The organism is Streptomyces sp. TRM70350, from assembly GCF_019219825.1.
Taxonomy (GTDB): domain Bacteria; phylum Actinomycetota; class Actinomycetes; order Streptomycetales; family Streptomycetaceae; genus Streptomyces.
In genome coordinates this window covers 514,510-570,713 of sequence record NZ_JAHUXH010000002.1, presented here as the reverse complement: position 1 = coordinate 570,713, position 56,204 = coordinate 514,510, and the positions used below count along the sequence as shown (strand labels likewise).

Annotated in this window: 54 protein-coding genes and 1 riboswitch (2 of these 55 only partly in view); of the genes, 26 read left to right on the top strand and 28 right to left on the bottom strand. The window is 71.9% G+C overall.

Going from position 1 to position 56,204, the window contains the following annotated elements; genetic code table 11:
- A protein-coding gene (locus KWI83_RS05915) for an FHA domain-containing protein (RefSeq protein WP_218513195.1) crosses the window boundary here: on the bottom strand, positions 1–914 show its 5' portion. 1,624 nt of this gene lie to the left of the window's left edge; 914 of the gene's 2,538 nt are visible here — the first part of the coding sequence; it begins with the start codon at positions 912–914; the stop codon falls past the left edge of the window.
- A gap of 196 nt (positions 915–1,110) precedes the next feature.
- On the opposite strand from KWI83_RS05915, the gene KWI83_RS05910 reads away from it, so the two are divergent.
- Positions 1,111–3,213, top strand: a complete 2,103-nt coding sequence (locus KWI83_RS05910; RefSeq protein WP_218513194.1) for a streptophobe family protein — start codon at positions 1,111–1,113, stop codon at positions 3,211–3,213.
- A 139-nt stretch (positions 3,214–3,352) separates the two neighbouring features.
- On the top strand, positions 3,353–4,561 hold the full coding sequence (gene serB / locus KWI83_RS05905) for a phosphoserine phosphatase SerB (protein WP_218513193.1): 1,209 nt from the start codon (positions 3,353–3,355) through the stop codon (positions 4,559–4,561).
- Positions 4,562–4,722: 161 nt separating this feature from the next.
- Here the strand turns inward: serB and KWI83_RS05900 are convergent, their stop codons facing one another.
- The 4 genes from KWI83_RS05900 to KWI83_RS05890 all read right to left on the bottom strand — a co-directional run bounded on the left by KWI83_RS05900 (position 4,723) and on the right by KWI83_RS05890 (position 7,229).
- Positions 4,723–5,241, bottom strand: coding sequence for a histidine phosphatase family protein (locus KWI83_RS05900; protein ID WP_218513192.1), 519 nt, complete (start codon positions 5,239–5,241; stop codon positions 4,723–4,725).
- 65 nt (positions 5,242–5,306) lie between these two features.
- Positions 5,307–5,513, bottom strand: coding sequence for a hypothetical protein (locus tag KWI83_RS05895; protein ID WP_218513191.1), 207 nt, complete (start codon positions 5,511–5,513; stop codon positions 5,307–5,309).
- A gap of 191 nt (positions 5,514–5,704) precedes the next feature.
- A complete protein-coding gene (locus KWI83_RS38160) occupies positions 5,705–5,821 on the bottom strand; it encodes an SGM_5486 family transporter-associated protein (RefSeq protein WP_256361777.1) in 117 nt (38 codons plus the stop codon).
- A 43-nt stretch (positions 5,822–5,864) separates the two neighbouring features.
- Entirely contained in the window at positions 5,865–7,229 is a 1,365-nt protein-coding gene (locus tag KWI83_RS05890; protein ID WP_374106275.1) for a CynX/NimT family MFS transporter, read from the bottom strand.
- Positions 7,230–7,311: 82 nt separating this feature from the next.
- Here KWI83_RS05890 and KWI83_RS05885 point away from each other — a divergent pair, with 82 nt between their 5' ends.
- Entirely contained in the window at positions 7,312–8,007 is a 696-nt protein-coding gene (locus KWI83_RS05885) for a FadR/GntR family transcriptional regulator (protein WP_218513189.1), read from the top strand.
- On the opposite strand, the gene KWI83_RS05880 is transcribed toward KWI83_RS05885, so the two are convergent.
- The 3 genes from KWI83_RS05880 to fabG all read right to left on the bottom strand — a co-directional run bounded on the left by KWI83_RS05880 (position 7,982) and on the right by fabG (position 10,013).
- Complete coding sequence (locus tag KWI83_RS05880) at positions 7,982–8,335, bottom strand: hypothetical protein (RefSeq protein WP_218513188.1); 354 nt, start codon at positions 8,333–8,335, stop codon at positions 7,982–7,984. The genes KWI83_RS05885 and KWI83_RS05880 overlap by 26 nt on opposite strands.
- A gap of 200 nt (positions 8,336–8,535) precedes the next feature.
- Complete coding sequence (fabI, locus tag KWI83_RS05875; protein ID WP_218513187.1) at positions 8,536–9,303, bottom strand: enoyl-ACP reductase FabI; 768 nt, start codon at positions 9,301–9,303, stop codon at positions 8,536–8,538.
- Between the two features lie 5 nt (positions 9,304–9,308).
- The gene (gene fabG, locus KWI83_RS05870; RefSeq protein WP_218513186.1) at positions 9,309–10,013 is read right to left on the bottom strand and encodes a 3-oxoacyl-[acyl-carrier-protein] reductase; all 705 of its coding nucleotides are present in this window, start codon (positions 10,011–10,013) and stop codon (positions 9,309–9,311) included.
- Between the two features lie 240 nt (positions 10,014–10,253).
- Between fabG and KWI83_RS05865 the strand changes: the two genes are divergently transcribed.
- The 3 genes from KWI83_RS05865 to tyrS are packed head-to-tail and all read left to right on the top strand — an operon-like array spanning position 10,254 to position 14,497.
- Entirely contained in the window at positions 10,254–11,777 is a 1,524-nt protein-coding gene (locus KWI83_RS05865) for a TldD/PmbA family protein (protein ID WP_218513185.1), read from the top strand.
- Positions 11,774–13,171, top strand: a complete 1,398-nt coding sequence (locus KWI83_RS05860) for a metallopeptidase TldD-related protein (RefSeq protein ID WP_218513184.1) — start codon at positions 11,774–11,776, stop codon at positions 13,169–13,171. The genes KWI83_RS05865 and KWI83_RS05860 overlap by 4 nt, the downstream gene beginning before the upstream one ends.
- Before the next feature lie 57 nt (positions 13,172–13,228).
- Complete coding sequence (gene tyrS / locus KWI83_RS05855; RefSeq protein WP_218513183.1) at positions 13,229–14,497, top strand: tyrosine--tRNA ligase; 1,269 nt, start codon at positions 13,229–13,231, stop codon at positions 14,495–14,497.
- A 68-nt stretch (positions 14,498–14,565) separates the two neighbouring features.
- Here the strand turns inward: tyrS and KWI83_RS05850 are convergent, their stop codons facing one another.
- On the bottom strand, positions 14,566–14,841 hold the full coding sequence (locus KWI83_RS05850; RefSeq protein WP_218513182.1) for a GlsB/YeaQ/YmgE family stress response membrane protein: 276 nt from the start codon (positions 14,839–14,841) through the stop codon (positions 14,566–14,568).
- 242 nt (positions 14,842–15,083) lie between these two features.
- Between KWI83_RS05850 and KWI83_RS05845 the strand changes: the two genes are divergently transcribed.
- Together KWI83_RS05845 and KWI83_RS05840 are read left to right on the top strand one after the other, a co-directional pair.
- Positions 15,084–15,479, top strand: coding sequence for a DUF3099 domain-containing protein (locus KWI83_RS05845; protein WP_218513181.1), 396 nt, complete (start codon positions 15,084–15,086; stop codon positions 15,477–15,479).
- A gap of 197 nt (positions 15,480–15,676) precedes the next feature.
- On the top strand, positions 15,677–15,895 hold the full coding sequence (locus tag KWI83_RS05840) for a hypothetical protein (RefSeq protein ID WP_218513180.1): 219 nt from the start codon (positions 15,677–15,679) through the stop codon (positions 15,893–15,895).
- Between the two features lie 19 nt (positions 15,896–15,914).
- On the opposite strand, the gene moaA is transcribed toward KWI83_RS05840, so the two are convergent.
- The 3 genes from moaA to KWI83_RS05825 form a co-directional block, all read right to left on the bottom strand.
- Positions 15,915–16,904, bottom strand: coding sequence for a GTP 3',8-cyclase MoaA (gene moaA / locus KWI83_RS05835; RefSeq protein ID WP_218513179.1), 990 nt, complete (start codon positions 16,902–16,904; stop codon positions 15,915–15,917).
- Positions 16,905–17,078: 174 nt separating this feature from the next.
- Positions 17,079–18,704, bottom strand: a complete 1,626-nt coding sequence (locus KWI83_RS05830; protein ID WP_218513178.1) for a cation acetate symporter — start codon at positions 18,702–18,704, stop codon at positions 17,079–17,081.
- On the bottom strand, positions 18,701–19,057 hold the full coding sequence (locus KWI83_RS05825; RefSeq protein WP_218513177.1) for a DUF485 domain-containing protein: 357 nt from the start codon (positions 19,055–19,057) through the stop codon (positions 18,701–18,703). Before KWI83_RS05825 ends, KWI83_RS05830 begins: the two co-directional genes overlap by 4 nt.
- Before the next feature lie 332 nt (positions 19,058–19,389).
- Between KWI83_RS05825 and KWI83_RS05820 the strand changes: the two genes are divergently transcribed.
- Positions 19,390–20,913 carry a S8 family serine peptidase gene (locus KWI83_RS05820; RefSeq protein ID WP_218513176.1) on the top strand — a complete coding sequence of 508 codons (1,524 nt, stop codon included), beginning with the start codon at positions 19,390–19,392 and terminating at the stop codon, positions 20,911–20,913.
- Positions 20,914–21,016: 103 nt separating this feature from the next.
- Positions 21,017–22,534, top strand: coding sequence for a S8 family serine peptidase (locus KWI83_RS05815; protein WP_218513175.1), 1,518 nt, complete (start codon positions 21,017–21,019; stop codon positions 22,532–22,534).
- A gap of 23 nt (positions 22,535–22,557) precedes the next feature.
- Here the strand turns inward: KWI83_RS05815 and KWI83_RS38155 are convergent, their stop codons facing one another.
- The 3 genes from KWI83_RS38155 to KWI83_RS05795 all read right to left on the bottom strand — a co-directional run bounded on the left by KWI83_RS38155 (position 22,558) and on the right by KWI83_RS05795 (position 25,165).
- Complete coding sequence (locus tag KWI83_RS38155; RefSeq protein WP_308121986.1) at positions 22,558–23,448, bottom strand: lysoplasmalogenase; 891 nt, start codon at positions 23,446–23,448, stop codon at positions 22,558–22,560.
- Complete coding sequence (locus KWI83_RS05800; protein ID WP_218513174.1) at positions 23,445–24,329, bottom strand: sterol desaturase family protein; 885 nt, start codon at positions 24,327–24,329, stop codon at positions 23,445–23,447. The genes KWI83_RS38155 and KWI83_RS05800 overlap by 4 nt, the downstream gene beginning before the upstream one ends.
- Positions 24,330–24,454: 125 nt before the next feature.
- On the bottom strand, positions 24,455–25,165 hold the full coding sequence (locus tag KWI83_RS05795; protein WP_218513173.1) for a VIT family protein: 711 nt from the start codon (positions 25,163–25,165) through the stop codon (positions 24,455–24,457).
- A 141-nt stretch (positions 25,166–25,306) separates the two neighbouring features.
- On the opposite strand from KWI83_RS05795, the gene KWI83_RS05790 reads away from it, so the two are divergent.
- The 5 genes from KWI83_RS05790 to KWI83_RS05770 all read left to right on the top strand — a co-directional run bounded on the left by KWI83_RS05790 (position 25,307) and on the right by KWI83_RS05770 (position 30,449).
- Positions 25,307–26,308, top strand: coding sequence for a DEDDh family exonuclease (locus KWI83_RS05790; protein WP_218513172.1), 1,002 nt, complete (start codon positions 25,307–25,309; stop codon positions 26,306–26,308).
- A 79-nt stretch (positions 26,309–26,387) separates the two neighbouring features.
- Positions 26,388–26,621: a hypothetical protein gene (locus tag KWI83_RS05785; protein ID WP_141309083.1), complete on the top strand. Its 234-nt coding sequence runs from the start codon at positions 26,388–26,390 to the stop codon at positions 26,619–26,621.
- 67 nt (positions 26,622–26,688) lie between these two features.
- The gene (locus KWI83_RS05780) at positions 26,689–27,483 is read left to right on the top strand and encodes an SURF1 family protein (RefSeq protein WP_218513171.1); all 795 of its coding nucleotides are present in this window, start codon (positions 26,689–26,691) and stop codon (positions 27,481–27,483) included.
- A 345-nt stretch (positions 27,484–27,828) separates the two neighbouring features.
- Positions 27,829–29,688: a glycoside hydrolase family 15 protein gene (locus tag KWI83_RS05775; protein ID WP_308121985.1), complete on the top strand. Its 1,860-nt coding sequence runs from the start codon at positions 27,829–27,831 to the stop codon at positions 29,686–29,688.
- A gap of 5 nt (positions 29,689–29,693) precedes the next feature.
- Positions 29,694–30,449, top strand: a complete 756-nt coding sequence (locus KWI83_RS05770) for an SDR family oxidoreductase (protein WP_218513170.1) — start codon at positions 29,694–29,696, stop codon at positions 30,447–30,449.
- Positions 30,450–30,473: 24 nt separating this feature from the next.
- Here the strand turns inward: KWI83_RS05770 and amaP are convergent, their stop codons facing one another.
- From amaP to KWI83_RS05745, 5 genes are all read right to left on the bottom strand, one after another.
- Positions 30,474–31,052 (bottom strand): alkaline shock response membrane anchor protein AmaP, encoded by a 579-nt coding sequence (gene amaP, locus KWI83_RS05765; RefSeq protein ID WP_374106274.1) that lies wholly within the window; start codon positions 31,050–31,052, stop codon positions 30,474–30,476.
- A 5-nt stretch (positions 31,053–31,057) separates the two neighbouring features.
- Entirely contained in the window at positions 31,058–31,726 is a 669-nt protein-coding gene (locus tag KWI83_RS05760) for a DUF6286 domain-containing protein (RefSeq protein ID WP_218513168.1), read from the bottom strand.
- On the bottom strand, positions 31,723–32,142 hold the full coding sequence (locus KWI83_RS05755) for an Asp23/Gls24 family envelope stress response protein (protein WP_218513167.1): 420 nt from the start codon (positions 32,140–32,142) through the stop codon (positions 31,723–31,725). Before KWI83_RS05755 ends, KWI83_RS05760 begins: the two co-directional genes overlap by 4 nt.
- Positions 32,139–32,321: a hypothetical protein gene (locus KWI83_RS05750; RefSeq protein ID WP_218513166.1), complete on the bottom strand. Its 183-nt coding sequence runs from the start codon at positions 32,319–32,321 to the stop codon at positions 32,139–32,141. The genes KWI83_RS05755 and KWI83_RS05750 overlap by 4 nt, the downstream gene beginning before the upstream one ends.
- A 111-nt stretch (positions 32,322–32,432) precedes the next feature.
- Positions 32,433–32,915, bottom strand: a complete 483-nt coding sequence (locus tag KWI83_RS05745) for an Asp23/Gls24 family envelope stress response protein (protein ID WP_218513165.1) — start codon at positions 32,913–32,915, stop codon at positions 32,433–32,435.
- An 82-nt stretch (positions 32,916–32,997) separates the two neighbouring features.
- Between KWI83_RS05745 and KWI83_RS05740 the strand changes: the two genes are divergently transcribed.
- Entirely contained in the window at positions 32,998–33,708 is a 711-nt protein-coding gene (locus tag KWI83_RS05740; RefSeq protein ID WP_218513164.1) for a nucleopolyhedrovirus P10 family protein, read from the top strand.
- A 5-nt stretch (positions 33,709–33,713) separates the two neighbouring features.
- On the opposite strand, the gene KWI83_RS05735 is transcribed toward KWI83_RS05740, so the two are convergent.
- From KWI83_RS05735 to KWI83_RS05720, 4 genes are all read right to left on the bottom strand, one after another.
- Complete coding sequence (locus KWI83_RS05735) at positions 33,714–34,505, bottom strand: enoyl-CoA hydratase/isomerase family protein (protein WP_218513163.1); 792 nt, start codon at positions 34,503–34,505, stop codon at positions 33,714–33,716.
- A 132-nt stretch (positions 34,506–34,637) separates the two neighbouring features.
- Positions 34,638–34,859, bottom strand: coding sequence for a helix-turn-helix domain-containing protein (locus KWI83_RS05730; protein ID WP_018567695.1), 222 nt, complete (start codon positions 34,857–34,859; stop codon positions 34,638–34,640).
- A gap of 372 nt (positions 34,860–35,231) precedes the next feature.
- Positions 35,232–36,830 carry an ABC-F family ATP-binding cassette domain-containing protein gene (locus tag KWI83_RS05725; RefSeq protein WP_218513162.1) on the bottom strand — a complete coding sequence of 533 codons (1,599 nt, stop codon included), beginning with the start codon at positions 36,828–36,830 and terminating at the stop codon, positions 35,232–35,234.
- Positions 36,831–37,324: 494 nt separating this feature from the next.
- A complete protein-coding gene (locus KWI83_RS05720; RefSeq protein ID WP_256361774.1) occupies positions 37,325–38,242 on the bottom strand; it encodes a hypothetical protein in 918 nt (305 codons plus the stop codon).
- Between the two features lie 565 nt (positions 38,243–38,807).
- On the opposite strand from KWI83_RS05720, the gene KWI83_RS05715 reads away from it, so the two are divergent.
- Entirely contained in the window at positions 38,808–39,221 is a 414-nt protein-coding gene (locus tag KWI83_RS05715) for a VOC family protein (RefSeq protein ID WP_218513161.1), read from the top strand.
- Positions 39,222–39,251: 30 nt separating this feature from the next.
- Here KWI83_RS05715 and KWI83_RS05710 read toward each other — a convergent pair whose 3' ends face one another.
- The 3 genes from KWI83_RS05710 to KWI83_RS05700 form a co-directional block, all read right to left on the bottom strand.
- The gene (locus KWI83_RS05710) at positions 39,252–40,682 is read right to left on the bottom strand and encodes a hypothetical protein (RefSeq protein WP_218513160.1); all 1,431 of its coding nucleotides are present in this window, start codon (positions 40,680–40,682) and stop codon (positions 39,252–39,254) included.
- Between the two features lie 271 nt (positions 40,683–40,953).
- Complete coding sequence (locus tag KWI83_RS05705) at positions 40,954–42,081, bottom strand: S9 family peptidase (protein WP_218513159.1); 1,128 nt, start codon at positions 42,079–42,081, stop codon at positions 40,954–40,956.
- 134 nt (positions 42,082–42,215) lie between these two features.
- Positions 42,216–42,890 carry a class II aldolase/adducin family protein gene (locus KWI83_RS05700; RefSeq protein ID WP_218513158.1) on the bottom strand — a complete coding sequence of 225 codons (675 nt, stop codon included), beginning with the start codon at positions 42,888–42,890 and terminating at the stop codon, positions 42,216–42,218.
- Positions 42,891–43,118: 228 nt separating this feature from the next.
- Here KWI83_RS05700 and KWI83_RS05695 point away from each other — a divergent pair, with 228 nt between their 5' ends.
- The 9 genes from KWI83_RS05695 to cobI all read left to right on the top strand — a co-directional run bounded on the left by KWI83_RS05695 (position 43,119) and on the right by cobI (position 55,871).
- On the top strand, positions 43,119–44,363 hold the full coding sequence (locus KWI83_RS05695) for an inorganic phosphate transporter (RefSeq protein WP_218513157.1): 1,245 nt from the start codon (positions 43,119–43,121) through the stop codon (positions 44,361–44,363).
- Between the two features lie 31 nt (positions 44,364–44,394).
- Positions 44,395–44,616, top strand: a complete 222-nt coding sequence (locus KWI83_RS05690; protein WP_218513156.1) for a hypothetical protein — start codon at positions 44,395–44,397, stop codon at positions 44,614–44,616.
- 214 nt (positions 44,617–44,830) lie between these two features.
- A riboswitch (cobalamin riboswitch) is annotated at positions 44,831–44,905 on the top strand.
- Between the two features lie 121 nt (positions 44,906–45,026).
- The gene (locus KWI83_RS05685; RefSeq protein ID WP_218513155.1) at positions 45,027–45,968 is read left to right on the top strand and encodes a cobalamin biosynthesis protein; all 942 of its coding nucleotides are present in this window, start codon (positions 45,027–45,029) and stop codon (positions 45,966–45,968) included.
- Entirely contained in the window at positions 45,965–47,473 is a 1,509-nt protein-coding gene (locus KWI83_RS05680) for a cobyric acid synthase (RefSeq protein ID WP_218513154.1), read from the top strand. The genes KWI83_RS05685 and KWI83_RS05680 overlap by 4 nt, the downstream gene beginning before the upstream one ends.
- A complete protein-coding gene (cobN, locus tag KWI83_RS05675) occupies positions 47,470–51,123 on the top strand; it encodes a cobaltochelatase subunit CobN (RefSeq protein WP_218513153.1) in 3,654 nt (1,217 codons plus the stop codon). The genes KWI83_RS05680 and cobN overlap by 4 nt, the downstream gene beginning before the upstream one ends.
- Positions 51,120–53,108 carry a putative cobaltochelatase gene (locus tag KWI83_RS05670; RefSeq protein WP_218513152.1) on the top strand — a complete coding sequence of 663 codons (1,989 nt, stop codon included), beginning with the start codon at positions 51,120–51,122 and terminating at the stop codon, positions 53,106–53,108. The genes cobN and KWI83_RS05670 overlap by 4 nt, the downstream gene beginning before the upstream one ends.
- A complete protein-coding gene (gene cobO, locus KWI83_RS05665; protein ID WP_218513151.1) occupies positions 53,108–53,707 on the top strand; it encodes a cob(I)yrinic acid a,c-diamide adenosyltransferase in 600 nt (199 codons plus the stop codon). The genes KWI83_RS05670 and cobO overlap by 1 nt, the downstream gene beginning before the upstream one ends.
- Positions 53,704–55,143 (top strand): cobyrinate a,c-diamide synthase, encoded by a 1,440-nt coding sequence (locus tag KWI83_RS05660; protein WP_374106273.1) that lies wholly within the window; start codon positions 53,704–53,706, stop codon positions 55,141–55,143. The genes cobO and KWI83_RS05660 overlap by 4 nt, the downstream gene beginning before the upstream one ends.
- Positions 55,140–55,871 carry a precorrin-2 C(20)-methyltransferase gene (gene cobI / locus KWI83_RS05655; RefSeq protein ID WP_218513149.1) on the top strand — a complete coding sequence of 244 codons (732 nt, stop codon included), beginning with the start codon at positions 55,140–55,142 and terminating at the stop codon, positions 55,869–55,871. The genes KWI83_RS05660 and cobI overlap by 4 nt, the downstream gene beginning before the upstream one ends.
- A gap of 32 nt (positions 55,872–55,903) precedes the next feature.
- Here the strand turns inward: cobI and KWI83_RS05650 are convergent, their stop codons facing one another.
- A protein-coding gene (locus tag KWI83_RS05650) for a ZIP family metal transporter (RefSeq protein ID WP_218513148.1) crosses the window boundary here: on the bottom strand, positions 55,904–56,204 show its 3' portion. Its footprint extends 413 nt past the window's final position; 301 of the gene's 714 nt are visible here — the last part of the coding sequence; the start codon falls outside the window, past its right edge — the gene reads right to left on this strand; it ends in the stop codon at positions 55,904–55,906.

The window sequence follows — 56,204 nt, the reverse complement described above, 5'->3', positions numbered from 1 at the left end:
AGCGACTTCTCCGGGACGCCGAAGGAGACGTCCTTGAGGATCTGCTTGCCGCCGTCGACCGTGACGGTCAGGTGGCGGGCGGAGAAGGACACCTCACCGGTGTCGACGAACTCCTCAAGGCGGTCGCCGACGATCCGGAACGTCGAGTGGCCGACGCCCACGATGTCGGTGGGGCCGAGCAGTTGGGAGCCGCCCTTGGGGATCGGCTGACCGTTGACGTACGTACCGTTGTGCGAGCCGAGGTCGCGGATCTCCATGCGGCCGTCGGGCGTGGAGTGGAACTCCGCGTGGTGGCGCGAGACCTGCAGGTCGGAGACGACCAGGTCGTTCTCCAGGGCACGGCCGATGCGCATCACGCGGCCGAGCGCGAACTGGTGGAACGTGGTCGGGCTGCGGTCGCCGTAGACCGGCGGTGCCCCCGCCGCACCGCCGGGCACCTTCTGCACATGCTGCTCGGCCGCACCCTGTTGCTGCGGGAAAGGCTGGGCGGGCTGCTGCCAGCCCGCGTGCGGGGCCTGCTGCTGCGGCGCCTGCTGGGACCAGCCCGGATTCGCGCCCTGCGCGGCGAACGGCTGCTGCTGGGGCTGGGCCTGGGGCGCGACCGCGGCCGCGGCGCCGGACAGGCTCAGCAGCGGTCCGTCGGTCGCGTTGCCGAGGTGGACGGCCGAACCGGGGCCGATCTCCAGCTGATGGATCCGCTGGCCCTGCACGAACGTTCCGTTGGTGCTGCCATGGTCCTCGATGACCCAACTACGGCCGTTGAAACTGACCGTGGCGTGCCGCCAGGAGACCCTGGCGTCGTCGAACACGATGTCGCCCTGCGGATCGCGTCCGAGTGTGTAAGCCCTGGACGAGTCGAGCGTCCAGGTCCGTCCATTGGTTTGCAGTACGAGTTCCGGCACTCCATGCCCCACTGAGTTGTCCCCCGAATTACCCCCGTCGCGGGGAGTCTAGGGATGTCGAACATCGGGGGGAACTATTTCAGGAGCGGCCCCCTGACCGAAAGTCGGGCCTTGCGAAGGCCGCGTACAGGCGCGTACGGGCGCGTTCCCGTGCGCCGTTGACGGGGTTGAAATCGGCCCGGAGAGTGGTAATCCCACGCGAGGGCGCATGCGCGGCGGCGACGCCGTGCCGCGGATCGGGGGGTCTGCCGTGAGTGTGGAGAAGGGCGGGTACGGCACGAGGCTGCCGTGGGTCGACATCCTGCTGTCCGCGATCGCCTCCGTGAGCTGGGCTTTGATCGGGATGGCGGGTACGGCGGCGCTCGGACTGCGTCTGCTGCAGGCGGACTCGGCCGGTTCGCTCGGGCCGATGACCGCGGCGGCGGTGGCGCTTGGGGCGGGTGGTTCGGTGACGCCGTCCGGGGATGTGTCCGCCTTCGGGCTGACCGGCGCGGAGGCCACCACGGCCATCGAGATCACGCCATTGGGCGTGAGCCTGGCCGGTGCGCTCCTTTTGTCCTGGTTCTTTCTACGGTCCCTGCGGGCGGCGGGAGTTGTGATCTCCGCGTCCGAACTCCTCGCGCGCGCGGGCGCGGTGGTCGCGCTCTTCGTGGCGGCGCTGGGCGGGCTGGCCTGGGCCGGGCACGACGTCATCACGATCGACGGGGGCGCGCTCGGCCTCGACGACCTGCCCGGCGGCTCCGGGGGCATCGAGATTCCCGGGCTCGGTGACACCGGGGACGTCGGGGGGCTGCTGCCCGAGCGGGTCGGCGACCTGATCGATGCCGAGGCGGCGGTGGGCTTCAGCGTCGACACGGCGCCCACCCTGCTCGGCGGGCTGGGCTGGGCCGCCGGGGTGCTGCTGATCGCGCTGCTGGCCTCCCGCCGCACTCCCCTGCCGCGCGGCTGGGAGGCGGTCCACCGGGTCGTACGGCCGGCTGTGTCCGCGCTGGTCACGGTGCTCCTGGTGGCGGTGGCCGCGGGGCTCGCGGCGGCGGCGTACGCGGCGATCGGCGACGACCATCCCCGGCGGATCGCGGGGGCGGCGCTGCTGGGCGCGCCGAACGGCGTGTGGCTGGGCATTCCCCTCGGCCTGTTCGTGCCGTGGCACGGGGAGGCGTCGGGGGCGCTCACCCGCTTTCTGCCGGATCCGCTGGACGACCTGCTGGTCGACTCGGACCAGCCGGTGACGCTGGGGCGGCTGGCGGAGCTGGACGGGCGGGTGTGGCTGCTGGGGGTGGCGGCGGCGCTGATGATGCTGCTGGCGGGGGTGCTCGCGGGGGCGCGCACGCCGGTGGGGGCGGGTGCTGGGGGCGTGCGGGATGCGGGTGCCCTTGGCTTTGCCGGGCGGTGTGCGCTGCGGCTGGGGGTTGTGACCGCGTTGGCGTTGCCGTTGCTCGGGTGGCTGGCGGAGGTGTCCGTGGATGCCTCGCTGTCCGTGCTGGGGTTCGACGCGTTCGGGGCAGGGGTCGAGCTGCGCGGGAACCTCGGGATGGCACTGCTGCTCGGGGCTCTGTGGGGAGCCGGTGCGGGGGCTGTCGGGGCGCTGCTGGCGTACGCGAGCGGGGCGGCGGGGCGCCAGGTGGCGCCCCTGGCACTCAGTGACGTGGAGGCGGGGGCGCGGGGGTATGCGGCGGCCTCAGGGCCGTATGCGCCGCGTACGCCGTACCGGCCGCCGAACCCTGACACCAACCCGTATCTGCGTCTGCCGGACGGGGTGCGGAGGCCGGAGGATGCCCGGCCGCCGGGTGGGGTGGCTGGGGGCGCGGGGGGACGGCCGCCGGGGAGCGACGGCCGACGGCCGCCGGGAGACGCGGGCGTACGACCGCCGGGGAGCGAAGGCCGACGGCCACCGGGGAGCGAGGACGGACGGCCGCCGGACAGCAAGGGCCGACGGCCACCAAAAGACGCAGGAGTACGACCGCCGGACAACGAAGGCCGACGGCCACCGGGGAGCGAGGACGGACGGCCGCCGGACAGCAAGGGCCGACGGCCACCAAAAGACGCAGGAGTACGACCGCCGGACAACGAAGGCCGACGGCCGTCGGAGGGCGGTGATGTGTACGGCGCTCCGACCGTCACTCGGCCGTTCGAGCTGCCTCCTCCGGGGCCGCGGGGGACGCCGGGGGCCTCGTCGTCCGGGAGGCCGCCGCCGGGGTCCTCCCCACCGCAGGACGGCCCGCCGCCTCCTGGGCCACCGCCGGGGCCGCCACCTCCAGGGCCGCCACTTCCGGGGCCTCCGCCCCCGGGGCGGCCGAAGCGGGGCCGGTGAGGCGGGTCGCGGGCGAAGTCGTGGTCGACCTGTCAGGCGTTCGCCACCGGAGCGACATCCAGGGTTATTGAGTGTTCCGTGTCCGGTAGGCGGACCTCGGGGGCCATCGGCACTCCGTGCCGGTTACCGTGGGAACACCATGAGCGCTTCGCAGACCTCTGACGTCCCCACTCTCCTTGTCAAGATCTTCGGCAGGGACAGGCCGGGCATCACGGCCGGACTCTTCGACACCCTCGCCGCCTACTCCGTCGACGTGGTCGACATCGAGCAGGTCGTGACGCGAGGCCGGATGGTGCTGTGCGCGCTCGTGACCGAGCCGCCCCAGGGCCTCGAAGGCGAGCTGCGGGCGACCGTCCACGGCTGGGCGGAGTCGATGAAGATGCAGGCCGAGATCATCTCCGGCCACGGCGACAACCGGCCGCGCGGTCATGGCCGGTCCCTGGTGACGGTGCTCGGGCATCCGCTCACCGCCGAGGCGACGGCCGCGATCGCCGGGCGGATCACCAAGGCCGGCGGCAACATCGACCGTATCTTCCGGCTCGCCAAGTACCCGGTGACAGCCGTCGAGTTCGCGGTGTCCGGCGTGGAGACCGAGCCCCTGCGCACCGCCCTGGTGACGGACGCCGCGGCCCTCGGTGTGGACGTGGCGGTCGTGGCGGCGGGACTGCACCGACGCGCTCAGCGTCTGGTCGTGATGGACGTGGACTCGACCCTCATCCAGGACGAGGTGATCGAGCTCTTCGCCGCCCACGCCGGGTGTGAGAAGGAGGTCGCCGAGGTGACGGCGGCCGCGATGCGCGGGGAGCTGGACTTCGAGCAGTCGCTGCACGCGCGCGTGGAGCTGCTGAAGGGGCTCGACGCGTCGGTGGTGGACAAGGTGCGCAGCGAGGTGCGGCTGACACCGGGCGCGCGCACGCTGATCCGCACGCTGAAACGACTCGGCTACCAAGTGGGCGTCGTCTCCGGCGGGTTCACCCAGGTCACCGACGACCTCAAGGACCGGCTGGGTCTCGACTTCGCGCAGGCCAACACGCTGGAGATCGTCGACGGCAGGCTGACCGGCCGGGTCACCGGCGAGATCGTGGACCGGGCGGGCAAGGCGCGGCTGCTGCGCCGGTTCGCCGCGGAGGCGGGCGTACCGCTGTCGCAGACGGTGGCGATCGGCGACGGCGCCAATGACCTCGACATGCTGAACTCGGCGGGTCTCGGGGTCGCCTTCAACGCCAAGCCGGTGGTGCGCGAGGCGGCGCACACCGCGGTGAACGTGCCGTTCCTGGACACGGTCCTCTATCTGCTCGGGGTCACCCGCGAGGAGGTCGAGGCGGCGGACGCGCACGAGGACGACTGAGTCTTCCCTTGCTGTTTTCCCAGTGCTGTGTCCCCAGCGCTGTGTCTCCGGCGCTGTGTCCCCCGCCTCCCCTGCGCCGTGTCCCCTGCGCTGTCCTCCCCACGCTCGGCCCCGAGGGGCCCGGCGCCGTGTGGCGCCGGGCCCCTGGTGTGGCCGGTGGGTCACTCGGACGGGGCCCAGTAGTCCAGCAGGGTGGCCACGCCCGGTTCCAGTGACTTCCAGGAGCCGGTGAAGGACAGCACGGCGAAGGCGGCGGCCGGGAAGCCGCGGCGGCTCATGCGCTCGCGGGCGTCACCGTCGGCCGAGCCGGACAGCACCTCGGCGAGGCCCTGCACGCCCGGGTTGTGGCCGACCAGGAGAACGTTCTGCGCGTCGTCGGGGGTCTCGTTGAGCACGGCGATCAGCTCGCCGGGCGAGGCCTCGTAGATCCGCTCCTCGTAGACGGTCTTCGGCCGCTGCGGGAACTCCTGGACGGCGAGCTTCCAGGTCTCGCGGGTCCGGGTCGCGGTCGAGCAGAGGGTTAGGTCGTAGTGGATGCCGGAGTCGGCCAGCTTGCGTCCGGCGACAGCGGCGTCCTTGCGGCCCCGCTCGGCGAGCGGCCGCTCGTGGTCGTTCACCTGTGGCCAGTCGGCTTTCGCATGCCGGAAGAGGACAATCCTGCGGGGTTCAGCGACGCTCATGAGATCCAGCTTCGCATGAAACAGGCCATGGGGCGCAGGGAGTTGACGGGCGGCTCGGGGCGTGCTCAGCGCGATATGAGCTGATGGGCGCGCTCGACGAGGTGCGCGATCGCCGGCTCGCCGCTCGCCGCGTGGGCGTCGGAGGGGTTCAGCATCAGCGCCAGCAGGGCGACGAAGGCGAGCGTCGGCAGGGCGAGGGCCCACCAGGGCAGCCGGATGTCGACGCGGCCCGTGGTCGCCGAGCGGGGCCGGGTGTGCGTGCTGGCCGACATGCTGCCTCCGTGAGTCCGTCCTCGATGGGGGTGGCCCGCATCCCCGTGGCCACGTTTCGAAGCTACGGAACAAGGAGCCGCCAACCCATCCGGTGATCCACCCACTTGACCCTGACCCTCGCCCCCTAGGGGATGGTGGGGCTAACCCCACCATGGCCCGCAAGGCAGCGGGGGAAGCGGCGGGGAAGCCGTCATGGCGCGGCGATCGACGCGATGACGGCGATGATCACGAAAATGGCGAAGAACGAGCCGAAGACGAGCAGCATCTTCTTCTGGCCGTTGCGGGGGTTCGGGTCGAGCACTGGCATGCGGCAAGTCTCGCACCCCGCCCCCGCGCCGGACCCGCGGGGGTCAGCGAGCCGCCTCGTCCTCCACCGTGCGGTTGCGGCCCGCCAGCAGGCCCACCGCCATCTGGGGGACCATCAGCGCGGCCATCAGCGCGAGCGGCACGCCCCAGCCGCCGCTGTGCTGGTAGAGGACGCCCACCAGCAGCGGCCCGGGGATGGAGATCAGATAGCCGGTGCTCTGCGCGAACGCCGACAGCTGGGCCACGCCCACGCCGGTGCGCGCACGCATCCCGACCATCGTGAGGGCCAGCGGGAAGGCGCAGTTGGAGACGCCGAGCAGCAGCGCCCAGGCCCAGGCGCCCCCGGCCGGCGCGACGTACAGCCCGGCGTACCCGGCGAGTCCGCAGACGCCCAGCGCCAGCGCGATCGGGCCCTGCTGGGGCAGCCGGGTGGCCAGGCGCGGGATGACGAAGGCCAGCGGCACGCCCATCACCATCGTGACGGCGAGGAGCAGACCGGCCGTGCCCGCGGGGACGCCCGCGTCGCGGAAGATCTGCGCCATCCAGCCCATCGTGATGTACGCGGCGGTGGCCTGGAGCCCGAAGAAGACGGCGAGCGCCCAGGCGGTACGGCTCCGGGTGATCCGCAGCCCGGGTGCCGAGGCGGCCTCCGCACGCGCGTGCCGCTCACGTCCGGACGTCCGTCCGGCAGAGGCCGAGCGCTCGCCCCGTACGCCCCCTCGGTCCCGTACGAACGGAATCCACGGCACCACGGCCACGGCCGCCAGTGCCGCCCACACGGCAAGGCCCGACTGCCAACTGCCGCCCAGGGCCCCGGTGATGGGGACGGTCACCGCGGCCGCGAGGGAGGTACCGAGGGCGAGCGCCATCGAGTACAGGCCGGTCATGGAGCCGACCCGGTCCGGGAACCAGCGCTTGACGATGACCGGCATCAGCACGTTGCTGACCGCGATGCCCATCAGGGCGAGGGCGCTGGCGGCCAGGAACCCGGCCGTGCCGCCCGTGTACGGCCGGATGAGCAGGCCCGCGGTGATGGCGGCCATCCCGGCGCACACCACCGCGCCCGGCCCGAAGCGGCGGGCCAGCCGTGGCGCCATGACGCCGAAGACGGCGAAGCAGAGCGGCGGCACGGAGGTGAGCAGCCCCGCCACACTGCCGCTCATGCCGATCCCGTCGCGGACCTCCTCCAGGAGCGCGCCGAGGCTGGTGATGGCGGGGCGGAGGTTCAGGGCGGACAGCACGATGCCGACGACGACGAGTCGCGTGGTCCACGCGCGCGCGGGCGACGTCCCGGCCGCCGTAGGGCTCCACGCGCGTGTGGGCGAGGATTCCGTCGCGCTCCGGGGCTCGGCCGTGGCCGAACCGTGTGGGTCGGGGTGGTGCTGCGTCCGGGTCTCCTCGCTTGCCATGTCGCCCATCATAGAATCATGGGATGATTGGTCCTCCATCGCGGTGCGGTCCGCGGCCGCCGTTCCCGTGCGAAGGTGTGCCATGCCTCTGAGCCATCCCCGCCGTTCGGCGCTGTCCGAGCAGGTCATCGCCGAGCTGCGCAACCAGATCACGTCGGGTGAGTGGCCGGTCGGCTCGCGCATCCCGACGGAGCCGGAGCTGGTCGAACAGCTCGGGGTCGCCCGCAACACGGTCCGCGAGGCCGTCCGGGCGCTGGCGCACAACGGCCTGCTGGACATCCGGCAGGGCTCCGGCACATACGTCGTGGCCACCAGTGAGCTGGCCGGCGTGATGCACCGCCGTTTCGCGGGCGCCGACCCCCGGCACATCGCCGAGCTGCGCTCCACGCTGGAGTCGGCCGCCGCCAAACTGGCCGCCGAGCGGCGCACCGAGAAGGACCTCAAGCAGCTCGACGCACTGCTGCTGCGGCGTGAGGAGGCCTGGGAGTCGGGTGACGCGGAGGCGTTCGTCGCGGCCGACACCACCTTCCACCTGGCCGTCGTGGCCGCCTCCCACAACGACGTGATGACCGCGATGTACGCCGACCTGGGGGAGGTGCTGCGGGACTGGCTGCGCGAGGACGTCGGCGAGGAGCTGACCCCGGAGACGTACATGGACCACGGCCGGCTGCTGGACGCCATCCGGGCGGGCGACGCCGGGACGGCGGCGACGGAGGCGGCGAGCTATCCGTTCCAGTGCCGCCCGGGACGGTTCAGCTCCCCCGGTTCTGGTGGCTGATCCACACCGAGCGGACTTCCTTCCAGCAGCGGCCGGTCAGGCGCACGGTCATCGCGGGCTCGGTGTCCACGGGGGCGCTGTCGGTGTCCAGGTCCCACCACCGGTCGCACTCGATGTGCAGGCGGACCCGGTCGATGTCCACATAGGGGTTGTGGCAGTGGGCGACCACATGGGAGCCCTCGATCCTGGTGCGGCACGCGGCACCGAACGGCGACGCGGCCTTCGGTTCCCCGGCCGCCACGCGCGCGTGCGGCATCGCGTCGTACGGCGCGGACAGGACGAGGGCCACGGCGACGGTCACTGAGGCCAGGCAGCGGTACAGGCGCACAAGGGGGACCTCCTCGGCCGTGCTGGGGAGGGACGCGTGGGGAACCGCGTACTCCAGCGTGCCCAGTCGCCCCCGGCCCCCGCCCGCCGGGTAGGCCGAACGGGTGACAGGTCAAGGGCCCGCACCCCGCCGGATGCGAGCCCTTGATCAGGAGAGATCAGGTGATCAGGTGGTCAGCCGATCACCAGGCGACCGATCGATCAGGCGCCGATGGCGTGCAGCCCGCCGTCGACGTGGATGATCTCGCCCGTGGTCTTCGGGAACCAGTCGCTCAGCAGGGCGACGATGCCGCGGCCGGCCGGCTCCGGGTCCTTGAGGTCCCACTCCAGCGGGGAGCGGGTGTCCCACACGGCGGCCAGATCGTTGAAGCCCGGGATGGACTTGGCGGCCATGGAGCCGATCGGGCCGGCGGAGATCAGGTTGCAGCGGATGTTCTGCTTGCCCAGGTCGCGCGCCATGTAGCGGTTGACGGCCTCCAGGGCGGCCTTGGCCGGGCCCATCCAGTCGTACTGCGGCCAGGCGTACTGGGCGTCGAAGGTGAGGCCGACGACCGAGCCGCCGTTCTGCATCAGCGGCAGGCAGGCCATGGTCAGCGACTTGAGCGAGAACGCCGAGACGTGCATGGCCGTGGCGACCGACTCGAACGGCGTGTTGAGGAAGTTGCCGCCGAGCGCGTCCTGCGGGGCGAAGCCGATGGAGTGGACGACGCCGTCGAGGCCGCCCAGTTCCTCGCCGACGATGTCCGCGAGGCGGCCGAGGTGCTCGTCGTTGGTGACGTCGAGCTCGATGACCTTGGTGGGCTTCGGCAGCTTCTTGGCGATGCGCTCGGTCAGCGTGGGCCGCGGGAAGGCGGTCAGGATGATCTCGGCGCCCTGCTCCTGGGCCAGCTTGGCGGCGTGGAAGGCGATGGAGGACTCCATCAGCACACCGGTGATCAGGACGCGCTTGCCCTCGAGAATTCCGCTCATGGTGATCAGTGACCCATTCCCAGTCCGCCGTCAACGGGGATGACGGCTCCAGTGATGTACGAGGCGTCGTCCGAGGCGAGGAACCGCACCGTCGCGGCGATCTCCTCGGGCTGCGCGTACCGGCCGAGCGGCACCTGCGACACGATGTGCGCGCGCTGCTCGTCGGTCAGCGCCTGGGTCATGTCGGTGTTGACGAAGCCCGGCGCGACGACGTTGAAGGTGATGTTGCGCGAGCCCAGCTCACGGGCGAGCGAGCGCGCGAAGCCGACCAGCGCCGCCTTGGAGGCGGCGTAGTTCGCCTGGCCCGCCGAGCCGAGCAGCCCGACCACCGACGAGATCAGCACGACCCGGCCCTTCTTGGCGCGCAGCATGCCGCGGTTGGCGCGCTTGACGACCCGGAAGGTGCCGGTGAGGTTGGTGTCGATGACCGAGGTGAAGTCCTCCTCGGACATCCGCATCAGGAGCTGGTCCCTGGTGACGCCGGCGTTGGCGATCAGGACCCCGACGGGGCCGTGCTGGGCCTCGATCTCCTTGTAGGCCTGCTCCACTTGTTCGGGGTCGGTGATGTCGCACTTGACCGCGAGGAAGCCGGCCGGCGGCTCACCAGAGCGGTATGTGATCGCGACCTTGTCGCCGGCGTCGGCGAAAGCGCGGGCGATGGCGAGGCCGATGCCCCGGTTGCCTCCGGTGACGAGAACCGAGCGGCTCAACGGATCACCCTTTCGATAGCGGTCTGGTACCCCCGCCCGAACACCTGGATGACAGGCGGCTTCACCGAAAACCTATCGGTCCGCCCGCGCCGCGGGACATTCGGGCACCGACAGTGGCGCAGGGGCGGCACTGTCGGATCCCTACAGAAAGTCGCGCACTCGGGACGGAAACGTGTGGTCCACGGGACCGCTCCCGCGACATGATCGGACCCGACAGGCGACGACAGCAGGGAGACCGCGGTGCCTCATACCATCGACGAAGCCTTCACGGCGCTTCCGCTACGCGCCCTCGCCGACGCCGCGCTGGCACGCGCGCGTGCGCTGGGGGCGGAGCACGCCGACTTCCGGTTGGAGCGGGTGCGCAGCGCGTCCTGGCGGCTCAGGGACGGCAAGCCGTCCGGGTCGTCGGACACCACCGACCTCGGGTACGCGGTGCGGGTCGTGCACGGCGGGACGTGGGGGTTCGCGTCCGGTGTGGACCTGACCATGGACGCCGCCGCGCGGGTGGCGGGTCAGGCCGTGGCGATGGCGAAGCTGTCCGCGCAGGTGATCAGGGCGGCGGGGTCGGACGAGCGCGTCGAGCTGGCCGACGAGCCGGTGCATGCCGACAGGACGTGGATCTCGTCGTACGAGATCGATCCGTTCACCGTGCCCGACGAGGAGAAGTCGGGGCTGCTGACCGAGTGGAGCGAGCGGCTGCTCGCCGCCGACGGGGTCGACCATGTGGACGCCTCGCTGCTCACCGTGCACGAGAACAAGTTCTACGCCGACACGGCCGGGACCGTGACCACGCAGCAGCGCGTACGGCTGCACCCGCAGCTGACCGCGGTGTCGGTCGACGAGTCGACCGGCGAGTTCGACTCCATGCGCACCATCGCGCCGCCCGTGGGACGCGGCTGGGAGTACCTCAGGGGCACCGGCTGGGACTGGGACGCCGAACTCGCCCAGTTGCCCGAGCTGCTCGCCGAGAAGATGCGCGCGCCGAGCGTGGAGCCGGGCCTGTACGACCTCGTCGTCGACCCGTCCAACCTGTGGCTGACCATCCACGAGTCCATCGGCCACGCCACCGAACTGGACCGCGCACTCGGCTACGAGGCCGCCTACGCCGGCACCTCCTTCGCCACCTTCGACCAGCTCGGCAAGCTGAAGTACGGCTCGGAGCTGATGAACGTCACGGGCGACCGCACCGCCGAGCACGGCCTCGCCACCATCGGGTACGACGACGAGGGCGTCGAGGCGCAGTCGTGGGACCTGGTCAAGGACGGCACCCTCGTCGGCTATCAGCTGGACCGCAGGATCGCCCGGCTGACCGGGTTCGAGCGGTCCAACGGGTGCGCCTACGCCGACTCCCCCGCGCATGTGCCGGTGCAGCGGATGGCCAACGTGTCGTTGCGGCCGGATCCGGCCGGGATGTCGACCGAGGACCTCATCGGGGGTGTGGAGCGGGGCATCTACGTCGTCGGTGACCGGTCCTGGTCGATCGACATGCAGCGCTACAACTTCCAGTTCACCGGGCAGCGCTTCTTCCGGATCGAGGACGGGCGGCTCGCGGGGCAGCTGCGGGACGTCGCCTACCAGGCGACGACGACCGACTTCTGGGGTTCGATGGCCGCTGTCGGTGGGCCTCAGACGTACGTCCTGGGCGGCGCCTTCAACTGCGGCAAGGCCCAGCCGGGCCAGGTCGCGGCCGTGTCGCACGGCTGCCCTTCGGCCCTGTTCAGGGGCGTGAACATCCTCAACACGACGCAGGAGGCGGGTCGATGAGCGCTCCCACCAACAAGCCGCACGAGATCGTCGAGCGTGCCCTGGAGCTGTCCCGGGCCGACGGCTGCGTCGTGATCGCCGACGAGCACTCGACCGCCAACCTGCGCTGGGCGGGCAACGCGCTGACCACGAACGGCGTCACGCGCGGCCGCACGCTCACCGTCATCGCCGCCGTCGACGGCAAGGAGGGCACCGCCTCGGGTGTGGTGTCGCGGTCCGCGGTGACGATGGACGAGCTGGAGCCGCTGGTGCGGGCCGCGGAGGCCGCCGCGCACGGCGCCGGGCCCGCCGAGGACGCGCAGCCGCTGGTGACGGGCGTGCCGGAGTCGCCCGACTTCACGGACGCGCCGGCCGAGACCTCGTCCGCCGTGTTCGCCGACTTCGCGCCGGCGCTGGGCGAGGCGTTCGCACGCGCGCGTGCGGGCGGCCGCGAGCTGTACGGCTTCGCCAACCACGAGCTGACGTCCAGCTATCTGGGCACGTCGGCGGGGCTGCGGCTGCGGCACGACCAGCCGAACGGGACGCTGGAGCTGAACGCCAAGTCGCCGGACCGTACCCGCTCGGCGTGGGCCGGCCGGTCGACGCGGGACTTCAAGGACGTCGACCCGGCGGCGCTGGACGCCGAGCTGGCCGTACGCATCGGCTGGGCCGAGCGGCGCGTGGAGCTGCCTGCCGGGCGGTACGAGACGCTGCTGCCGCCGACCGCGGTCGCGGACCTGCTGATCTACCAGATGTGGTCGGCGTCGGGCCGGGACGCGGCGGAGGGCCGGACGGTGTTCTCCAGGCCGGGCGGCGGCACGCGCGTGGGCGAGCGGCTCACCGAGCTGCCGCTGACCCTGCGCAGCGACCCGAACGAGCCGGGTCTCGAGGCCGCGCCCTTCGTGCTGGCGCACTCCTCCGGGGGCGACTCGTCGGTGTTCGACAACGGGCTGCCGCTGACGCCCACGGAGTGGGTGGCCGAGGGCGAGCTGAAGCATCTGCTCACCAGCCGGCACAGCGCGGGGACGACCGGGCTGCCGCTGGCGCCGGGGATCGACAACCTGATCCTGGAGAACGGGGGCGGGGGCCGTTCCCTGGACGAGATGGTCGCGAGCACCGAGCGCGGGCTGCTGCTGACCTGCCTGTGGTACATCCGCGAGGTCGACCCGGCGACCCTGCTGCTCACGGGCCTGACCCGGGACGGGGTGTACCTGGTGGAGAACGGGGAGGTCACCGGCGAGGTGAACAACTTCCGGTTCAACGAGTCGCCGGTCGGGCTGCTGGGCCGGGCCGTCGAGGCCGGGCGCACGGAGAAGACGCTGCCCCGGGAGTGGAGCGACTGGTTCACCAGGGCGGCGATGCCGCCGCTGCGGATCCCGGATTTCAACATGAGCTCTGTCAGTCGGGGCGTATAACCTCGTAGGCGGTGGTCACCCGACTGCCCGAAGATCACCCAAGGAGACACGAGAACCGTGACGGACATCGTCGACGAGCTCAAGTGGCGGGGGCTGTTCGCCCTCTCCACCGACGAGGAAGCACTGCGCAAGGCGCTCGCGGACGGTCCCGTCACGTTCTATTGCGGCTTCGACCCGACCGCGCCGTCCCTGCATGTGGGGCACCTGGTGCAGGTGCTCACCGTGCGCCGGCTCCAGCAGGCCGGTCACCGGCCGCTGGCGCTGGTGGGCGGCGCGACGGGCCTGATCGGCGACCCCCGCCCCACGGCGGAGCGCACGCTGAACGACCCGGAGACGGTCGCCGGCTGGGTCGAGAAGCTGCGCCGCCAGATCGAGCCATTCCTGTCCTTCGAGGGCGAGAACGCGGCCGTGATGGTCAACAACCTCGACTGGACGGAGAACCTCTCCGCGATCGAGTTCCTGCGGGACATCGGCAAGCACTTCCGGGTCAACAAGATGCTGACGAAGGACTCCGTCGCCCGGCGTCTGGAGTCCTCCGAGGGCATCAGCTACACCGAGTTCAGCTACCAGATCCTGCAGGGCATGGACTTCCTGCAGCTCTACCGGCGGTACGGCTGCACGCTCCAGCAGGGCGGCAGCGACCAGTGGGGCAACCTCACGGCGGGGCTGGACCTGATCCACAAGCTGGAGCCGCACGCCAACGTGCACGCGCTGGCGACGCCGCTGATGACCAAGGCGGACGGCACCAAGTTCGGCAAGACCGAGGGCGGCGCCGTCTGGCTCGACCCGGAGATGACGACGCCGTACGCGTTCTACCAGTTCTGGCTGAACGTGGACGACCGGGACATCTCGACGTACATGCGGATCCTGTCCTTCAAGTCCCGCGCGGAGCTTGAGGAGCTGGAGAAGCAAACGCAGGAGCGTCCGCAGGCGCGGGTGGCGCAGCGCGCGCTGGCCGAGGAGCTGACGACGCTGGTGCACGGCGCCGACCAGACCGCCGCCGTGATCGCCGCGTCCAAGGCCCTCTTCGGGCAGGGTGAGCTGGTCGAGCTGGACGAGCGGACGCTGGCGGCGGCCCTGTCGGAGGTGCCGCACATCCGGGTCGCCGAGCCGGCCCCGGTGGTGGACCTGTTCGCCGAGGTCGGCCTGGTGCCCAGCAAGTCGGCCGCGCGCCGCACGGTCAAGGAGGGCGGCGCCTACGTGAACAACGCGAAGGTCGACTCCGAGGACGCGGTTGTGGCCAAGGAGGACCTGCTGCACGGGCGGTGGCTGGTGCTGCGCCGCGGCAAGAAGAACCTGGCGGCGGTCGAGGTCACGGGCGCCTGAGCGGACACCGCGCGCGAGCGGGGCGGCTCCTTCCGGTGGCGGAGGCCGCCCCGCTCGTCGTACGCCGCCTAGGCGCGCCGCTTGCCGCCTCTGAGCTGCATGTAGGCCATGTCGCCCAGGAAGACGAGGATGATCGCGGCCACGAGCTGGAAGATGTGACGGCTCCAGTCGATACCGGGCGTCTCGTCGACACCGAAACCCCGGGCGATGGCGTTGCCGGCGATGGCGCCGATCATGCCCAGGATGGTGGTCAGCCAGAGCGGAATGTGCTGCTTGCCCGGGATGACCGCCTTTGCGATCAGACCCAGCACGAATCCCACGATGATCGCCCACAACCAGCCCATGGCTGCCTCCTCGTACGGCTCGACGTGAGCATTACGGCCAGTCTCGGCCCGTAGGCCGTACAGCGCATGTCGGGTACGGCCGTACGCGCTACGTCCGGCGGCGTTCGCCCAGGCAGCGGGGGCCCGGCCTCGTGGGCGGCGCGGTGGCGGCGTAACGTGGAGGCTGTCCGGCCCCGGTTCCGGCCCGGTGCGGAGCTGGGACGGGCCGGGGAGAGTGCGAGGCGGGCGGATGGTGGAATGTGATGCGGAATAGGCATGGCGACGGCAACGGCCAGGTGTTCCGGATCACCGGAGCCCGGCAGGGCCTCCAGGACGACGTGCGGGGCCGGCAGCGGCGGTACGTCATCTCGATGTCGGTCCGGACCATCTCGGTGATCCTCGCGGCGACCCTGTGGAACGTCGAACGGCACGTCGCGATCGTGGCGCTGGTGCTGGGCGCGGTGCTTCCCTATATCGCGGTGGTGATCGCCAATGCGGGGCGGGAGAACGCGCCGTCCCTGCCGTCGACGTTCGTGGCCGTGCCTCCTCGGCCGATGATCGGGCCGCCGCCGAGGGCGGACGACGGCGGCTTCGCGGAATCCGTACCGGAGGACATGGTGGGCGATCCGGCGAAGGAGCGGCCCGGACAGAGGACGTAGGGCCTGGGCGTCAAGCGTTCGTTCAGGGCTCTGCAAAAGCTCGGTTCAATCATGTTGTTCAGGTGCCCGGCAAGGGGTTACCCGTGACATACTTCGTAGGCGCTCCGCATCCCCCGTCGGAGCGACAGACCGACGCCGGGCAGCTCCCCCCGTGGCTGCTCGGCGTCGCCTTTTCTGTGCAGTGGTGAGACGAGCCTGTGAGTGACGAGACCCCGATCTGCTCCGCGAAGGGCTGCCGTGCCGACGCCGTGTGGGTGCTGGCGTGGAACAACCCGAAGATTCACACGCCTGAGCGGCGCAAGACGTGGCTCGCGTGCGAGGAGCATCGCGAGCACCTTGCGCAGTTCCTCGGGGTGCGGGGGTTCTTGAAGGACGTGGTGAAGTTCGGGGACTGGCGGGAGCCCGAGCGCTCCTAGGCCGTCCGACAAGCCCTGGCTAGCCGCCGATCGCCGACATCGGGCGGTCCGGCTGGACGAAGGTCGGGTCGTCCAGGCCCGCGCCCGCCTTCTTGCCCCACATCGCCAAGCGCCAGATGCGGGCGATCTCCTCGTCGGGGGCGCCCGAGCGGAGGGCCGCGCGCAGGTCGGTCTCCTCGCGGGCGAACAGGCAGGTGCGTACCTGGCCGTCGGCCGTGAGGCGGGTGCGGTCGCAGGCCGCGCAGAACGGGCGGGTGACGGAGGCGATGACGCCGACGCGATGCGGACCGCCGTTCACCGTCCAGCGTTCGGCGGGCGCCGAGCCGCGCGCCTCGTCGCCCTCGGGCGTGAGGTCGAAGCGGGTACGCAGGGAAGCCAGGATGTCCCCGGCGGTGATCATGCCGTCGCGCTTCCAGCCGTGCTGGGCGTCCAGGGGCATCTGCTCGATGAAGCGCAGCTCGTAGTCGTGCTCGACGGCCCAGGCCAGCAGGTCGGGGGCCTCGTCGTCGTTCAGGCCCGGCATCAGCACCGAGTTGACCTTCACCGGGGCCAGGCCCGCCTCGCGGGCGGCGTGCAGGCCCTCGATGACGTCCTGGTGGCGGTCGCGTCGGGTGAGGGCCTTGAACACGTCCGGGCGCAGGGTGTCCAGCGAGACGTTCACCCGGTCCAGGCCGGCCGCCTTCAGGGCCGCCGCCGTCCGCTTGAGGCCGATGCCGTTGGTGGTCAGCGACATCTGGGGGCGCGACTGAAGGGCCGCGACGCGCTCGACGATGCCGACCAGCCCGGGACGCAGCAGCGGCTCGCCGCCGGTGAACCGGACCTCCTCGACGCCCAGGGTGGTGACCGCTATGTCGATCAGCCGGACAATCTCGTCGTCCGTGAGCAGATCGGGCTTGGCCAGCCACTGCAGGCCTTCCTCGGGCATGCAGTACGTGCAGCGCAGGTTGCAGCGGTCGGTCAGCGAGACCCTCAGGTCGGTGGCCACCCGGCCATAGGTGTCGATGAGCACGTGGCCCCCTCCCTCGTGGCGGATCACACGCAGCGGAGCACATCTTTCTCCGACACCTGCGAGCCTACGTGACCCCACTGACAACGCCTAAGGCCCGATCCCACGACGTAAGACGCGGCCGCGTCGTAGGGACCCACAGGAGTCCCTGCGACGCGGCCGCTTCAAGGTGCGTGCTCAGTGGGCGCCGGTGCCGGTCAGGGACCGGACCTCCAGTTCGGCGTACTTGCCGGTGTCCGGCTCGTCCTTGGACAGGACGGTGCCGAGCCAGCCCATCAGGAAGCCGAACGGGATGGAGATGATGCCCGGGTTCTTCAGCGGGAACCAGGCGAAGTCGACGCTGGGGAACATCGCCGTGGGGGCGCCGGAGACGACGGGCGAGAACAGCACCAGGCCGACGGCGACGATCAGACCGCCGTAGATCGACCACAGCGCGCCCTGGGTGGTGAACTTCTTCCAGAACAGGCTGTAGAGGATCGTCGGCAGGTTGGCGGAGGCCGCGACCGCGAAGGCCAGGGCGACCAGGCCGGCGACGTTGAGGTCGCGGGCGAGGGCGCCGAGGAGGATGGAGACGGCGCCGATGCCGATGGTCGCGAGGCGGGCCGCCCTGACCTCCTCCTTCTCGGTGGCCTGGCCCTTCCTGATGACGTTCGCGTAGATGTCGTGCGCGAACGACGAGGACGAGGCGAGGGTGAGACCGGCGACCACGGCGAGGATCGTCGCGAAGGCCACCGCCGAGATCGTGGCCAGCAGGATCGCGCCCCAGGCCGAGTCGACGCCGCCGAGGTGCAGGGCGAGCAGGGGCGCCGCCGTGTTGCCGGACGGGTTGGACTCGATGATCTCGTCCTGGGAGATCAGCGCGGCGGCGCCGAAGCCGAGGGCGATGGTCATCAGGTAGAAGGCGCCGATGATGCCGATCGCCCAGTTCACGGACTTCCGGGCGGCCTTGGCGTTGGGCACCGTGTAGAAGCGGATCAGGATGTGCGGCAGACCGGCGGTGCCGAGCACCAGGGCGATGCCGAGGGAGATGAAGTCCAGCTTGGAGATGCCGGTGGCGCCGAACTGGAGGCCGGGCTCCAGGAAGGCGGCGCCCTTGCCGCTGTTCTCGGCGGCCTTGCCGAGCAGGTCGGAGATGTTGAAGTTGAACTTCAGCAGCACCAGGAAGGTGATCAGGATCGTGCCGCCGATCAGCAGCACGGCCTTCACCATCTGCACCCAGGTGGTGCCCTTCATGCCGCCGATGGAGACGTACACGATCATCAGGACGCCGACGAGGGCGACGATGAGGACCTTGCCGAAGTCCGACGTGATGCCGAGCAGCAGCGAGACGAGAACACCGGCGCCCGCCATCTGGGCCAGCAGGTAGAAGATCGACACGACGATCGTGGAGGTTCCGGCCGCGGTACGGACCGGGCGCTGGCGCATGCGGTACGCGAGGACGTCACCCATGGTGTACCGGCCGGAGTTTCTCAGCGGCTCGGCCACCAGGAGCAGGGCGACCAGCCAGGCGACCAGGAAGCCGATGGAGTACAGGAAACCGTCGTATCCGAAGAGGGCGATCGCGCCCGCGATACCGAGGAACGACGCGGCCGACATGTAGTCGCCGGAGACCGCGAGTCCGTTCTGGAAGGCGCTGAACTGACGGCCACCGGCGTAGAAGTCGGACGCGCTCTTGGTCTGGCGGCCCGCCCAGACCGTGATGAACAGGGTGGCAACGACAAAAAGCCCAAACAACGTGATGATGAGCGGGCGGTGCTGGCTGGCCTCGTTGGCCGCGAGAATGGTGTGCTGTACGGGGCTCATGCGCGGCCCTCCATCTGGGACTTGATGGCCTCGGCCTTGGGGTCGAGCTTCGCGGCGGCGTGCCGCGCGTACCACCAGGCGATGAGGAACGTGGTGACGAACTGGGCGATACCGAGGACGAAGGCGACGTTGATGTTGCCGAAGAGCTTGGTGCCCATGAAGCCGCCCGCGTAGTTGGACAGCAGGACGTACAGCAGGTACCAGGCGATGAAGCCGACGGTCAGGGGGAAGGCGAAGGAGCGGTAGGAGCGGCGCAGTTCACCGAACTCCGCGCTCTTCTGCACCTCGACGAACTCCTCGGTCGAGGGGAGTCGATGTTCTGTTTTCGAGGGGGGCGGTGCGTCGGTGGCCACGGAGTCTCCTCGCGTTGCGGGTGCTGTGCTGATGTGAGTGATGTGGATCACGGCAACCGGGCGGCGATGGTAGTGGCCGGGTGCGTGATCCGACAGGGGGCCTCGATCGTGCTCGGGCTCCCTGCTCAACGTCACGGCGCCACGCGTGGACCGGTTCAACCGCCCCGGGTTCTTTCGGAAGTCATCGCCGGAAAACTCGGAGATCATCTCCAGAAGTGATTGCTGGCCAGGGAGGTCGGGAGATAGCTTCACCCTGCACCGCCCGTCATGTACCTGCCCGAGCACCACCTGTGTCTCGGGCCGGTTTCGTTTCCGGATGATGTGGAGACCCCATGGCTCATCTGCGTTCCAGACGCCGGCTCGCCCTCGCCGTGCCCGTCGTGCTGTCGCTGACCGCCTCGCTCGGCTTCCTGCCGGCGACCGCCTCGGCCGCCCCGCGCGCGGAGTCCGCCGCCCAGTCCGCGGACGCGCCCAAGCTGGCGTACGTCGTCAACACCAAGACGGACCGTCACACGATCGCGTCGGTGCGGAAGGCGATCGCCGCGGCCGGCGGCACGGTCGTGATCACGTACGAGAAGATCGGCGTGATCGTCGTGCACTCGGCGAACCCGGACTTCGGCGCGCAGATACGCAAGGCCCGTGGTGTGCAGTCGGCGGGTGCCACGCGCACCGCTCCGCTGGTCGCCGCGGGAACGACGGACCAGGATGCGGCGGACTACCTGACCGCCGCGGAGGCCGCGAAGGTGGAGGCGGCCGCCACGGCCGGGAGCGAGCCCCTCGAAGCCGACCAGTGGGACCTGCGGGCCATCGGCGCCGACAAGGCCGCGCAGATCAACCCCGGCAGCCGCAAGGTCACCGTCGCCGTGATCGACACCGGCGTCGACGACACCCACCCCGACCTCGCGCCGAACTTCTCCGCGGCCCAGTCCGCCAACTGCGTCGGCGGCGTCGCGGACACCAGCGAGGGCGCCTGGCGGCCGTACACCGCGGAGGACTACCACGGCACGCATGTCGCCGGTGAGATAGCGGCCGCCCGCAACGACATCGGGGTGGCCGGCGTGGCGCCGGGTGTGAAGGTCTCCAGCATCAAGGTGAGCGACCCGCACAACGGGCTCTTCTACCCGGAGAGCGTTGTGTGTGCGTTCGTGTTCGCGGCCGATCACGGCGTCGAGATAACGAACAACAGCTACTACGTCGACCCGTGGCTGTACAACTGCATGGACGACCCCGACCAGCGGGCGATCGTCGACGCGGTCAACCGGGCCCAGCTGTACGCCCAGAAGAAGGGCACCCTGCACCTGGCGTCGGCGGGCAACTCCAACCACGACCTGGACGCGGACGCCATCGTCGACGACAGCAGCCCCGACGACTCCACCCCGGTCGAGCGCACCATCGACCCGCACGAGTGCTACGACGTGCCGACGCAGCTCCCGGGGATCGTCACGGTCAGCGCCACGGGCGTGCAGAACCTCAAGTCGTACTACTCCTCGTACGGCAAGGGCGTCGTCGACGTGGCGGCGCCGGGCGGCGACCGGCTCTACCAGATCCCGGACACGCCGTCGAAGAACGGCCGCATCCTGTCGACCATGCCGAACAACCAGTACGCCTTCCTGCAGGGCACCTCGATGGCCTCGCCGCACGCCGCGGGCGTCGCCGCGCTGCTGAAGTCCGAGCACCCGTGGGCGAGCCCGGCGCAGCTCCAGTGGCTGCTCAAGGCACAGGCGGACAAGACGGCCTGCCCCGAGTCCTACGACCAGGACGGTGACGGCACACAGGACGCGGTGTGCAAGGGCGGCACACGCGTCAACGGCTTCTACGGACACGGCATCGTCAACGCGCTGCGCGCGGTCAAGTAGTGGCCCAGACGGCGGCGCGGCCGGTGCTCCGGCCGCGCCGCCCCGACCATGTACGTCCCGCACGGTCCGCTCGTACCGCGAACGAACTGGAGACACGCACACCATGACAGTGCCTCACCCCCGCCACCGCCGTGCCCTGGTGATCCCGGTCGGGATGGCCATGGCGACGGCTCTCGCGTTCCTGCCGAACGCCACGGCGTCCGCGGCGCAGCCCGCCGCCCCGGTGGCCACCGACGCCACCTCGCTCAGCTACGTCGTCAACGTACGTCCCGGGAAGGGCTCCTCGGGGCACGTGAAGAAGGCGATCGCCAAGGCCGGCGGAACGATCGTCATGTCGTACGACCAGATCGGTGTGATCGTTGTGCACTCGGCGAACGCCGGGTTCGCTCAAACGATCAGGAAGGTGCGGGGGGTGCAGTCGGCCGGCGCCACCCGGACGGCGCCGCTGCCCGCGCAGTCCACGACCGACGTGGGGACGCCGAAGGTGCTCACGGCCGACGACCTGGCGGATGTGGAGGCCGTCGAGGGGCAGGATCCGCTCCAGCCGCTGCAGTGGGACCTGCCGGCGATCAAGGCGGACAAGGCGCATGAGAAGTCGCTCGGAAGCGACCGGGTGACCGTTGCCGTGATCGACACCGGCGTGGACGACACTCATCCGGACATCGCCCCGAACTTCGATCGCGAGGCGTCCGTCAACTGTGTCACGGGCAAGCCGGACACCACCGACGGTGCCTGGCGGCCCAGCGCGGAGGAGAGCCCGCACGGCACGCACGTGGCCGGGGAGATCGCGGCCGCCAAGAACGGCGTCGGCATGACGGGCGTGGCGCCGGGCGTGAAGGTCTCCGGCATCAAGGTGTCGACCACCGCCGGCTACTTCTACACGGAGGCCGTCGTCTGCGGCTTCGTCTGGGCCGCCGAGCACGGCGTGGACGTCACGAACAACAGCTATTACACCGACCCCTGGTACTTCAACTGCAAGAACGATCCGGACCAGAAGGCGCTCGTGGAGGCCATCACCCGGGCCTCGAAGTACGCGGAGAAGAAGGGCGCGGTCAACGTGGCCGCGGCCGGCAACGAGAACTACGACCTCGCGGCCGACGAGATCATCGACCCGGTCTCCCCCAACGACTCCACGCCCACCGAACGGGTGATCGACCCGTCCGAGTGCTACGACATACCGACCCAGTTGCCGGGCTTCGTCACGGTGGCGGCGACCGGTGCGAAGGGCCTGAAGTCGTCCTTCTCCAACCACGGTCTCGGCGTCATCGACATCGCCGCGCCCGGCGGCGACTCGACGGCGTACCAGAAGCCGGAGCCGCCCGCGACCAGCGGCCTGATCCTGGGCACGCTGCCCGGCGGCAAGTGGGGCTACATGGCCGGTACGTCGATGGCGTCGCCGCACGTCGCGGGCGTCGCCGCCCTGATCAAGTCGACGCACCCGTACGCCCCGCCCGCCCTGGTGAAGGCCCTGCTGTACGCCGAGGCGGACGGCACGCCGTGCACGGACCCGTACGACATCAACGGTGACGGCAAGGTCGACGCGGTGTGCGAGGGGCCGAAGAACTACAACGGCTTCTACGGCTGGGGCATGGCGGACGCGCTGGACGCCGTGACCAAGTAGGGCGACGCGCCGAGGGGCGCCTGCTACAGCCGGCCGGGCCGGACGGGGTCGTCCGTTCGGCCCGGCCGCTCGTCGCCGCGGTCACCGCGACCGGCATCCGGAGCATGCTGCGGCGTGCGCCACTCGCCGAGTGTGCCCCCGGTCAGCAGGACCTGCGCGGCGATGTACGTGAGCATGATCCAGAAGTCCGGCCCGGGCAGCTGGGGCCAGTCGGCGACGCCGGTGGCGATGAGCGTGTCGGACAGCATGAAGAGCGCGCCGCCGAGCCCGGCGAGCAGGCCGAGCCGGGTGAGGGCGCCGTACGCCATGGCGGTGAGCAGGGCGCTGTAGGCGGCGACGGGGACGCGCAGGGCGGCGGGCAGGTCGGGCCAGAGCAGGGCCACGGTGCCGGTGAGGGCGGCGGCGTAGCCGAGGGCGATCAGGCCCTTAGGGGTCCTTGCACTATGCCCGCCCGGGTCGCGCGGCCTGGCACCGCACCTCGCCGCGTTGCCGAAACGCCCAGGTAGCTCCGCTACCAGGGCGCTCCGGCGCCTTGCGATGCACGGCACCAGACCACGCGACCTGATCGGACGCTCATAGTGCAAGGACCCCTTACGCGCGCGTGGAGCGGTGTTGCGTCGGCCGTGTGCCCTGAACAGGGCGAGGTAGCAGACGTGCCCCACGGCGAAGGAGGCCATCCCGGCGAGGAAGGCGGGCTCGGCGTCCGACAGGAGCAGCATGTCCCCGCCCCAGCCGAACAGCAGGGCGGCGACGAGCAGCCGGGGCGCGCCGCGCAGGGCGGCCCAGGCGGCGAGGAGGGGCATCAGGAGCGGCTTGGCGACGGTGTGCCCGGGCTCGAAGCCGACGGCGAGCGAGGCGAGGTCGACGACGACGGCGAGGCCGAAGGCGGCGAGGAGTATCCGAGGAGTCCTCACGCCGCCGCGCTCTCCCCGGCCGGTTCCGGCGACGGCGCGGGCGAGGGTGCCGGCGTCGGCTGCCAGCCCGGTCCGCGGAACAGGCGCCCCGCACGCTCGCGCCAACCGCGGGCGGCCCTGAGGTCCTTGGCGATGGCGACGTACTCGTGGGTGGCGACCTTCAGCGGGTTGTAGGTGTTGATGTTCTTGGTCAGTCCGTACACCGGCCGCTCGGTCTCGGCGACGAAGGAGCCGAACAGGCGGTCCCAGACGATGAGGATCCCGCCGAAGTTGCGGTCGAGATAGCCGCCTTGGGAGGCGTGGTGCACCCGGTGGTGGGACGGCGTGTTGAACGCGAACTCGAACCACCGGGGCATCTTGTCGATCCGCTCGGTGTGGATCCAGAACTGGTAGACGAGGTTCGCGGACGAGCAGAAGGCCAGAGCGGCCGGATGCACACCGAGAGCGATCAAAGGAACATAGAACGGCCAAACGGTCAGAGACGTCCATGGCTGACGCAGCGCGGTGGTCAGATTGAACTTCCTGCTCGAATGGTGCACCACGTGACAGGCCCACAGGATGCGGATGACGTGGTGACCGCGGTGCGACCAGTAGTAGAAGAAGTCCTGCGCCAGCAGCATCAGCACAACGGTCCACCACAGCACGGGCACGCGCAGCGGCGTCAGCTCGTAGACGGCCGTGTAGACGGCGACGATCGGGATCTTCCACAGCAGGTCGAAGAAGAGACTGCCGAGTCCCATGGTGACGCTCGTGGCGGCGTCCTTGGCCTCGTAACCGGCCGCCTCCTCGTCCGGATGGAGGCGGACGCTGATCATCTCGATGACGGTGAGCAGCACGAAGGCCGGTATGGACCAGACCACGACATTGGGGAGGCTCGGCATGCGTGCACCGTAGGACCGCCGGTCGGCCACGGCTAGGGGTTGTTACCGACAAGTATTACCGGCGGTACGCGCTTGCTTGTTGGCGACCTCCACCAATGGTCGGCGACTTCGGCCCGAGCACGGGCCTAGACCCCCGCCGCCCCCAGCAGACTCCCCGCCGCATAAGTGACCCCCATGGCCACCGCCCCGCCTCCCATGTTCCGCACCACGGCCCGCCCCGGCTCCGCCGCCCCCAGGCGCGCGCTGCTCCACCCGGTGAAGGCCAGCGCCACCAGCACCGACCCCACCGTCACGAGCAGCCGCCAGCCCGCGGGCGGCAGCACGATCGCCAGCAACGGCAGCAGGGCACCCGCCGTGAACGCGAGGAAGCTCGCCCACGCCGCGTGCCAGGGGTTCGTCAGCTCGTCGGGGTCGATGCCGAGTTCCACGCGCGCGTGTGCGCGCAGGGCGTCACGTTCTGTCAGCTGGACCGCCGCTTCCCGGGCCACGTCCCGGGACAGTCCGCGTTCCTCCAGAAGGTCCGTCAGCTCCTCCAGCTCGGCATCCGGCTGCTCCCTCAGTTCCCGTGTCTCCAGGGCCAGAGCGGCCATCTCGGAGTCGCGCTGGGTGGAGACCGAGACGTACTCCCCGGCGCCCATCGACATGGAGCCGGCGAGCAGGCCCGCGAGGCCTGCCGTGAGGAGGACGGAGCGGTCGTCCGTCGCGCCGGCCACGCCGACGACCAGGCCGGCGGTGGAGACGATGCCGTCGTTGGCGCCGAGGACCGCCGCCCGCAGCCAGTTGAGGCGTTCGCCGAGCGCGCCTCCATGGGCCTCGCCATGGGTAGGTTCCGTCACGGTCGGAGCATGTACCAAGGCACGTCACGGCTGCGTGGCGACCCGCCCTCGCCGCCGCAGACGTACGCCTCTCGAACGGGCGGACGGAGCAGGAGACCTGACGGACAGCGGTGTCAGTCCCGGCCCGTATCCTCAGTGACCATGCTCGAAGACCGTACGACCGCAGCGTCCTCCCCGACAGTCTGGCCGGCCGCGTATCCCCACGGATACGCGGTCGTTGACGTGGAGACCACCGGACTGGCCCGGGACGACCGGATCATCTCCGCCGCGGTCTACCGGCTGGACGGGCGCGGTGAGGTCGAGGACCACTGGTACACGCTGGTGAATCCCGAGCGGGACCCGGGTCCGGTGTGGATCCACGGGCTGACGAGCGAGGCGCTCGAAGGGGCGCCCCTCTTCCAGGACATCGCCGAGGAGTTCGCGACCCGGCTGGAGGGCCGGGTCCTCGTCGCGCACAACGCCGTGTTCGACTGGCAGATGATCGCCCGCGAGTACGCGCGCGTGCAGCGCGACGCGCCGGTACGTCAGCGGCTGTGCACCATCGCCCTGTCCAAGGCGCTTCAGCTGCCGCTGCCCAACCACAAGCTGGAGTCGCTGGCCGCGCACTTCGGCGTCGTACAGCGGCGGGCGCACCACGCGCTGGACGACGCGCGCGTGCTGGCGGAGGCGTTCCGGCCGAGCCTCAGGGCCGCGGCGGAGGGCGGTGTGCGGCTGCCGCTGCACGAGTGCCGGCCGCTGACCGAGTGGGTGGAGCGGCCTGCCGCCCTGATCCAGCAACGGGCGGGCGGATACGGCGGCTCCAGCGGCTATCGGCCGGGCGGCTGGCGTCCGTCCCGCAAGAGGCCCGCCTGCCCGTACCCGAACCCAGGGCGGTACGAGGAGGGCAAACGCCTCAAGCAGGGGATGCGGGTCGCCTTCTCCGGGGACACCTCCGTCGAGCGGGAACTGCTGGAGGACCGCGCCGTCGAGGCGGGGCTGCATGTCGCCACGAGCCTGTCCCGGCTGACCAGCCTGCTCGTCACCAACGACCCCGACTCGGGCACCTCGAAGGTCGTCAAGGCCCGGCAGTACGGCACACCGGTGGTCGACGAGGCGGCGTTCGGACAGCTCCTGAGGGATGTGGAACCGGCGTCGGAGGCATGACCGTACGGACGGGTGATTGGTGTGCGACTCGCCCGGCGCCCACTCGCCCGCGCCTCGGGGACGGCTCACCCTGTGGCGCATGGCGACTTGCGAAGTTTGCGGCAATAACTACGGAATGACCTTTGAGGTGCACGCGCAGGGCGCGGTGCATGTCTTCGACTGCTTCGCCTGTGCGATCCACCGCATGGCACCCATCTGCGAGCACTGCCGGGTCCAGATCATCGGACAGGGCGTCGAGGTCGAGGGCCACTGGTACTGCGGTGCCCACTGTGCACGCGCGGAGGGGAGGGTGGGCATCGTCGACCGCGTCTGAGCCCCGGGAGCCCGTCCCGCACACCCCCACCCACCGCACCCCACGGCCCGAGATGTACGGTCGTGGGGTGTACCGCTTCCTGTTGTCCCGGCAGTGGGTGATCCTCACCCTTGTCGCCCTCGCGCTCATCCCGACGATGATCGATCTGGGCTTCTGGCAGCTGCACCGGCACGAGCGCAGGGTCGCGCTGAACAACGTGATCGCCGAGTCGCTGGCCGCCGAGCCGGTCCCGGTCGAGTCGCTGACCTCGCCCGGGGCTCAGGTCAAGGACGCCGACCTGTACCGGCGCGTGACCGCGCAGGGACGTTTCGACACCGCGCACGAGGTCGTCGTACGCCGCCGGACCAACGCGGACGACGAGGTCGGCTACCACGTGCTGACCCCTTTCGTCCTGAGCGACGGCAAGGTCCTGCTGGTCAACCGGGGCTGGGTGCCCTCCGACGGGCTGAGCCAGACGGCGTTCCCGAAGATCCCGGCACCCCCGCAGGGTGAGATCACCGTCACCGGGCGCCTGATGCAGGACCAGACGACCGCCCAGAGCGGCATCAAGAACGTCCAGGGCCTGCCGGACCGCCAGATCATGCTGATCAACAGCGAGCAGGAGGCCGAGCGCCTCGGCAAGCAGGTCCTCGGCGGGTACATCGAAATGACCGCGCCCGAGCCGAAGGGCGACACGCCCGAGCTGATCCCCGCCCCGGACCACGACAGCATCGGCAACCACATGGCGTACGCCGTCCAATGGTGGCTGTTCTCCGCGGGCGTCCCGGTCGGCTGGGTGATCCTGGCCCGCCGCGAGGCCCGGGACCGTGCGCAGGCGGCGACCAAGAAGCAACAGGAGGAGACGGCACCGGCCCCGGTGTAACCCGGGTCCCGAATGCCGCACCGGCATCGGCGTAGCCCGCGCCACCCTGCGGCACGCACCGCGGTGACCGCGCCACCCATGCCGCACGCACCGGCGTGCCGCGTCGACCACGCCGCAACGGCACCGGTCCGGGCCCTCGTCACCCGAACGCACACCGGCGTAGCCCGCGCGACCCATTCGCACCGGCCCCGGCCCAGCCCGCACGACCCATGCCGCACACGCCCGCCCCGGCCCAGCCCCCACCGCTCAAACCACACCCCGCCCCCACCCACCCCAGTGCAGCCCCGGTCACCCAGCCGGTCTTCACCCCCGATTGCCCGACGGCCCTCTGGGCACCCGCACTCCGTGCACCCGCCCACCAGGATCTCCGCCGAGGACATCGCCAAGAGCCGCATCGAGGACTACGCCCTCATCGGCGACGAACAGACCGCCGCCCTCGTCGGCAGGGACGGCTCCATCGACTGGCTGTGCCTGCCCCGCTTCGACTCGGCCGCCTGCTTCGCCAAGTTGCTCGGCGACGAGGAGAACGGCCACTGGCGCATCGCCCCCAAGGAACCCGAGGAGGCTGAGGACGCCGCGGACGCCGACGGCACCCCACACACCTGCACGCGGCGTGCCTACCGCCCCGGCACGCTGGTCCTGGACACCGAGTGGGACACCCCCCAGGGCTCGGTCCGGGTCACCGACCTGATGCCGCAGCGCAACCGCGCCCCCGACCTCGTACGCATCGTGGAGGGCCTCAGCGGCCGGGTGACCGTCCGCAGCACCCTCCGCCTGCGCTTCGACTACGGCTCGATCGTGCCGTGGATGCGCCGGACCGACGGCCATCGGGTGGCCGTCGCGGGTCCGGACTCGGTGTGGCTGCGCAGCGAGCCGCCCGTGCCCACCTGGGGCGAGAACCTCGGCACCCACTCGGAGTTCACGGTCGGCGAGGGCGAGAAGGTCGCGTTCGTGCTCACCTGGCACCCCTCCCACGAGCCGCGCCCGCCCCTCGTCGACCCCTACAACGCGCTGAGCACCAGCGTCGCGGACTGGCAGGCCTGGTCGGCCCGGTGCCGCTACAACGGCCCGCACAAGGACACCGTGCTCCGCTCGCTGATCACTCTCAAGGCCCTCACCTACGCCCCGACCGGCGGCATCGTGGCCGCCCCCACCACGTCCCTCCCTGAGGAGATCGGCGGCGTACGCAACTGGGACTACCGCTACTGCTGGCTGCGCGACTCCACCCTCACCCTGGGCGCGCTGCTCACGGCCGGATACCGCGAGGAGGCCGAGGCCTGGCGTGACTGGCTGGTGCGCGCGGTCGCGGGCGCCCCGGCGGACATGCAGATCATGTACGGGCTGGCCGGGGAGCGACGGCTGCCCGAGTCCGTACTGCCCTGGCTGAACGGTTTCGCCGGTTCCACCCCGGTCCGGATCGGCAATGCCGCCGTACGGCAGCTGCAGCTGGACGTGTACGGCCAGGTGATGGACTCGCTGTCGCTGGCGCGGCGTGCGGGGATGGCCGTCAAGCCGCACATGTGGCAACTGCAGTGCGCCCTGATGGAGTTCGTGCGGTCGGCGTGGCGGCAGCCGGACGAGGGGCTGTGGGAGGTGCGTGGCGGCCGCCGTCAGTTCGTGCACTCCAAGGTGATGGTGTGGGTGGCCGCGGACCGCGCGGTGCGCACCATGGAGCGGCATCCGGAGCTGAAGGGCGATCTGCACGGCTGGCGGAAGCTGCGCGAGGAGGTGCATCGCGAGGTGTGCGAGCGGGGCTACGACCCCGGGCGGAACACCTTCACGCAGTACTACGGCTCCCAAGAACTCGACGCGGCCCTGCTGCTCATCCCGCGCGTGGGCTTTCTGCCGCCCGACGACCCGCGCGTGCAGGGCACCGTCGAGGCGGTCCGCGCCGAGCTCGGCCACGGCGGCTACCTGCGCCGCTACAGCACCGATCACGCGGTCGTCGACGGGCTGCCCGGCGGTGAGGGCACGTTTCTCGTGTGCTCGTTCTGGCTCGCGGACGCGCTGCACATGACGGGGCGGACGAAGGAGGCCCGCGAGCTGTTCGAACGGCTGGTGCGGCTGACGAACGACGTGGGCCTGCTGGCCGAGGAGTACGACCCCGTGGCCGACCGCCAGCTCGGCAACTTCCCGCAGGCGTTCAGCCATATCGGCCTGGTGAACACGGCCCTCGCCCTGTTCGGGGACGAGGGTGCAGGATAGGGCGCATGGATCTTGGACTGAAGGACCGGGTGTACGTCGTCACCGGGGCCACGCGCGGACTGGGCAACGCCTCCGCGCGCGAGCTGGTGGCCGACGGTGCGAAAGTCGTCGTCACGGGACGGGACGAGAAGCGGGTCGCCGACGCGGCGGCGGAGCTGGGGCCCAACGCGCACGGGCTGGCCGTGGACAACGCCGACCCGGAGGCGGCGGCTCGGCTGATCGGCGCGGCGCGGGAACGGTTCGGCGGGTTCGACGGGATTCTGGTGAGCGTGGGCGGTCCGCCCGCCGGGTTCGTCGCCGACACCACCGACGAGCAGTGGCAGGCCGCGTTCGAGTCGGTGTTCCTGGGGGCGGTGCGGCTGGCGCGTGCGGCGGCCGCGGAGCTGGAGGCCGGGGGCGTCATCGGGTTCGTGCTGTCGGGGTCGGTGTACGAGCCGATTCCTGGGCTGACGATTTCGAACGGCCTGCGGCCGGGGCTGGCCGGGTTCGCCAAGTCGCTGTCGGACGAGCTGGGTCCGCGGGGCGTGCGGGTGGTGGGCCTGCTGCCGGGGCGGATCGACACGGACCGGGTGCGGGAGCTGGACGCGCTGTCGGCGGATCCGGAGGCCACGCGGGCGGCCAGTGAGTCGCGGATTCCGCTGCGGCGGTACGGGACGCCGCAGGAGTTCGGGCGTACGGCGGCCTTCCTGATGTCTCCTGCCGCGTCGTACCTGACCGGGGTCATGGTGCCGGTGGACGGTGGGGCCCGGCACGGGTTCTGACACGGGTTCTGGGTTCTGAGGACGTCAGGTCACCCGCTCCGCACGGTGTCTGGCGCCCTTCAGCCGTACCTCCGCCGGCAGCGACGCCAGCCCCGCCGAGGTGCGGGCGTGGGCGAGGGCCCGGTCCGTCAGGTGGTGCAGCGCCTCCCCCGGGTCCACGTGGGGTTCCAGCAGGAGCCGGGCGCGGGCCGCGGGGGCGGTACGGCGGCCCCTGAGGTGGACGTGGGCGCGGGCGACGCCCTCCAGGGCGGTCGCCTCGGTGGCGAGTACGCCCTCCAGGGCGCTGCCCCGCAACAGCGCGCCCTCGCCGTCGCCGGTGTCGACCAGCACCTCGGCCAGCCTGCGCCGGCGCAGCACCGCGACCAGCCACCACAGGGCGAGCAGGACGAGGACCGCGAGGGCGGCGAGGACGGCCGGCCACCACCAGCCGGTGTCCTGCCAGCGGGTCCGCTCGGCGTCACTGAGCAGTACGTCCGTGCGGCTGTCGTGGATCCACCAGGGCGGCGCCTCGACTCCCAGCCCGACGGCCAGCACCGCACCGCCCAGCACGAGCAGCACGAGACCTGCGACGCCGAGCAGTACCCGGTTGACGGCTCTGAGCACCGTGGTCACCCCTTCCGGCCGGGCCGCCGGACGTGCACCGACAGCGCGGGGCGGCGGGACAGGCCCAGTGCCCTGATCGCGTCGGCGAGCGCGTCGTCCAGGTCGGCGCGTACGTGGTCCAGTTCACGAAAGTGCGAGATCGCCCGGACGTCGGCCCGCCGGCGGCGCATCCGCACCCGTACCGACTGCACCCCGGACACCTCCATGGCCCGGTCGCGCAGGACCGTCGCGGCGGCGCCCCGGTGCAGTCCGGCGCGTACGTCGGGGTGCGTGCGCCGCATCGGCAGCACGTCCCGCAGGCCGGGCGTGGCGGCGAGCACGATCAGCCAGAGGCCGAGGGCGGCGGCGACGCCCGCGCCGACCAGGACCCAGATGTCGTCGAGGGGGCGTTCGGCGAGTTGGCGGGCCAGTTCGCGACGCCAGAACATGGCCCGCTGGTCGGCTCGTACGGCCGCGATGTCGTAGAGGAAGGCTCCGGCCACGACCAGGAGCAGCGTGGCGACGACGGCCGCGGGGACGCGGCGGGCCGACCAGAAGCGGTGGGTCCTGCCGTCCTCGCCGTCGAGCGCGGGCCGGGGCTCGTTGTCGGCCGCCGACTGGCCCGGCTCCGGTGCGGCCTTCTCGATCACCGGCAGTCTCTGCGTGGTGCTCTCGGAGCCCTGGGGCTCGCTCATCGCGTCCTCCCCTGTGCCGGGTGCGTCGCCGCCAGGTGCAGCCGCTCCACCTGGACGGCGACCTCCGGAACCTCCATTCCCGCCAACGCGCCTACCCGCTCGACGACGTGGCGACGCACCTGGCCGCACCGGGAGCCGATGTCGCTGGGGTAGTCGAGTTCGAGATGGACGCGGACCCGGGCGGTGTCCACGGGGGTCCCCCCTGGTCGATCGGAGCCGAGGGCCTGGGGGCGGACGACGACGGTGGCGTGCGGGCGCGCCGCGTCCTGCGGGAGCCTGCCGAGGGCCTCGCGGGCGGCCTGCGCGGCGATCTTGGCCACCACCCGGTCGGCAATGGAAGTCTGCCCGCGCTCGCCCGCCGGAGTGACGGCGACCGTTGCGCGGGGTTCGTCGGCCCCGCTACTCACGGGCGTCACCGCCGCCGGTCGCGGGTGCGGAACAAGTCGCCGACTTCCAGGTCCCCTTCCAGGAACCGGCCGACGACGAACCCGACGGCGCCCAGCGCCGCCACCAGTACGAACGCGCCGAACCCGCCGAAGTACCCGGCGAAGCCCAGCGCCATTCCGGCGATCATGCCGATCATGGCCCTGCTCATCGTGCGCTCCTCAGCTCGTAGCCGTGCTGGTCATTCGGGCCCGTTTTGGGTGCATTCAATGCCATTCTTGCCCATTACGGTCTTCGGGTACGGTCTTCGGGTGACGGCATGTCACTGGATCCGGGGCTCCGGTTCCTCTTCTTCCTCCTCCGGAAGGTTGACGTCGCTCACCGCGATGTTGACCTCGACGACCTCCAGGCCGGTCATCCGCTCCACGGCCGCGATCACGTTCTCGCGCACGGCCCGCGCGACATCCGCGATCGACACGCCGTAGTCGACGACGATCTCCAGGTCGAGCGCGGTCTGCACCTCGCCGACCTCGGCCTTCACGCCACGCGTCACGGACTTCGACCCGCCGGGCACCCGGTCCCGTACGGCCCCGAAGGTGCGGCTCAGTCCGCTGCCCATCGCGTGGACGCCCACGACGTCGCGGGCGGCGAGCCCGGCAATCTTCTCCACGACCCCGTCGGCGATGGTGGTCCTGCCCCGGGACCCCGGGTCCCCGCCGCCCCGCCTGGCGGGCTTGCGGTTCTGCGCCGACGGCTCGGTCTCGTCTTCGGAGGTCTGCGTCCGGTTCTGGTCCATCTCGGTCATCGCCATGCGTCCTTCCGTCGTCCTGCGACCACGGTAAGTGAGGTTGCATGATCTCGCGCCGGGAATGCGGCAGGCTGGAGGAATGACGGCGGACGGATGGATGCATGCAGTACGACAGCAGCTGGGCCTCGGCAGACTGCTCCCGCTGGGCGGCCCGCGCGATGGCGCGTGGATCGCGGAAGGAGCGGCCGGGACGGTCCTTCGGCGCGCGGGGAACGCGGTGCCGGGCGTGCGCCTGGGCGCGCTGCGGATCAACCTGGCGGACCCGGACGCCGCCCACGCCCCTGCCGTACCGCCCCCACCGACCGCTCTGCCGCCGGGTCCCCTCCGGCTGACGGCCGACATCGCGGCGACGGCGACCGAGCCGCTGCCGACGACGGCGTCCCGGCTGCGCACGGCCCTGTCGGCGGCCGCGTCGGCACGGCTCGGGCTGACGGTGGCGGAGGTCGACCTACGGGTGACGGCCCTGCTGGACGAGGAGACGGAACCCGACGTCGTACGACCGCCCGAGCCGCCTCAGGCCGGGCAGCCCGCGGACGGCGACGCGGCCGTGGTGGCCGCCGCGGCCCTTGCGGTTCCGGGCGTGACGTGCCTTACGGAGACGCTCGGCCGGGCGGTGCACATCGAGGAGAGCCCGGGCGAGGCCACACTGCCGCGCCGGCATGTCCGGGTGGAACTCGCCGTCGGCGCGGACCACCGGACCCTGGAGGTGGCCCGGCAGGTCCGCGCGCACGTGGGGGCGGCACTCAGGGATCACCCGTCAGTGGCCGTACTGATCACGGCGGTGAGCTGACGGCGTCACTCGCCCAGGCCCGCGAGGTCCCGCAACCTCCGTGCCTGAGCCGCGCGTTCGGCGACGCGCTGGTCCTCGTACGTCCGCTCCCCCGCGCCGCGCAGCAACGCCTTGGTCTCGATCACCGCGTCGCGCGGCGCGGCAAGCAGCGCCGCCGCCAGGTCGCGGACCGCACCGTCGAGCTCGGCCGCCGGCACGGCGACATTCGCCAGACCGGTGTGCACGGCCTCGTCCGCGTGAACGAAGCGCCCCGTGGCACAGATCTCCAGCGCGCGGGCGTAGCCGACGAGCCCGACCAGCGGATGAGTGCCGGTCAGGTCCGGGACCAGGCCCAGGCTGGTCTCGCGCATGGCGAACTGCACGTCGTCGGCTACGACGCGCAGATCACAGGCGAGGGCGAGCTGGAAACCCGCGCCGATGGCATGCCCCTGCACGGCGGCGATGGAGACGATGTCGCTGCGCCGCCACCAGGTGAACGCCTCCTGGTACTCGGCGATGGTCGCGTCCAACTCCTCGTCGCTGCCGCGCGCGAGGTCGATGAAGGACGGCTCGCCGTCGAAGCCCTCGGGGGTGAAGGCCTGTCGGTCGAGGCCCGCCGAGAAGGACTTGCCCTCGGCGCGCAGCACGACCACACGGACGGTGCCCGGCAGCAGCCGACCGGCCTCGGTCAGCGCCCGCCACAGAGCGGGGCTCTGCGCGTTGCGCTTGGCCGGGTTGGTCAGCGTCACCGTGGCGATCGCGTCGTCGACGGTGAGCCGTACGCCGTCCTTGTCGAGTACCGGGTCGAGCGAAGCCATGGGGCGCCTCCGATGGGTGCGGTCATCGTGAGTGCCGTACCGAGGCACTCATAAGTGACTGCACAGTAACCACCCAGCCGATCACCGGACCGACCGGGTGGCCACCATCGAAGTCGAGGGGCGCCCCGGGCGTCAGGCCGAAGCGGCCTTCTTACCCCGTGTCGCCCCGCCACGCCCACGGAGCGTGACGCCCGACTCGCTGAGCATGCGGTGCACGAAGCCATACGAGCGGCCGGTCTCCTCGGCCAACGCCCGGATGCTCGCACCGGCGTCGTACTTCTTCTTCAGGTCTGCCGCGAGCTTGTCGCGCGCGGCGCCGGTCACCCGGCTGCCCTTCTTCAGAGTCTCGGCCACCCGTGCCTCCTCATGGGAAGTGCGCTCTGGTCCCCTCATGATCACCCCTCCGGCGCTTCATGGCCACCCATTCGGCAAGGTCCGTGGATGAGGGTTTTGACGACAGGAGCAGATCCCCACAAGTGGAATATGTGGTTCCGTCGAGTGGTGCGCATACGGCCGAACGGGTTGTTCCGCGAAGGGCCAGGTCAGGGAGGTGATACGGCCGGACCCTTGTCGACAAAGGGATGCACCGGGAAATCGGTGTAGGACACACCCGGGTACGAGGAGATCTCACACAGATGATGGATCACGGCTAGGCCGAATGATCCATACGCAGTGGATCAACCATTCGATCAAGCCGCACTGACCGACGGGACCGGGTGCGAGGGATCAGGCGAGGGCGACCAGGTCCGCGTAGTCCGCGCCCCACAGGTCCTCGACGCCGTCCGGCAGCAGGATGATCCGCTCCGGCTGGAGTGCCTCGACCGCGCCCTCGTCGTGGGTGACCAGGACGACCGCGCCCTTGTAGGTGCGCAGCGCGCCGAGGATCTCCTCGCGGCTGGCCGGGTCGAGGTTGTTGGTCGGCTCGTCGAGCAGCAGCACGTTCGCCGAGGACACCACCAGGGTGGCGAGGGCGAGCCGGGTCTTCTCACCGCCGGAGAGGACACCGGCCGGCTTGTCGACGTCGTCGCCGGAGAACAGGAACGAGCCGAGCACCTTGCGGACCTCGACCAGGTCCATGTCGGGGGCGGCCGAGCGCATGTTCTCCAGGACCGTGCGGTCGGGGTCGAGGGTCTCGTGCTCCTGCGCGTAGTAGCCGAGCTTGAGGCCGTGGCCGGGGGTGACCTGGCCGGTGTCGGGCTTCTCCACGCCGGCGAGGAGGCGCAGCAGCGTGGTCTTGCCGGCGCCGTTGAGGCCCAGGATGACCACGCGGGAGCCCTTGTCGATCGCGAGGTCGACGTCGGTGAAGATCTCCAGCGAGCCGTACGACTTGGACAGCCCCTCGGCGGTCAGCGGGGTCTTGCCGCAGGGCGCGGGCTCGGGGAAGCGCAGCTTGGCGACCTTGTCCGACTGGCGGACCTCCTCCAGGCCGGCCAGCAGCTTCTCCGCACGGCGGGCCATGTTCTGCGCGGCGACCGTCTTGGTGGCCTTGGCGCGCATCTTGTCGGCCTGCGCGTTCAGCGCGGCGGCCTTCTTCTCGGCGTTGGCGCGCTCGCGCTTGCGGCGCTTCTCGTCGGCCTCGCGCTGCTGCTGGTAGAGCTTCCAGCCCATGTTGTAGATGTCGATCGCGGCCCGGTTGGCGTCCAGGTAGAACACCTTGTTGACGACCGTCTCGACCAGGTCGACGTCGTGGCTGATGACGATGAAGCCGCCGCGGTAGGTCTTCAGGTAGTCGCGCAGCCAGATGATCGAGTCGGCGTCGAGGTGGTTCGTCGGCTCGTCGAGGAGCAGGGTGTCCGCGTCGGAGAACAGGATGCGGGCCAGCTCGATACGGCGGCGCTGACCGCCGGAGAGGGTATGCAGCGGCTGGCTCAGGACCCGGTCGGGCAGGTTGAGCGCGGCGGCGATGGTGGCGGCCTCGGCCTCGGCGGAGTACCCGCCCTTGGTGAGGAACTCCGTCTCCTGCCGCTCGTACTGCTTCAGCGCCTTCTCGCGGGTGGCGCCCTTGCCGTTGGCGATGCGCTGCTCGTTCTCGCGCATCTTGCGGATCAGTACGTCGAGGCCGCGCGCGGAGAGGATGCGGTCGCGGGCGAGTATGTCGAGGTCGCCGGTGCGGGGGTCCTGCGGGAGGTAGCCGACCTCGCCCGAGCGGGTGACGGCGCCCGCGGCGGGGATGCCCTCGCCTGCCAGGACCTTGGTGAGGGTGGTCTTGCCTGCGCCGTTGCGCCCGACCAGGCCGATGCGGTCGCCCTTGGCGACACGGAAGGTGGCGGACTCGATGAGGACGCGGGCACCGGCGCGCAGCTCGATACCGGAGGCGGAGATCACGGACAGACTCCAGGGCGGGTTGGTGGCGGGACGGGCGGCTGAGGACGTTCCCGCCGTCTAATGCGCGAGGAGAATGGCCATGGGGCCAGTCTAACGGGGTGGTGCAACCAGTTTTTGCTCCGTTCGTGTGTTCGGGGGCGGGGGTGGGGTGGGGTGCTGGGCGTGGGGGCGGTGTTCGGGGAGTGGGGTGGGGTGCCGGGCGCGGCGGCGGTGTTCGGGAGTGGGGGGGTGGGTGTGGGTGGGGCGGGTGCCGGTGTCCGGGAGTGGGGGGTGGGCCGGTGTTTGGGGGTGTGGGCGTTCGGGGGCGGGTGTGGGTTGGCGGAGCGCGGCGTTCGGGGCGGCGTTCGGGGCCGGGGGCAGGGGTCGGTGCACGGGGGGCGGGTGCGCGGGAGGCGGGGGTCGGCGTTCGGGGGGCGGGTGCGCGGCAGGCGGGGGTCGGCGTTCGGGGGGGCGGGTGCGCAAATGCAGGGCTTAGAAGCGCGCAGGTGCGGGGCTCAGGACGGGCGTGGGTGTGGGGCTTCGGAGCGTGGGCGGGGACCTTCGGAGCGGGGAAGCGCGGCTGCTGACCCCGCAGGTGGGGCCTCGGTGCGCGGAAGCACGGCTGCTGACCCCGGAAGCAGGGACCCGGAGCCCGGGAGCACAGCTGCCGACCCCGCAAGCAAAGCCCCACAACGCGGGAACACAGCTGCCGACCCCGCAAGCAAGGCCCCAGAACGCGGGAGCACGGCTGCTGGCTCCAGAGGTGGGGCCTCGGAGCCCGGGAGCGGGGTTTCTGAACGTGGATGCAGGCTTTCGGGGCGTCGACCCGGCGCGTCGTTGCCGAGTGGGGTGCGGTGTGGGGTGATCCGGCCGAGGTCGTCGACGGCGACGAGCTGGGCGGTCCAGGCGGCGCGTGGGCAGGGCTGGGCGACGAGCAGGGCTCGGCCCCGGTGCAGCGCGCGTTCGGGCCGGAACGCGCATCCCTTGCGGGCGGGCAGCACCCAGCGCAGGTCGCCGTCCGCGGTGCGGTACGCGGCGATGCGGCGCGGGGTGACAACGGCGAGCATGCCGCGACCGAGGGGACGCAGGACGCCGGTGCCGCCGTGGGCCGGGAGCCAGTCGGCGGCTGCGGGGAGGGCGCGGTGCCAGCGGACGGAGGTGCCGTCGGTGTCGGTGACGAGTCCGTCGTCCCAGAGCGTGATCGCCTCCTCGCGCGCGGGAAGTACGGCCAGGGGACGGCGGCCTTCGCGGGTGTAGCGCCAGCGGACTTCTCCGGTGGCGTGGTCGTACGCCTCGACTGCCGCCCTGTCGATGCGCAGGTGCGGGGTGGTGTCCTGCACGCGCGCGTGCACGGTGAGGCGGTCTCCATAAGGAGCCGGGCGGGCCTGGTGGGCGGCGGCGAGGAGAGGAGCCGTGAGGAGAAGGGCGGCCAAGGCTGTCAGGCGACGGCGGGGTCCGCGGCGCGGGGGCGCGGGGACGGCGGGTTCCGTGTCCGGGGAGAGGGGACGGGTCGGCATCGCCTCGGCCGGAAGAACGACCACCGGGCTCCCTTCGACAACCGTGCTCGAACCGTGCTCGCGGACAGGCGCAGAGCCTAGTCAGGGGTGCGGGGTGCCGCCGGGAGGTGGCGGGCCCGCGGTGGGTGCGTCGCCCGTTCGGACGTTCGCCCCCGGCGCCTGGCGACTTGGGCGGTGAGGATGGTGCCAGGGGGAGGTGCGGCAGAGGGGGATCCTCGGCGGCAGGGCGACCGTCGGGGGCACAGCGGTAGGCGTGGTTCCGGCAGGGGTACCGGACCGGGGACATGGCCGGGCGCGACACCTTCAACTGAGGCTTCCGCGCAGGTCAGATGGCGTTGTCAGTGGCGGGTGCCAGGATGAATGCACCGGCCGGATCCGGCAGACGGATCACCTGCTGATCCACCAGTTCACCAGTCCACCAGTGAGACCACCCACGACATCCGACTGATTTTCCGGCCCGACGCACAAAGGAGTGATCGGCATGGCAGGCACGAGCGGTCGCGGTCCGAGCATCTACCCGACGCTGATGTACGCGGACGCGAAGGCGGCGATCAAGCAGCTCACGGAGGCCCTGGGCTTCACGGAGCTGGCCGTGTACGAGGGCGAGGGCGGCACGGTGACGCACGCCGAGCTGGCGCAGGGCAACGGCGCGGTGATGATCGGCTCGAAGGGCCGCGGCGGCCTCTACGACACGGTGATGAAGGACGCGGGCCCGGTCGGGGTGTATGTCGTCGTGGACGACGTCGACGCACACCACCAGCGGGCCGTGGACCACGGCGTGGAGATCCTGATGCCCCCGACGGACCAGGACTACGGCTCGCGGGACTACATGGCCCGGGACGCCGAGGGCAATGTCTGGAGCTTCGGCACGTACGCGCCGCGGATAGCCGACTGACCCACGCCGCGGACCGGCGGCCGAACGGCCTCAGCTGCCCCCGGTGTGCACCTGGAAGGCCGCGCGGCGCACGACTTTGGCCAGGGCGGGGTCGGGGTGCGCCGCGGCCAGCGCGACCAGGACCTGCACGGTGCGCGGGTGGCCCACGGCACGCACCTCGTCGAGCAGGGCGGGCACGGTCGGCTGCACGGCGGACTCCAGATGCCGTACCAGGAGCGGTGCCTCGCCGTGGTCGGCGACGGCGGCGGCCGTGTCGACCCACAGCCAGGTGGCCTCCTCCCGGGTGAGCACCTCGTGGGCGTCCTCGGGGTCGGCACCGTCGTGCTCCGCGAGCCACAGCAGGGCGTACGGCCGCAGGGTCGGCTCGTCGAGCACGGCGCGTACGTCGGGCTCGGCGGGGGCGCCGACGACGCGCAGCGCCTCGAAGGCCAGGCCGCGCAGCAGGGCGTCCTCGCCGCGGGCGGCGTCGAGGAGCTCGGTGACGGCGCTGCCGACAGGGCGTGCCGCGAGCCAGGCGCGGTACTCGGCGCGGGCGGCGTTGGGCCGTAGCTGGGCGCAGCCGCGCAGCATGTCCTCGGCGGCGGCCTCGATGTTCCCGGCGGGGCTCTGCGCGGCGACGCAGATCTGCTCCAGCTTGACCCAGACCGCCCAGCTGCCCAGCGGGGTGAGGGTGGCCTGTCCGGCGCCGTAGGTGAGGGCGCCGACGGAGGCGAGGGCGTGCAGGGCCCAGTCCAGGAGCGGGGCGAGTTCGGTGTCCTCGGGCTCGGCGTCGACGGGGGGCGCGGTGCCGGGGGCCGGGGGGCTCGCGGGTTCGCGCTGGGGGCCGTAGGGGACTTCGCAGCGTTCGGTGCGCAGTTCCCTGACGCGCTGTTGGAGGAGGTCGAGGAGTTGCTCGACGGGGACGGGGCCGGCCGAGAGCTGGAGGAAGGAGAGCACCTGAGGCATCGCCGAGACGACCTCGGCGACGGCGGCGGGCTCGTGGTCGGCGGGTTCCGGGTGGGCGAGCGACCAGGCGTCGAAGAGGGCGACCCAGCCGCGCAGGACGGCGGTGTCGTCGCGGTGCCAGGCGCGCAGCCGCCAGCCGGGGCGGGCGCTGTCGCCGTGCACCTCGACGAGCCCGGCGAGGCGGGCGGTGTCCCACTCGGCGCGGACCTGGGCCGGCGTCAGGCCCAGTTCCTCGGCGGCCCGTTCGGCGGTCGCGTCGGCGAGGGTGGCCTTGCCGTCGGAGGTGGCGTTGCCCTTGCCGGGGCGCAGGGCGGCGTCGGCCCAGCGGGCGACGCGGGCCGCGCCGGCCAGCCGGGAGCGCGCCATTCCGGCCAGCTCCGCGGGGGCCGGTGTGCCCTCCGGGGGCCGGGGGACGGGGCGGCGCGAGCGCCGCTGGTTCATCGCTCGGGGGGCGGCGGCCAGGGGTCGTGGGCGGACGAGTCGGAGCCTGGAGTCGCGCGGGATACGGGACGTCACGGGTGCAGTCTTCCGGTTGACGGTCCGAAAACCCAAACGGAATGTCACACGCGGCGACGGGAGTGGCCAAGGGACGGGCCCCGTGAGCGGGTACCGGCCGAAATCCGGACAGTGGTACGGCGTTAAACGGAACCGTGGGGCGGGGCTGGTGGGAGTGTGCGCGGGGAGCAGGGAGAGGGAGTTGCGGCGGCGGTGGCCCCGGGTTCGTCACCGGGGCGCGCGGCAGAGTGGCCGGGCCCCGTCGCGGCGGCACGGCGGGAGGGCCGCCGTGTCACATCAGCGGCGTGAGGAAGCGTCGGAGGGCTTCCTCGTAGCTGGACGGGTCGGCGTTCCACATGGCGTGGTGCGGGGCCTGCCGGACGGTGTGGAGGGCGACCAGGTCGGGGCGGCGGTCGGCCAGGCGGCGGGAGAAGGCCCAGGGGGCCACCGTGTCGTCGGGGCCGTGGAAGATCAGCGTCGGGATCGTCAGCCGCTCGGGGTGGGCGGCCTCGTCGATGCGGTCGCCGTGCAGGCCGGTGCGGCCCTGGGCGGCGCGGACGGCCAGCGGCAGCAGCGGGCTCGGGGTGCGCCGGGCAGCGGCGAGGGCGCGCAGGGTCGCCTCCCAGTTGAGGACCGGGGAGTCGAGGACGAGTCCGCGGACGCGGTCCCGTACCGAGGAATGCGCGGCGGCGCGCAGGGCCATGGTGGCGCCGGTGGACCAGCCGTAGAGGACGACGCGTTGGGCGCCGTGGCCGGTGGCGTGGTGGATCGCCGCGTCCAGGTCGCGCCACTCGGTCTCGCCGAGGTGGTTCAGGCCGTCGGGAGAGCGGGGGGCGCCGAGGTCGCCGCGGTAGGAGAGGTCGAGCACCGGGAAGCGCAGGCTGTGCAGGAACTCCATGAGGTTCATGGGGTGTTCGCGGGTGGTGCCCAGGCCGTGCACGGTGATGACCCAGGTGTCCCGGGCGCCGGGCACGAACCAGGCGGGCAGGGGCCCCAGTTCGCCGGGTATGTCGACGTCGGTGTGGTCCAGGCCGAGGGCGGTGGCGGGGTCGCCGATGTGCAGGCCCGGGGTGAGCCAGACCTTGTCGCCGGGCTCCAGGGTGCCGTGGGTGACGCGCTCCAGGCGGCGTACGACGGAGTCCGGGGGGTGCGGCGCCGACTCCAGGACAGGGCCGACGACCGCGTGGGAGCCGTTGCCGGCGAGGCCGTAGCTGCCGGGGCGCAGGGAAGCGAGGGCGCGGGTGAGGGTGACGCGGCCGGCGGCCGTGCCGTGCACGGTGAGCCGGGGCTCCGTGGGCAGGGGCCGACCGGGCGGCGCCTTCAGCGCGGCATCACTGGCGAACCGGCCGACGGCCACGGCTGCGGCCCCGGCCACCGTCATGGCGGTGACGGCAGCGGCCGTCGCTTTGACAGTGCGCACGGATCCAGTGTCCTGTCCGACCGGCCCGGGGGCCAGCGGGAGGGCGGACGGGGTGGCGCGGCCTGGCGCGCCAGGGGGTTGTTCCGAGGGTCCGGCGCCACGGGGCGGGGTCGACGTCCTCCCGGCCCCGCGCCTCATCCGCGCTGCCCATACCCCCGAAGCCGCTCACCCACCTCTTTCAGCTGCTCCTCCGACAGCAGGGACGGCGACAGGCCGGGCACGGAGGACGCCGTCAGCCACAGGTGGCACATCCACTCCAGCTGGGCCGTGCGGTCGTAGGCCTGGGTAAGGGTCGTGCCGTAGGTGATGGTGCCGTGGTTCTGGAGGAGGCAGCCGGAGCGGTCGGCGAGGGCGCGGAGCATGTTCTCGGCCAACTCGTCGGTGCCGTACGTGGCGTAGGGGGCGACCCGGACGGGGCCGCCGAGCGCGGCGGCCATGTAGTGGATCACCGGGAGCTCGGGGACGAGCGTGGAGACGGCGGTGGCGTGCACGGCGTGGGTGTGGACGACGGCGCGGGCGTCGGTGGTGCGGTAGACGGCGAGATGCATGGGCAGTTCGCTGGTCGGTACGAGCGTGCCGCGCACCTGCCGCCCGTCGAGGTCGACGCCGGTCATGTCGTCCGGCGTGAGCCGGTCGTAGGGGACGCCCGACGGGGTGACCAGGATCGTGTCCCCGACCCGTACGGAGACATTGCCGGACGTACCGACGACCAGGCCGTCGGAGACGGTCCGGCGGGCCGTGGCCACGAGCTCGTCCCAGGCCCGGGCCTCCTCCCGCGCATCGCGCTGCTCCCACCACTGTTCAGCCATGCCGCGATCCTGCCAGGCGGACCCCCCGCCGCGTCCCGGCGCGGGCGCACTGCAGTGGGGAACCCAGGGTGAACTGAATCTCTTTCCGGTACGGCAGGGGGCCGTCGATTCCCGGGAGGACGGCCGCTGCCACCTAAGGACATCAGGAAGCCCCCCTCAGTTCACCTTTCGTTCATCTAGGTTACTTACGTTCGTCCGGCCAATGACCTCGAACGATTGCCTGGGTAAATGGAAGGCATCTCGCTGATCCTCGCGATTGTGGTGGTAACCGCACTCGCGTTCGATTTCACGAACGGTTTCCACGACACCGCGAACGCGATGGCCACCACCATCTCGACAGGTGCCCTCCGACCCAAGGTCGCGGTGGCCATGTCCGCCGTCCTCAACCTGGTCGGCGCCTTCCTGTCCGTGGAGGTTGCGAACACGATCTCGAAGGGCCTGGTGGACGAGAGCGGCATCCGTCCCGAGGTCATCTTCGCCGCACTGGTCGGCGCGATCCTGTGGAACCTGCTGACCTGGCTGGTCGGCCTGCCGTCCTCGTCCTCGCACGCCCTGATGGGCGGCCTGATCGGCGCCACCGTCGCCTCGGCCGGTGTCGGCGCGGTGCACGGCGACGTGCTCGTCACCAAGGTGCTGATCCCGGCGATCGCCGCCCCGCTGGTCGCGGGCGTCGCGGCGATGATCGGCGCCCGGCTGACGTACAGGCTGGGCAAGAAGGCCGACGACACCCAGGCCGCCGCCAAGGGCTACCGCGCCGGCCAGATCGCCTCCGCCGGCCTGGTCTCCCTGGCCCACGGCACGAACGACGCGCAGAAGACCATGGGCATCATCACCCTCGCCCTGGTCGCCGGCGGCACCCTGGCCCCCGACTCCGACCCGCCCATGTGGGTCATCCTCTCCGCGGGCATCGCCATCGCCCTCGGCACCTACCTCGGCGGCTGGCGCATCATCCGCACCATGGGCAAGGGCCTGACCGACCTCCAGCCGCAGCAGGGCTTCGCCGCGCAGACCAGCGCCGCGACCGTCATCCTGGCCTCCTCGCACCTGGGCTTCTCCCTCTCCACCACGCACTCGGTCTCCGGCGCGGTGATGGGCGCGGGCCTGGGCCGCAAGGGCGGCGTCGTGCGCTGGTCCACCGCCACCCGGATGTTCGTCGCCTGGGGCCTGACGCTCCCGGCCGCCGCGCTGGTCGGCGCGATCGCCGAGTGGGTGACCGGCTTCGGCTCCTGGGGCACCGCCGTCGTGGCCGTCTTCCTGGTCGGCTCCAGCGCCGCGATATGGAAGATCTCCCGCCGCGAGATCGTGAACCACACGAACGTCAACGACACGGACGAGGAACCGGCCGGCGTGGTGACGGCGGCGATGGCCGCGGTGACGCCGCCCCCGGCCGGCACCCCGGCGGACGACCTCACGGCCACGATCCCCGCACAGGCCACGGCCCCGGAGCCGACGCCCTCTCAGGCCACCGTCTGAGCACCCGGTTACTGAAGGAAGCAGCAGCAACATGAAGATCGACTGGGCGGCCCTGGGCTCCGTCTTCGGCGTCAGCCTCGTGGTCACGGTGGCCCTGGTGGGCCTGTTCACCCTCGGCATCGCCGGTCTGTCGCGACGCGAACGCGCGGCGGCGCGGGGTCAGTCGGCGGCACTGGCGGTGACCGGCGCGTACACCGCGTTCGCCACCTGCGCGGCCGCCGTGGCGTACGGCATCTATCTGATCGTGGTCTGACGGCCGCCAAAGAGTGCGCCCTGCACGATGCCCTCGACGGGGGCTCGGGCAGGGCGCTTCGCGCTGCGCGGAACGAGGCGGGAGCAGACAGGCGCGAGACCTGGGTCGCCGGTGTCGTGTGGGCCTCAGCACACTTGCCCCGCCGCAGGTCAACGGCAAGTTGACGGCCGTTCGGGCCCCGTGGTGGACTGCCGGGGCCATGTACGGCGGCAGGAGAGGAAGCCGGTGCGAATCCGGCGCGGTCCCGCCACTGTCACCGGGGAAGGAACTCCCCGGGAGCCAGGAACTCTCACCGCCGGTCTCGTCGAACCAGGGCGTGGACACCCTGAGTGAGGACATAACGCGATGCTCGGCTGCCCAGTGAGGTCCCGTACCAGGTCTCTGCCCGACCGCACGGCCGGCTGAGCCCCATGCGTGCCGATCGCGTCTTCGCGTACGGCGCCGCCGCCGGCCTTCTCGGCGACCTCCTCCTCGGCGATCCGCGCCGCGGGCACCCGGTCGCCGCGTTCGGGCGGGCCGCCGCCGCGGTGGAACGGGTGGTGTGGCGCGACCACCGCGCGTGGGGGGCGCTGCACGCGGTCGTGTGCGCCGGTGGCGCCGTCGCCCTCGGTGCCCTCGCTCACAGGGTCGTACGGTCCTCCCCCGCCGCCTCCGTCGCCCTCACCGGACTCGCCACCTGGGCCGTCGTCGGCGGAACCTCACTCGGGCGGGAGGCCCGGGCCATCGGGCGTGCCCTGGAGTCGGGGGACGTCGAGGGGGCGCGGGCGCGGCTGCCGCACCTGTGCGGGCGGGACCCACAGGCGCTGGACGCGGACGGGATCGCCCGGGCGGTGGTGGAGTCCGTCGCCGAGAACACCTCCGACGCCGTGGTGGGGGCGTTGGTGTGGGGGGCCGTCGGTGGGGTGCCGGGGCTGCTCGGGTTCCGGGCGGTGAACACGCTGGACGCCATGGTCGGGCACAAGTCGCCCAAGTACCGGCGGTACGGGTGGGCCTCCGCTCGGCTCGACGACCTCGCCGGGTGGCCGGGGGCTCGGCTGACCGCCGTGCTCGCCGCCCTCGCCGGGCCTGATCCGGGGGCGGCCGTGCGGGCCTGGCACGACGACGCCGGTCGGCATCCCAGCCCCAACGCCGGGCCCGTGGAGGCGTCGTTCGCGGGGGCGCTGGGGGTGCGTCTGGGCGGGACCCTCTCGTACGGGGGGCGGGTCGAGCACCGGCCTGTGCTCAACGGCCGAGGGCGTGCGGTCGGGGTCGCCGACATCGAGCGGGCCGTGCGGCTCTCCCGCCGCGTCGGCTGGCTCGCGCTCGGCGTGTGCGCGGGCGCGCGGATGCTGAAGAAGGGGCGTACGTCATGAGCGGGGGACTTCTGGTCGCCGGTACCACCTCCGACGCCGGTAAGAGTGTCGTCACCGCCGGGATCTGTCGCTGGCTGGTGCGGCAGGGGGTCAAGGTCGCGCCCTTCAAGGCGCAGAACATGTCGCTGAATTCGTTCGTCACCCGCGAGGGTGCCGAGATCGGGCGGGCGCAGGCCATGCAGGCGCAGGCGTGCCGGGTGGAGCCGACCGCGCTGATGAACCCCGTGCTGCTCAAGCCGGGTGGGGAGCAGAGCAGCCAGGTGGTGCTGCTGGGCAGGCCCGTCGGGGAGATGAGCGCGCGGGGGTATCACGGGGGACGGCAGCAGCGGCTGCTGGGCACCGTGCTGGACTGTCTCGCCGAGTTGCGGGGCACGTATGACGCGGTGATCTGTGAGGGGGCGGGCAGTCCGGCGGAGATCAATCTGCGCCGGACCGACATCGTGAACATGGGGATCGCCCGGGGCGCCGGGCTCCCCGTGCTGGTGGTCGGCGACATCGATCGCGGGGGCGTGTTCGCCTCGTTCTTCGGGACGCTGGCGCTGCTGTCGCCGGAGGACCAGGCACTGGTGGCCGGGTTCCTGGTCAACAAGTTCCGGGGCGATGTATCGCTGCTGGAGCCGGGCCTGGACATGCTCCACGACCTCACCGGGCGGCGGGCGTACGGCGTCCTGCCCTTCCGGCACGGGCTCGGTATCGACGAGGAGGACGGGCTGCGGGTCTCGATGCGCGGGACCGTGCGGGAGTCCGTCGTCGCGCCGCCCGTCGGTGAGGACGTGCTGCGCGTCGCCGTGTGCGCCGTACCGCTGATGTCCAACTTCACGGACGTGGACGCCCTCGCCGCCGAACCCGGTGTCGTGGTGCGGTTCGTGGACCGGCCGGAGGAGCTGGCCGACGCGGATCTCGTGGTGATACCGGGGACGCGCGGGACCGTACGGGCGCTGGAGTGGCTGCGCGAGCGGGGGCTGGCCGAGGCGATCGGCCGGCGATCGCGGGCGGGACGGCCCGTGCTCGGGATCTGCGGCGGCTTCCAGATCCTCGGTCAGCACATCGAGGACGACGTGGAGAGCCGGCGCGGTCGGGTCGACGGGCTGGGCATCCTGCCCCTGCGCGTGCGGTTCGCCCCGGAGAAGACCCTCGCCCGGCCCGTCGGCGAGGCCCTCGGCGAGCCGGTCGAGGGGTACGAGATCCATCACGGCGTCGCGGATGTCACCGGCGGCGAACCCTTCCTGGACGGCTGCCGGGTCGGACAGACCTGGGGCACGCACTGGCACGGCTCGCTGGAGTCGGACGGTTTCCGGCGGGCCTTCCTGCGCGAGGTGGCCGCCGCCGCGGGCCGCCGCTTCGTGCCGGCGCCCGACACGTCCTTCGCCGCGCTGCGCGAGCAGCAGCTCGACCGGCTCGGCGACCTGATCGAACAGCACGCGGACACGGACGCGCTGTGGCGGCTCATCGAGTCCGGCGCGCCGCGAGGACTGCCTTTCATTCCACCGGGAGCGCCCGCATGAGCACTGTGTTGTTGTTGTCGACCGCCGACACCGATCTGCTGGCGGCCCGTGCCTCCGGCGCCCCCTACCGGATCGGCAACCCGACCCGCGTCGACGTCGACAGCGAGCTGCCCGCGCTGATCGACGGCGCGGACATCGCCGTCGTACGGCTGCTGGGCGGCAAGCGCGCCTGGGAGGACGGGCTGGCCCGGCTCAAGTCGTCCGGGATTCCCACCGTGCTGCTCGGTGGGGAGGCCGTGCCGGACGCCGAGCTGATGGCGGAGTCGTCCGTGCCCGCCGGTGTCGTGGCGGAGGCGCTGCGCTATCTCGTCGAGGGCGGGCCCGCCAACCTCACCGAGCTGGCGCGGTTCCTGTCGGACACCGTGCTGCTGACGGGTGAGGGGTTCGTCGAGCCGCGGAAGATGCCGGAATACGGCGTCCATGGCTCCCGTGCGCGCGAAGAGGGCCGTCCGACCGTCGGCGTGCTCTTCTACCGGGCTCATGAGCTCAGCGGCAACACCGCCTTCGTCGACACGCTGTGCGACGCCATCGAGGCGCGGGGAGCCAACGCCCTGCCCGTGTACTGCGGTTCGCTGCGCGGCGCGGACGCGGAGCTGTACGAGGTTCTGTCACAGGCCGACGCCCTGGTCGCCACCGTCCTCGCAGCGGGCGGCACGCACGCCTCGCAGGCGTCGGCGGGCGGCGACGAGGAGTCCTGGGACATCGGCAGGCTCGCCGAGCTCAACGTCCCCGTGCTGCAGGGCCTGTGCCTCACCTCCTCGCGGGCCGCCTGGGACGAGTCCGACGCCGCCCTGTCCCCCATGGACGCGGCGATGCAGGTCGCGATCCCGGAGTTCGACGGACGGCTGGTCACCGTGCCGTTCTCCTTCAAGGAGCAGGGCCCGGACGACGTGCCGGTGTACGTCGCCGACCCCGAGCGGGCGGCGCGGGTGGCCGGGATCGCCGTACGGCACGCGCGGCTCAGGCACAAGCCGAACGCCGAGAAAAGGCTCGCGCTGGTCTTCACCGCGTACCCGACCAAGCACTCGCGCGTCGGCAACGCGGTGGGGCTGGACACGCCCGCTTCGGCGGTACGGGTGCTGGACGCGCTCCGGGACGCCGGGTACGGGCTCACCGAGTACCCCGACAACGGCGACGAGCTGATCCACCGGCTCATCGAGGCCGGTGGGCACGACGTCGAGTGGCTGACCGAGGAGCAGCTGGCCGCCGCGCCCGCGCGGGTGCCGCTGGCCGACTATCGGGCGTGGTTCGACAGGCTCGACCCGGAACTCAAGAACGCGATGACCGAGGCGTGGGGCGAGCCGCCGGGGTCGTTGTACGTCGACGGCGACGACGTCGTCCTCGCCTCCCTCCGGTTCGGGAACGTCGTCGTCATGATCCAGCCGCCGCGCGGCTTCGGCGAGAACCCGATCGCGATCTACCACGACCCGGACATGCCGCCGTCCCACCACTACATGGCGGCATACCGGTGGCTCGAAAACTCCTTCGGCGCCGACGCGATCGTGCACATGGGCAAGCACGGCACGATGGAGTGGCTGCCGGGCAAGGGACTCGGGCTGTCCCGAGGATGCGCTCCGGACGCCGTCCTCGGTGATCTGCCCCTGATCTACCCCTTCATCGTCAACGACCCCGGCGAGGGCACCCAGGCCAAGCGGCGCGGGCACGCCACCGTGGTCGACCACCTCGTCCCGCCGATGGCGCGTGCGGACACGTACGGCGATCTGGCCAAGCTGGAGCAGCTGCTCGACGAGTACGCGCTCGTGTCCGACCTGGACCCGGCGAAGGCCCCCGCGGTCCGCGCACAGATCTGGACCCTCGTCAAGGCGGCCGAGCTGCACCACGACCTGCATGTGGACGAGCAGCCGGACGACGGCGAGTTCGACGAGTTCGTGATGCACATCGACGGCTATCTGTGCGAGATCAAGGACGTGCAGATCCGGGACGGCCTGCACATCCTGGGCGGTGGACCGGTGGGTGAGCCGCGCGTGAACCTCGTCCTCGCCGTGCTGCGGGCCTCACAGGTGTGGGGCGGGCAGGCCAACGCGCTGCCGGGGCTGCGGGCCTCGCTGGCCGCGCACTTCGGGCTCAGTGAGAAGGAGTTGCTCGCCGAGCCGGGCGCGGCGGTGAAGGTGCCGGTCGAGCTGACGGACCTCGTCGAGGGCCCGTCCCGTACGGGCGCCGACGCGATCGACCTGCTGGAACAGCTGTGCCGGCGGATCGCGGAGGGCATGGAGGCACGCGGCTGGGCGGCACCCGAGAGCGCCGCTCTGGTACGGGAGGTGCTGGGCACCGACGTCCCGGACGCCGTCGCCGTCCTCACCTTCGCCTGCACCGAGGTGGTCCCGCGCCTCGCCCGCACCACCGACGAGATCGGTCACATCCTCAAGGCCCTGGACGGCGGTTACGTCCCGGCGGGCCCGTCGGGTTCGCCGACCCGTGGCCTGGTCAACGTCCTGCCGACCGGCCGGAACTTCTACTCCGTCGACCCCAAGGCGATTCCGTCCCGGCTGAGTTGGGAGGTCGGGCAGTCGCTGGCGGACTCGCTGGTGCAGCGCTACCTCGCCGACAACGGGGAGTACCCGAAGTCCGTGGGCCTCACGGTCTGGGGCACCTCGGCCATGCGCACCCAGGGCGACGACATCGCCGAGATCCTCGCGCTGCTGGGCTGCCGCCCGGTGTGGGACGACGCCTCGCGCCGGGTGACCGGCTTCGAGGTGATCCCGCCGGCCGAGCTGGGCCGGCCGCGCATCGACGTCACGGTCCGCATCTCGGGCTTCTTCCGGGACGCGTTCCCGCATGTCGTCGGGCTCATCGACGACGCGGTGCGGGCGGTGGCCGAGCTGGACGAACCGGCCGAGTCCAATTACGTACGGGCGCACGTCGAGGCCGACACCGCCGAGCACGGTGACCGGCGGCGGGCGACGGCTCGTATCTTCGGGTCGAAGCCGGGGGCCTATGGCGCCGGTCTGCTGCCGCTGATCGACGCGCGCAACTGGCGCAGCGACGCGGACCTGGCCGAGGTGTACGCCGTCTGGGGCGGCTACGCGTACGGGCGTGGGCTCGACGGGCGGACGGCGCGTGGGGACATGGAGACGGCGTTCCGGCGGATCGCGGTCGCCGCGAAGAACGTCGACACGCGCGAGCACGACCTCGTCGACGCCGACGACTACTTCCAGTACCACGGCGGCATGGTCGCCATGGTCCGGCACCTCACGGGCGCCTCCCCCGAGGCGTACGTCGGTGACTCGGCCACCCCCGACCAGGTCAGGACCCGCACCCTCGGCGAGGAGACCCACCGCGTCTTCCGCGCCCGCGTGGTCAACCCGCGCTGGATGGCGGCGATGCGACGGCACGGCTACAAGGGCGCCTTCGAGATGGCGGCGACCGTCGACTACCTCTTCGGCTACGACGCCACCGCCGGGGTCGTCGACGACTGGATGTACGAGAAGCTCAGCGCCGAGTACGTCTTCGACCCGGAGAACCGGGACTTCATGAAGCAGTCCAACCCGTGGGCGCTGCGCGGTATCACCGAGCGGCTGCTGGAGGCCGCCGACCGGGGGCTGTGGGCGGAGCCGGACGCTCAGACGCTGGAGCGGCTGCGCGCCACCTACCTGGAACTGGAAGGCGACTTGGAGGGCGACGACAAGTGACCACCCCGTTTCCGTTCACGGCCGTCGTGGGCCAGGACGATCTGCGGCTCGCGCTGCTGCTGAACGCCGTGTCGCCGGCGGTCGGTGGTGTGCTGGTGCGCGGCGAGAAGGGCACGGCCAAGTCGACGGCGGTGCGGGCGCTGTCGGCGCTGCTGCCGGAGGTCGCCGTGGTGCCCGGGTGCCGGTTCTCCTGCGACCCCGCCGCACCGGACGCCGCCTGCCCGGACGGGCCGCACGAGCCGGGCGCGGGGACGACACGTCCGGCGCGCATGGTCGAGCTGCCCGTCGGTGCCTCCGAGGACCGGCTCGTCGGTGCGCTCGACATCGAGCGGGCCCTCGCCGAGGGCGTGAAGGCCTTCGAGCCCGGTCTGCTCGCCGACGCGCACCGCGGGATCCTGTACGTCGACGAGGTCAACCTGCTCCACGACCACCTGGTCGACCTGCTGCTGGACGCGGCCGCGATGGGTGCCTCGTACGTCGAGCGGGAGGGCGTCTCCGTACGGCATGCCGCCCGTTTCCTGCTCGTCGGGACGATGAACCCGGAGGAGGGCGAGCTGCGGCCGCAGCTCCTCGACCGGTTCGGGCTGACCGTGGAGGTCGCGGCCTCGCGGGAGCCCGACCAGCGGGTGGAGGTCGTGCGCAGGCGGCTCGCGTACGACGACGACCCGGCCGGGTTCGCGGCGCGGTGGGCGGACGAGGAGGCCGCCGTACGGGCGCGGATCGTGGCCGCGCGGGAGTTGTTGCCGTCCGTGCGGCTGGGCGACGGGGCGCTCAGGCAGATCGCGGCGACCTGCGCGGCTTTCGAGGTGGACGGGATGCGGGCGGACATCGTGATGGCGCGTACCGCCACCGCGCTGGCGGCCTGGGCCGGACGGACCGACGTACTTGCCGAGGACGTGCGCCAGGCCGCGCTGCTCGCGCTGCCGCACCGCAGGCGCCGGAACCCCTTCGACGCGCCCGGGCTCGACGAGGACAAGCTGGACGAGACGCTGGAGCAGTTCGGCGGCGGTGACGAGGATCCGGATCCCGGCGGCCCGGACGGGCCCGGTGGTGGGGGTGGCGGTGAGCCGACTCCCGACAGCGGGCCCCAGGGCGGGGACACGGCTGCGCGGCCCGAGTCCGGTGAGGGCGATCAGCTGCCCGGTGGAGGCGGTGAGCAGTCCGCCGTACGGGCTGCGGAGCCGTTTCGGACCAAGGTGCTGAGCGTGCCCGGTATCGGTGAGGGTGCCGCCGGGCGGCGTTCGCGGGCGCGGACCGAGCGGGGGCGGACCACCGGGGCCCGGCGGCCCCGGGGTGCGCTGACCACGCTGCATCTGGCGGCCACGGTGCAGGCCGCGGCGCCGCATCAGCGGGCGCGGGGGCGGTCCGGGCCGGGGCTGGTCGTCCGCAGGGACGATCTGCGGCAGGCGACTCGGGAGGGGCGCGAGGGCAATCTCGTGCTGTTCGTCGTCGACGCCTCCGGATCCATGGCGGCTCGGCAGCGGATGAGTGCCGTGAAGGGGGCCGTGCTGTCGCTGCTGCTGGACGCCTATCAGCGGCGGGACAAGGTGGGGCTGGTGACCTTCCGGGGTGCCGGTGCCGAGGTCGCGCTGCCGCCGACCTCGTCCGTGGACGCGGCGGCGGCTCGGCTGGAGTCATTGCCGACCGGGGGTCGTACGCCGCTCGCGGCGGGCTTGCTGCGAGCGCATGATGTGCTGCGGGTCGAGCGGTTGCGGGATCCGGCGCGGCGGGCGCTGGTCGTGGTGGTGACCGACGGGCGGGCCACCGGCGGCCCCGAGCCGGTCGCGCTGGCCGGGCGGGCGGCGCGGTTGTTCGCCGCCGAGGGGGTCGCCTCGGTGGTCGTGGACTGTGAGTCGGGGCCCGTGCGGCTGGGGCTCGCGGGGCGGCTCGCGGGTGAGCTGGGCGGTACGGCGGTGACGCTGGACGAGTTGCGGGCCGACTCGATCGCCGGGCTGGTGAAGGACGTACAGAGGAGGGCCGCGTAATGCCGCAGGGACAGCCGAGTGTCGTACCGGATGATGGACTGACGACTCGTCAGCGTCGGAACCGGCCGCTCGTCGTCGTGCACACCGGGGTCGGCAAGGGCAAGTCCACCGCCGCCTTCGGGCTGGCGCTGCGCGCCTGGAACCAGGGGTGGCCGATCGGGGTGTTCCAGTTCGTCAAGTCGGCGAAGTGGAAGGTCGGCGAGGAGCGGGCGCTGCGGGTGCTCGGGGACTCCGGTGAGGGCGGGACCGTCGCCTGGCACAAGATGGGCGAAGGGTGGTCCTGGGTCCAGCGGGATTCCCAGATGGACAACGAGGAGAAGGCCCGGGAGGGCTGGGAGCAGGTCAAGCGGGACCTGGCCGCCGAGACGTACCGGCTGTACGTGCTCGACGAGTTCGCCTATCCGATGCACTGGGGGTGGGTGGATGTCGACGAGGTCGTGTCCGTGCTGCGGGACCGGCCGGGGACCCAGCATGTGGTGATCACCGGGCGGAACGCGCCCGGGAAGCTCGCCGACTTCGCCGATCTCGTGACCGACATGTCCAAGGTCAAGCATCCGATGGACGTCGGCCAGAAGGGGCAGAGGGGCATCGAGTGGTGACGTCCTCCGTCCCTCGGCTGGTCATTGCCGCGCCCTCTTCGGGGAGCGGCAAGACCACCGTCGCCACGGGGTTGATGGCCGCGTTCGCCGCGCGGGGGCTCGCCGTGTCCCCGCACAAGGTCGGGCCGGACTACATCGACCCCGGCTATCACGCGCTCGCGACCGGGCGGGTGGGGCGGAACCTCGACGCGTATCTGTGCGGGCCGGAGCTGATCGGGCCGCTGTTCGCGCACGGGGCGCGCGGGTGTGATGTCGCCGTCGTCGAGGGTGTGATGGGGCTGTACGACGGGGCCGCGGGGGAGGGTGAACTGGCGTCCACCGCCCAGGTGGCGAAGCTGCTGCGGGCGCCGGTGGTGCTGGTCGTCGACGCCTCGTCGCAGTCGCGGTCGGTGGCGGCGCTGGTGCACGGGTTTGCGTCGTGGGATCCGGAGGTGCGGGTCGGGGGCGTGATCCTGAACAAGGTCGCGTCGGATCGGCACGAGGAGTTGTTGCGGGGGGCGTTGGAGTCGGTCGGGGTGCCGGTGCTGGGGGCGCTGCGGCGGGTGGCTCAGGTGGAGACGCCTTCTCGGCATCTGGGACTGGTGCCTGTGGCCGAGCGGGGGGATGCCGCCGTGGAGGCGGTGGCGGCGATGGCTGCGCAGGTGGAGGCGGGGTGCGATCTGGAGGGGCTGCTGGGGCTGGCGCGTGGTGCGGGGGCGTTGTCCTGTGCGGCTTGGGATGCGGGTGAGGTCCTGGTTTCCTCGCCCCCGCCGCCCCTACCCGTTCCCATCCCCAGGGGCTCCGCCCCCTGGACCCCCGGTCGGCCTGAACGGCTACGTCCTCAAACGCCGGACGGGCTGGTTGTTGCCGTTGCCGGTGGAGAGGCGTTCACCTTCTCCTACGCCGAGCATGCCGAACTGCTTGCCGCTGCCGGGGCCGACGTCGTCGTGTTCGATCCGCTGCGGGACGAGGAGCTGCCCGAGGGTACGAGCGGGCTGGTCATCGGGGGCGGGTTCCCCGAGGTGTATGCCGGGGAGTTGTCGGCCAACGAGCCACTGCGCAAGGCCGTTGCCACGCTCGCGGAGCGGGGCGCGCCCGTGGCGGCGGAGTGTGCCGGTCTGCTCTATCTGTGCCGGGAACTGGACGGGCAGCCGATGTGCGGGGTGCTGGACGCGTCCGCGCGGATGTCGGAGCGGCTCACCCTCGGCTACCGGGACGCCGTCGCCGTGAGCGACAGTGCGCTCGCGGAGGCGGGGACGCGGATGCGCGGGCATGAGTTTCATCGGACGGTCGTCGAGCCGGGGGCCGGGGCGGCCCCCGCCTGGGGCATGCGGGCCCCGGTCCGGCGGGTCGAAGGTTTCGTACAGCAGGGCGTGCACGCGAGTTATCTGCACACGCACTGGGCGTCCGCGCCCGGTGTCGCCCGTCGGTTCGTGGAGAGGTGCCGGACGTCATGAGCAGCAGGCTGATCGGAGTGGGGGTCGGGCCGGGCGATCCGGAGCTGGTGACCGTGAAGGGCGTCAACGCCCTGCGCGCCGCCGATGTCGTCGTCGTACCCGTCATGGACAGCGGCGAGCGGGGGCGCGCCGAGGCGACCGTGCTGCACTACGTGCCCGAGGAGAAGGTCGTCCGGGTGGTGTTCGCGCTGAACGAGCGCACCGACCGGACGCGGCGTGAGGCGGCGTGGGACGCGGCGGGTGAGCGGGTCGCCGGGTTGCTGCGGCAGTACGGCTCCGTCGCCTTCGCGACCATCGGGGACCCGAACGTGTACTCCACGTTCACCTATCTCGCGCAGACCGTCGCCGGGCTGGTCCCGGGGACCGTCGTCGAGACCGTGCCCGGCATCACCGCCATGCAGGACCTGGCCGCGCGGTCGGGTGCCGTGCTGACGGAGGGGACCGAGCCGCTCACGCTGGTGCCGGTGACCGCCGGGGCCGCCGTGCTGAAGGAGGCGCTGAACGGGCCCGGGACCGTCGTCGCCTACAAGTTCGGGCGGCAGGCCGGTGAGGTCGCCGAGGCGCTGCGCGAGAGCGGGCGGATCGAGGGGGCCGTGTGGGGGTCGGCGCTGGGACTGCCGGAGGAGTCCATCCGGCCCGCCGGTGAGCTCGACGGGGCGCCGCTGCCGTATCTCTCCACGCTCATCGCGCCCGCGCGGCGCGACGGCGGGCGGGGCGGGAAGCTGTGACGCCCTGGAGAGGGGCCGTGCCGCCCGGGCGATCACTCGGCGACGCCCACCACCAGCCACATGAACGCCGCTCCCCCGATCGTGCACAGCAGCGTCGGCCCGGCGGGGTGCTTGTGGTGGGCCTCGGGGAGGATCTCGGCGGCGGCCAGGTAGAGCAGCGCTCCGCCGAACAGGCCGAGGTAGCCGCCGAGTACCGGCTCCGGGATGCTGAGCAGCAGGGTGCTCGCCGCGCCGACGACCGGGGCCACCGCGCCCGCCCACAGCATCGCGATCGCCCGGCGGCGGGCATTGCCGTACAGGGTCGTGATCGTGAAGGTGTTGAAGCCGTCCGCG

Excerpts from the sequence above, each read along its gene's own strand:
- KWI83_RS05750 (WP_218513166.1), bottom strand. The coding sequence starts at position 32,321 with ATGAGCAGGGCCATGATCGGCATGATCGCCGGAATGGCGCTGGGCTTC.
- KWI83_RS05745 (WP_218513165.1), bottom strand. The coding sequence starts at position 32,915 with ATGACCGAGATGGACCAGAACCGGACGCAGACCTCCGAAGACGAGACC.
- KWI83_RS05695 (WP_218513157.1), top strand. The coding sequence starts at position 43,119 with ATGGAAGGCATCTCGCTGATCCTCGCGATTGTGGTGGTAACCGCACTC.
- KWI83_RS05690 (WP_218513156.1), top strand. The coding sequence starts at position 44,395 with ATGAAGATCGACTGGGCGGCCCTGGGCTCCGTCTTCGGCGTCAGCCTC.
- cobI (WP_218513149.1), top strand. The coding sequence starts at position 55,140 with ATGAGCAGCAGGCTGATCGGAGTGGGGGTCGGGCCGGGCGATCCGGAG.
- cobO (WP_218513151.1), top strand. The coding sequence starts at position 53,108 with ATGCCGCAGGGACAGCCGAGTGTCGTACCGGATGATGGACTGACGACT.
- KWI83_RS05770 (WP_218513170.1), top strand. The coding sequence starts at position 29,694 with ATGGATCTTGGACTGAAGGACCGGGTGTACGTCGTCACCGGGGCCACG.
- KWI83_RS05815 (WP_218513175.1), top strand. The coding sequence starts at position 21,017 with ATGACAGTGCCTCACCCCCGCCACCGCCGTGCCCTGGTGATCCCGGTC.
- KWI83_RS05830 (WP_218513178.1), bottom strand. The coding sequence starts at position 18,704 with ATGAGCCCCGTACAGCACACCATTCTCGCGGCCAACGAGGCCAGCCAG.
- KWI83_RS05790 (WP_218513172.1), top strand. The coding sequence starts at position 25,307 with ATGCTCGAAGACCGTACGACCGCAGCGTCCTCCCCGACAGTCTGGCCG.
- KWI83_RS05740 (WP_218513164.1), top strand. The coding sequence starts at position 32,998 with ATGACGGCGGACGGATGGATGCATGCAGTACGACAGCAGCTGGGCCTC.
- KWI83_RS05700 (WP_218513158.1), bottom strand. The coding sequence starts at position 42,890 with ATGGCTGAACAGTGGTGGGAGCAGCGCGATGCGCGGGAGGAGGCCCGG.
- KWI83_RS05735 (WP_218513163.1), bottom strand. The coding sequence starts at position 34,505 with ATGGCTTCGCTCGACCCGGTACTCGACAAGGACGGCGTACGGCTCACC.
- KWI83_RS05845 (WP_218513181.1), top strand. The coding sequence starts at position 15,084 with ATGCGGAATAGGCATGGCGACGGCAACGGCCAGGTGTTCCGGATCACC.
- KWI83_RS05890 (WP_374106275.1), bottom strand. The coding sequence starts at position 7,229 with ATGGCAAGCGAGGAGACCCGGACGCAGCACCACCCCGACCCACACGGT.
- cobN (WP_218513153.1), top strand. The coding sequence starts at position 47,470 with ATGAGCACTGTGTTGTTGTTGTCGACCGCCGACACCGATCTGCTGGCG.
- serB (WP_218513193.1), top strand. The coding sequence starts at position 3,353 with ATGAGCGCTTCGCAGACCTCTGACGTCCCCACTCTCCTTGTCAAGATC.
- KWI83_RS05860 (WP_218513184.1), top strand. The coding sequence starts at position 11,774 with ATGAGCGCTCCCACCAACAAGCCGCACGAGATCGTCGAGCGTGCCCTG.
- KWI83_RS05715 (WP_218513161.1), top strand. The coding sequence starts at position 38,808 with ATGGCAGGCACGAGCGGTCGCGGTCCGAGCATCTACCCGACGCTGATG.
- KWI83_RS05800 (WP_218513174.1), bottom strand. The coding sequence starts at position 24,329 with ATGCCGAGCCTCCCCAATGTCGTGGTCTGGTCCATACCGGCCTTCGTG.
- KWI83_RS05895 (WP_218513191.1), bottom strand. The coding sequence starts at position 5,513 with ATGTCGGCCAGCACGCACACCCGGCCCCGCTCGGCGACCACGGGCCGC.
- KWI83_RS05910 (WP_218513194.1), top strand. The coding sequence starts at position 1,111 with ATGCGCGGCGGCGACGCCGTGCCGCGGATCGGGGGGTCTGCCGTGAGT.
- KWI83_RS05785 (WP_141309083.1), top strand. The coding sequence starts at position 26,388 with ATGGCGACTTGCGAAGTTTGCGGCAATAACTACGGAATGACCTTTGAG.
- KWI83_RS05685 (WP_218513155.1), top strand. The coding sequence starts at position 45,027 with ATGCGTGCCGATCGCGTCTTCGCGTACGGCGCCGCCGCCGGCCTTCTC.
- KWI83_RS05885 (WP_218513189.1), top strand. The coding sequence starts at position 7,312 with ATGCCTCTGAGCCATCCCCGCCGTTCGGCGCTGTCCGAGCAGGTCATC.
- fabI (WP_218513187.1), bottom strand. The coding sequence starts at position 9,303 with ATGAGCGGAATTCTCGAGGGCAAGCGCGTCCTGATCACCGGTGTGCTG.
- KWI83_RS05820 (WP_218513176.1), top strand. The coding sequence starts at position 19,390 with ATGGCTCATCTGCGTTCCAGACGCCGGCTCGCCCTCGCCGTGCCCGTC.
- KWI83_RS05900 (WP_218513192.1), bottom strand. The coding sequence starts at position 5,241 with ATGAGCGTCGCTGAACCCCGCAGGATTGTCCTCTTCCGGCATGCGAAA.
- KWI83_RS05850 (WP_218513182.1), bottom strand. The coding sequence starts at position 14,841 with ATGGGCTGGTTGTGGGCGATCATCGTGGGATTCGTGCTGGGTCTGATC.
- KWI83_RS05680 (WP_218513154.1), top strand. The coding sequence starts at position 45,965 with ATGAGCGGGGGACTTCTGGTCGCCGGTACCACCTCCGACGCCGGTAAG.
- KWI83_RS05760 (WP_218513168.1), bottom strand. The coding sequence starts at position 31,726 with ATGAGCGAGCCCCAGGGCTCCGAGAGCACCACGCAGAGACTGCCGGTG.
- KWI83_RS38160 (WP_256361777.1), bottom strand. The coding sequence starts at position 5,821 with ATGCCAGTGCTCGACCCGAACCCCCGCAACGGCCAGAAGAAGATGCTG.